Source organism: Pseudomonas sp. MYb185 (assembly GCF_002979975.1).
In the GTDB taxonomy this organism is placed as follows: Bacteria; Pseudomonadota; Gammaproteobacteria; order Pseudomonadales; family Pseudomonadaceae; genus Halopseudomonas.
Window position 1 is genome coordinate 519,045 of sequence record NZ_PCQD01000001.1, and the last position, 43,524, is coordinate 562,568.

General features: G+C 60.6%; 47 protein-coding genes and 1 riboswitch (1 of these 48 cut by a window edge). Of the genes, 19 read left to right on the forward strand and 28 right to left on the reverse strand.

Annotated elements, in window-relative coordinates:
* From accC to CQ007_RS02355, 5 genes are all read right to left on the reverse strand, one after another.
* A protein-coding gene (gene accC, locus CQ007_RS02335; RefSeq protein WP_105643288.1) for an acetyl-CoA carboxylase biotin carboxylase subunit crosses the window boundary here: on the reverse strand, positions 1-810 show its 5' portion. 531 nt of this gene lie to the left of the window's left edge; 810 of the gene's 1,341 nt are visible here — the first part of the coding sequence; it begins with the start codon at positions 808-810; its stop codon lies beyond the left edge, outside the window.
* A 19-nt stretch (positions 811-829) separates the two neighbouring features.
* Entirely contained in the window at positions 830-1,288 is a 459-nt protein-coding gene (gene accB, locus CQ007_RS02340) for an acetyl-CoA carboxylase biotin carboxyl carrier protein (protein WP_105643289.1), read from the reverse strand.
* A gap of 33 nt (positions 1,289-1,321) precedes the next feature.
* Complete coding sequence (gene aroQ, locus CQ007_RS02345) at positions 1,322-1,765, reverse strand: type II 3-dehydroquinate dehydratase (protein WP_105643290.1); 444 nt, start codon at positions 1,763-1,765, stop codon at positions 1,322-1,324.
* A 400-nt stretch (positions 1,766-2,165) separates the two neighbouring features.
* A complete protein-coding gene (dsbD, locus tag CQ007_RS02350) occupies positions 2,166-3,977 on the reverse strand; it encodes a protein-disulfide reductase DsbD (RefSeq protein ID WP_256582170.1) in 1,812 nt (603 codons plus the stop codon).
* 88 nt (positions 3,978-4,065) lie between these two features.
* Complete coding sequence (locus CQ007_RS02355) at positions 4,066-4,902, reverse strand: S1 RNA-binding domain-containing protein (protein WP_105643292.1); 837 nt, start codon at positions 4,900-4,902, stop codon at positions 4,066-4,068.
* Positions 4,903-5,077: 175 nt separating this feature from the next.
* Here CQ007_RS02355 and CQ007_RS02360 point away from each other — a divergent pair, with 175 nt between their 5' ends.
* The 3 genes from CQ007_RS02360 to CQ007_RS02370 all read left to right on the forward strand — a co-directional run bounded on the left by CQ007_RS02360 (position 5,078) and on the right by CQ007_RS02370 (position 7,903).
* Positions 5,078-6,028, forward strand: a complete 951-nt coding sequence (locus CQ007_RS02360; protein ID WP_256582181.1) for a DUF2333 family protein — start codon at positions 5,078-5,080, stop codon at positions 6,026-6,028.
* Between the two features lie 15 nt (positions 6,029-6,043).
* Positions 6,044-6,415: a translation initiation factor Sui1 gene (locus CQ007_RS02365; protein ID WP_105643294.1), complete on the forward strand. Its 372-nt coding sequence runs from the start codon at positions 6,044-6,046 to the stop codon at positions 6,413-6,415.
* Positions 6,416-6,553: 138 nt separating this feature from the next.
* On the forward strand, positions 6,554-7,903 hold the full coding sequence (locus CQ007_RS02370) for an MATE family efflux transporter (protein ID WP_256582171.1): 1,350 nt from the start codon (positions 6,554-6,556) through the stop codon (positions 7,901-7,903).
* Here CQ007_RS02370 and CQ007_RS02375 read toward each other — a convergent pair.
* Complete coding sequence (locus tag CQ007_RS02375) at positions 7,863-8,669, reverse strand: methyltransferase domain-containing protein (RefSeq protein WP_105643295.1); 807 nt, start codon at positions 8,667-8,669, stop codon at positions 7,863-7,865. The genes CQ007_RS02370 and CQ007_RS02375 overlap by 41 nt on opposite strands.
* A gap of 268 nt (positions 8,670-8,937) precedes the next feature.
* Here CQ007_RS02375 and CQ007_RS02380 point away from each other — a divergent pair, with 268 nt between their 5' ends.
* On the forward strand, positions 8,938-9,606 hold the full coding sequence (locus tag CQ007_RS02380; RefSeq protein ID WP_146114529.1) for a hypothetical protein: 669 nt from the start codon (positions 8,938-8,940) through the stop codon (positions 9,604-9,606).
* A gap of 337 nt (positions 9,607-9,943) precedes the next feature.
* On the opposite strand, the gene CQ007_RS02385 is transcribed toward CQ007_RS02380, so the two are convergent.
* Entirely contained in the window at positions 9,944-10,411 is a 468-nt protein-coding gene (locus CQ007_RS02385; RefSeq protein WP_146114530.1) for a hypothetical protein, read from the reverse strand.
* Between the two features lie 401 nt (positions 10,412-10,812).
* On the opposite strand from CQ007_RS02385, the gene CQ007_RS02390 reads away from it, so the two are divergent.
* Positions 10,813-11,769, forward strand: a complete 957-nt coding sequence (locus CQ007_RS02390; protein ID WP_105643366.1) for a D-cysteine desulfhydrase family protein — start codon at positions 10,813-10,815, stop codon at positions 11,767-11,769.
* 78 nt (positions 11,770-11,847) lie between these two features.
* Complete coding sequence (locus CQ007_RS02395; protein ID WP_105643298.1) at positions 11,848-12,192, forward strand: 4a-hydroxytetrahydrobiopterin dehydratase; 345 nt, start codon at positions 11,848-11,850, stop codon at positions 12,190-12,192.
* Positions 12,193-12,243: 51 nt separating this feature from the next.
* On the opposite strand, the gene arsH is transcribed toward CQ007_RS02395, so the two are convergent.
* From arsH to CQ007_RS02430, 7 genes are all read right to left on the reverse strand, one after another.
* Positions 12,244-12,951 carry an arsenical resistance protein ArsH gene (gene arsH, locus CQ007_RS02400; RefSeq protein WP_371919778.1) on the reverse strand — a complete coding sequence of 236 codons (708 nt, stop codon included), beginning with the start codon at positions 12,949-12,951 and terminating at the stop codon, positions 12,244-12,246.
* A gap of 11 nt (positions 12,952-12,962) precedes the next feature.
* Positions 12,963-14,024, reverse strand: a complete 1,062-nt coding sequence (gene arsB, locus CQ007_RS02405; protein ID WP_105643300.1) for an ACR3 family arsenite efflux transporter — start codon at positions 14,022-14,024, stop codon at positions 12,963-12,965.
* Positions 14,025-14,026: 2 nt separating this feature from the next.
* Positions 14,027-14,503 carry an arsenate reductase ArsC gene (locus tag CQ007_RS02410; RefSeq protein WP_105643301.1) on the reverse strand — a complete coding sequence of 159 codons (477 nt, stop codon included), beginning with the start codon at positions 14,501-14,503 and terminating at the stop codon, positions 14,027-14,029.
* A 19-nt stretch (positions 14,504-14,522) separates the two neighbouring features.
* Positions 14,523-14,870, reverse strand: coding sequence for a metalloregulator ArsR/SmtB family transcription factor (locus CQ007_RS02415; RefSeq protein WP_177424235.1), 348 nt, complete (start codon positions 14,868-14,870; stop codon positions 14,523-14,525).
* A 284-nt stretch (positions 14,871-15,154) separates the two neighbouring features.
* Complete coding sequence (locus tag CQ007_RS02420; RefSeq protein ID WP_105643303.1) at positions 15,155-15,706, reverse strand: NADPH-dependent FMN reductase; 552 nt, start codon at positions 15,704-15,706, stop codon at positions 15,155-15,157.
* 112 nt (positions 15,707-15,818) lie between these two features.
* Complete coding sequence (locus tag CQ007_RS02425) at positions 15,819-17,003, reverse strand: YbfB/YjiJ family MFS transporter (protein WP_105643304.1); 1,185 nt, start codon at positions 17,001-17,003, stop codon at positions 15,819-15,821.
* Between the two features lie 21 nt (positions 17,004-17,024).
* The gene (locus tag CQ007_RS02430) at positions 17,025-17,759 is read right to left on the reverse strand and encodes a GntR family transcriptional regulator (RefSeq protein ID WP_218278809.1); all 735 of its coding nucleotides are present in this window, start codon (positions 17,757-17,759) and stop codon (positions 17,025-17,027) included.
* Positions 17,760-17,913: 154 nt separating this feature from the next.
* Between CQ007_RS02430 and CQ007_RS02435 the strand changes: the two genes are divergently transcribed.
* Both CQ007_RS02435 and CQ007_RS02440 read left to right on the forward strand, forming a co-directional pair.
* Positions 17,914-18,735: an amidohydrolase gene (locus CQ007_RS02435; protein ID WP_105643306.1), complete on the forward strand. Its 822-nt coding sequence runs from the start codon at positions 17,914-17,916 to the stop codon at positions 18,733-18,735.
* Between the two features lie 28 nt (positions 18,736-18,763).
* Positions 18,764-20,065 carry an SLC13 family permease gene (locus tag CQ007_RS02440; protein ID WP_105643307.1) on the forward strand — a complete coding sequence of 434 codons (1,302 nt, stop codon included), beginning with the start codon at positions 18,764-18,766 and terminating at the stop codon, positions 20,063-20,065.
* A gap of 42 nt (positions 20,066-20,107) precedes the next feature.
* Here the strand turns inward: CQ007_RS02440 and CQ007_RS02445 are convergent, their stop codons facing one another.
* Complete coding sequence (locus CQ007_RS02445; RefSeq protein WP_158256706.1) at positions 20,108-22,138, reverse strand: carboxylesterase/lipase family protein; 2,031 nt, start codon at positions 22,136-22,138, stop codon at positions 20,108-20,110.
* A 34-nt stretch (positions 22,139-22,172) separates the two neighbouring features.
* The gene (locus tag CQ007_RS02450) at positions 22,173-24,164 is read right to left on the reverse strand and encodes a carboxylesterase/lipase family protein (RefSeq protein ID WP_105643309.1); all 1,992 of its coding nucleotides are present in this window, start codon (positions 24,162-24,164) and stop codon (positions 22,173-22,175) included.
* 426 nt (positions 24,165-24,590) lie between these two features.
* Between CQ007_RS02450 and CQ007_RS02455 the strand changes: the two genes are divergently transcribed.
* Both CQ007_RS02455 and CQ007_RS02460 read left to right on the forward strand, forming a co-directional pair.
* Complete coding sequence (locus tag CQ007_RS02455; RefSeq protein WP_105643310.1) at positions 24,591-25,124, forward strand: gluconokinase; 534 nt, start codon at positions 24,591-24,593, stop codon at positions 25,122-25,124.
* 159 nt (positions 25,125-25,283) lie between these two features.
* Entirely contained in the window at positions 25,284-26,057 is a 774-nt protein-coding gene (locus CQ007_RS02460) for an enoyl-CoA hydratase (RefSeq protein ID WP_105643311.1), read from the forward strand.
* 166 nt (positions 26,058-26,223) lie between these two features.
* On the opposite strand, the gene CQ007_RS02465 is transcribed toward CQ007_RS02460, so the two are convergent.
* From CQ007_RS02465 to ppa, 6 genes are all read right to left on the reverse strand, one after another.
* A complete protein-coding gene (locus tag CQ007_RS02465; RefSeq protein WP_105643367.1) occupies positions 26,224-26,766 on the reverse strand; it encodes a peroxiredoxin in 543 nt (180 codons plus the stop codon).
* Between the two features lie 128 nt (positions 26,767-26,894).
* A complete protein-coding gene (locus CQ007_RS02470; protein WP_105643312.1) occupies positions 26,895-27,575 on the reverse strand; it encodes a spermidine synthase in 681 nt (226 codons plus the stop codon).
* A 14-nt stretch (positions 27,576-27,589) separates the two neighbouring features.
* Complete coding sequence (locus CQ007_RS02475) at positions 27,590-28,942, reverse strand: MFS transporter (RefSeq protein ID WP_105643313.1); 1,353 nt, start codon at positions 28,940-28,942, stop codon at positions 27,590-27,592.
* Between the two features lie 163 nt (positions 28,943-29,105).
* A complete protein-coding gene (locus CQ007_RS02480; RefSeq protein ID WP_105643314.1) occupies positions 29,106-30,365 on the reverse strand; it encodes a D-amino acid dehydrogenase in 1,260 nt (419 codons plus the stop codon).
* Between the two features lie 161 nt (positions 30,366-30,526).
* Positions 30,527-30,621, reverse strand: a riboswitch (glycine riboswitch).
* 148 nt (positions 30,622-30,769) lie between these two features.
* A complete protein-coding gene (locus CQ007_RS02485) occupies positions 30,770-31,660 on the reverse strand; it encodes a DMT family transporter (RefSeq protein WP_105643368.1) in 891 nt (296 codons plus the stop codon).
* Between the two features lie 286 nt (positions 31,661-31,946).
* On the reverse strand, positions 31,947-32,474 hold the full coding sequence (gene ppa, locus CQ007_RS02490; RefSeq protein WP_105643315.1) for an inorganic diphosphatase: 528 nt from the start codon (positions 32,472-32,474) through the stop codon (positions 31,947-31,949).
* Between ppa and CQ007_RS02495 the strand changes: the two genes are divergently transcribed.
* The gene (locus CQ007_RS02495) at positions 32,473-32,691 is read left to right on the forward strand and encodes a hypothetical protein (protein WP_105643316.1); all 219 of its coding nucleotides are present in this window, start codon (positions 32,473-32,475) and stop codon (positions 32,689-32,691) included. The two genes, ppa and CQ007_RS02495, sit on opposite strands and share 2 nt — an antisense overlap.
* A gap of 18 nt (positions 32,692-32,709) precedes the next feature.
* Here the strand turns inward: CQ007_RS02495 and CQ007_RS02500 are convergent, their stop codons facing one another.
* The gene (locus CQ007_RS02500) at positions 32,710-33,969 is read right to left on the reverse strand and encodes a 6-phosphofructokinase (protein ID WP_105643317.1); all 1,260 of its coding nucleotides are present in this window, start codon (positions 33,967-33,969) and stop codon (positions 32,710-32,712) included.
* A gap of 386 nt (positions 33,970-34,355) precedes the next feature.
* Here CQ007_RS02500 and mpl point away from each other — a divergent pair, with 386 nt between their 5' ends.
* Positions 34,356-35,717 (forward strand): UDP-N-acetylmuramate:L-alanyl-gamma-D-glutamyl-meso-diaminopimelate ligase, encoded by a 1,362-nt coding sequence (gene mpl / locus CQ007_RS02505; RefSeq protein WP_105643318.1) that lies wholly within the window; start codon positions 34,356-34,358, stop codon positions 35,715-35,717.
* Complete coding sequence (locus CQ007_RS02510) at positions 35,710-36,315, forward strand: flavin prenyltransferase UbiX (protein WP_105643319.1); 606 nt, start codon at positions 35,710-35,712, stop codon at positions 36,313-36,315. Before mpl ends, CQ007_RS02510 begins: the two co-directional genes overlap by 8 nt.
* A 47-nt stretch (positions 36,316-36,362) precedes the next feature.
* Here CQ007_RS02510 and CQ007_RS02515 read toward each other — a convergent pair whose 3' ends face one another.
* Positions 36,363-36,698 (reverse strand): type II toxin-antitoxin system HicB family antitoxin, encoded by a 336-nt coding sequence (locus tag CQ007_RS02515; RefSeq protein ID WP_105643320.1) that lies wholly within the window; start codon positions 36,696-36,698, stop codon positions 36,363-36,365.
* A complete protein-coding gene (locus tag CQ007_RS19320; RefSeq protein ID WP_371919783.1) occupies positions 36,695-36,853 on the reverse strand; it encodes a type II toxin-antitoxin system HicA family toxin in 159 nt (52 codons plus the stop codon). Before CQ007_RS19320 ends, CQ007_RS02515 begins: the two co-directional genes overlap by 4 nt.
* Here CQ007_RS19320 and CQ007_RS19140 point away from each other — a divergent pair.
* The 4 genes from CQ007_RS19140 to CQ007_RS02535 all read left to right on the forward strand — a co-directional run bounded on the left by CQ007_RS19140 (position 36,779) and on the right by CQ007_RS02535 (position 40,530).
* Positions 36,779-37,012, forward strand: coding sequence for a hypothetical protein (locus tag CQ007_RS19140; RefSeq protein ID WP_256582172.1), 234 nt, complete (start codon positions 36,779-36,781; stop codon positions 37,010-37,012). The genes CQ007_RS19320 and CQ007_RS19140 overlap by 75 nt on opposite strands.
* Before the next feature lie 91 nt (positions 37,013-37,103).
* Positions 37,104-37,535, forward strand: coding sequence for a hypothetical protein (locus CQ007_RS02525; RefSeq protein ID WP_105643322.1), 432 nt, complete (start codon positions 37,104-37,106; stop codon positions 37,533-37,535).
* Between the two features lie 322 nt (positions 37,536-37,857).
* Positions 37,858-38,154: a hypothetical protein gene (locus tag CQ007_RS02530; protein WP_105643323.1), complete on the forward strand. Its 297-nt coding sequence runs from the start codon at positions 37,858-37,860 to the stop codon at positions 38,152-38,154.
* A 186-nt stretch (positions 38,155-38,340) separates the two neighbouring features.
* Positions 38,341-40,530, forward strand: coding sequence for a sulfatase-like hydrolase/transferase (locus CQ007_RS02535; protein ID WP_105643324.1), 2,190 nt, complete (start codon positions 38,341-38,343; stop codon positions 40,528-40,530).
* Between the two features lie 235 nt (positions 40,531-40,765).
* Here the strand turns inward: CQ007_RS02535 and CQ007_RS02540 are convergent, their stop codons facing one another.
* Entirely contained in the window at positions 40,766-41,641 is an 876-nt protein-coding gene (locus CQ007_RS02540; RefSeq protein ID WP_105643325.1) for a DUF4351 domain-containing protein, read from the reverse strand.
* 219 nt (positions 41,642-41,860) lie between these two features.
* Positions 41,861-42,220, reverse strand: coding sequence for a hypothetical protein (locus CQ007_RS02545; RefSeq protein ID WP_105643326.1), 360 nt, complete (start codon positions 42,218-42,220; stop codon positions 41,861-41,863).
* An 88-nt stretch (positions 42,221-42,308) separates the two neighbouring features.
* On the opposite strand from CQ007_RS02545, the gene CQ007_RS02550 reads away from it, so the two are divergent.
* Positions 42,309-42,536 carry a hypothetical protein gene (locus CQ007_RS02550; RefSeq protein WP_105643327.1) on the forward strand — a complete coding sequence of 76 codons (228 nt, stop codon included), beginning with the start codon at positions 42,309-42,311 and terminating at the stop codon, positions 42,534-42,536.
* 302 nt (positions 42,537-42,838) lie between these two features.
* Complete coding sequence (locus CQ007_RS02555; protein ID WP_105643369.1) at positions 42,839-43,315, forward strand: sn-glycerol-3-phosphate transporter; 477 nt, start codon at positions 42,839-42,841, stop codon at positions 43,313-43,315.
* 27 nt (positions 43,316-43,342) lie between these two features.
* Here the strand turns inward: CQ007_RS02555 and CQ007_RS19050 are convergent.
* Positions 43,343-43,524: hypothetical protein (locus tag CQ007_RS19050; protein ID WP_218278810.1), on the reverse strand; the 182-nt coding region annotated here is incomplete at its 5' end.

Consider the following 43,524-nt stretch of genomic DNA (forward strand, 5'->3'; position numbering starts at 1 on the left):
ACCACGGTAACCCAGGTCGATACAGGCCTGAACGCAGCGGGCCTGAACTTCGGCGCGGGCCTTTTCGTTGATACCGGGGGCAGGCGCTTCCTCGATGATCTTCTGGTGGCGGCGCTGCAGCGAGCAGTCGCGGTCGCCCAGATGGATGGCATGACCCTGGCCATCGGACAGTACCTGGATTTCCACATGACGCGGGTTGGTCAGGAACTTTTCCAGGTACACCATCGGGTTACCGAAGGCGGCACCGGCTTCGGTGCGGGTCAGGCGGATCGACTTGATCAGCTCCTCTTCCTTGTGCACCACCCGCATGCCGCGACCACCGCCGCCGCCGGAGGCCTTGATGATCACCGGATAGCCGACGCGACGGCCGATCTTCAGGCATTCCTGCTCGTCTTCCGGCAGCGGGCCGTCGGAGCCGGGTACGGTCGGTACGCCGGTCTTCTTCATCGCGGCGATGGCCGAGACCTTGTCGCCCATCAGGCGAATCACCTCGGCGCTGGGGCCGATGAAGGTGAAGCCGGAGCGCTCGATCTGCTCGGCGAAGTCGGCGTTTTCCGCAAGGAAGCCGTAGCCGGGGTGAATGCAGTCGGCACCGGTCACTTCAGCGGCGCTGATGATGCGCGGAATGTTCAGGTACGACTCGGTGGCAACAGCTGGGCCGATGCAGACGGTTTCGTCCGCCATGGCCAGGTGCATGAGTTCGCGGTCGGCAGTGGAATGCACTGCCACGGTCTTCAACCCCAGCTCCTTGCAAGCGCGGATGATGCGCAGTGCAATTTCGCCGCGGTTGGCTATGAGTACTTTCTGCATCGCAGCCTCCGGGTCGGGCTCAGGCGATGCTGAACAGGGGTTGATCGAATTCCACAGGCTGGCCATTGTCCACCAGGATGGCCTGGATGACACCGGTCTTGTCGGCTTCGATGTGGTTCATCATTTTCATGGCTTCGACGATGCACAGTACATCACCGGCCTTGACAGTCTGGCCGACCTCGACGAAGGAGGGCGACTCGGGGGACGGCGAGCGATAGAAGGTACCGACCATCGGCGAGCGTACCAGGTGACCGGAGGGCTCAGCCGGCGCGGCTTCGGCGACCGGCGCAGCAGCGGCCGGGGCGGCGGCAGGAGCGGGCGCAGCGGCTACCGGAGCCTGGAAGTACTGTTGGGGCATGGCGGGCTGCTGGCTGTGCCGGCTGATCCGAACGGATTCCTCGCCTTCGTGAATCTCCAGCTCGTCGATGCCGGATTCTTCAAGCAGTTCGATGAGTTTCTTTACTTTGCGGATATCCATTGATACTTGCGCTCCAGGGCAATGTTGGTCGTTTCAGTTTTGTTCGATGCGGCATATGGCGGCCTGTAGCGCCAGGGCATAACCCTCGGCTCCCAGCCCGCAGATCACTCCCTCGGCAATGTCCGAGAAATAGGAGTGATGACGAAAAGGCTCGCGTTTGTGCACGTTGGAAAGATGCACTTCGATGAATGGGATGCTCACCGCCAGCAATGCGTCACGTATTGCCACACTGGTATGGGTAAACGCGGCGGGATTGATGATGATGAAGTCGATCGCTTCGTCCCGCGCGGCATGGATGCGCCCGATCAGTTCATGTTCGGCATTGCTCTGCAGAGCTTGCAGGCGATGGCCGGCCTGCTGGGCCTGTTCGGCCAGGCGCGTGTTGATCTGTTCAAGGGTGGCTGCACCGTAGACATCGGGTTCACGGGTGCCGAGCAGGTTCAGGTTGGGTCCGTGCAGGACCAGGATACTGGCCATCAATAATTTTCCATGGCGGCGATTGGCGATTGACTCTGTGGTCATGGATGAGCGCAGAGTTTGCCGGATTAAGGGAGGGCTGTCCAGAAGCAGTCGAATGCCATCAGATGACGGCATGATGGCTGGTTTTTTGGGGAAGTTGGGTGGTTCCCCCTCTCCCCCAGCCCCATTGCTCGCCTCTAGGGGCTCGCCCTTCGGGCCAGCCTTCGGCTGTTCTGCGCTTCGCTTGTCCCGCAAGGGGAGAGGGGAGTTTGATTGTGCAAGCCGGCAACATGATCATGACTTCAGGACTTGAGAAAGCATGGCGTCAGTTTTTCCACAGAAGTTACCGGCGATCACCGTTCTGCTCCCCTCTCCCCTTGCGGGAGAGGGGGTGGGGGAGAGGGGGGAACAGCAAACCTCACCCCGCCTCCACCGCAGCGTTCATATGACGGATGAAGGTCTCACGCGGCACCTCGCCCTGGATGCGCAGATCGGCCTGCTCCTGACCAGCTGTGTCATAGAAGAGAAAGGCCGGCGGGCCGAACAGTTGTTGTTCGGTCAGCCAGGCCCGTTGCTCGGGCGTATTGTCGGTGACATCGAGCTGGATGCGGACGAAGCTATCCAGGCCTGACCGCACGCTGGGATGGTTGATGATTTCCCGTTCGATCACCTTGCAACTGATGCACCAGTCGGCGGACAGCTCGACGATCGCCGGCTGGCCCTGTTCCCTGGCCTGGGCCAATTGCTGACGGACGGCGGCAGCGCTGGCCACCTTGTTGAAATAACCGCCGTCGACAGCCTCGGCTACCGGACCGCCGGCACGCAGTGACTGCAGCGGGCGCAATGGATCGGAACCGCCGGCCAGGGCACCGAACAGCGTGGCGGTGGCATAGATGGCCAGCAGCAGGGCGGCTGTCTGGGCTGCACGACCGATGCCGCTGCGTTGCCCGCGATCGAACAGACCCAGTTGCACGGCGAGCCCGGCGGCCAGCGCGGCCCATAGCGCCAGGCTCAGCGGGCCGGGGATGACCCGCTCCAGCAGCCAGATGGCCACCGCCAGCAGGCCGAAGCCGAAGGCCTGCTTGACACTGTTGAGCCAGGGACCGGAGCGCGGCAGCAGGGTGCTGCCGAACATGGCTACCAGGATCAGCGGTACACCCATGCCAATGGCCAGGGCGAACAGCTGCAGGGCGCCGCCCAGCGCATCGCCGGTGGCGCTGATATAGATCAGCGCGCCCGCCAGCGGCGCGGAAATGCACGGCGAGACCACCAATGAGGACAGCACGCCCATCAGCGCGGCGCCGGGAATCGACCCGCCCTGGGTACGGCTGCCGAGCCTTTCCGCCGGCTCACGGATGAAGGCCGGCAGGCGCAGGCTGAAGACGTCGAACATGGCCAGCGCGAACAGCACGAAGAACACCGCGAAAGTACCGAGAACCCAGGGCGACTGCAGGCGCGCCTGGATATTCAGCGCAGCGCCGAACAGGCCGATCAGCGCGCCGACCAGGGCGAAGGTCAGGGCCATGCCCAACACATAGCTGAGCGACAGCACGAAAGCCCGGGAGCGGTCGATGTTGGCACGCCCCAGTACCAGGCCGGTGAGGATCGGCACCATCGGCAGTACGCAGGGGGTGAAGGTCAGTGCCAGGCCGGCGGCGAACAGCAGTAACAGCGACCACCAGAGCGCCTGGTCACCCCTGGTGTCAGCGCCGCTGCTGGCTGCGCCGAGGCTGCCGCCAGTCCGGGCCTCGGCACCCGGCAGGTCGAGCAGAACGGTTTCCGGTGGGTAGCACAATCCGGCATCGGCGCAGCCCTGATACTCGACGCGCAACTGGCTGGCCGGGGCGCTGCCCGGGGCAATGTCCAGCACCACCTCGAGACTGTTGTAATAGACCTCGACGTCACCGAAGAACTCATCGGTCTTGTGAATGCCGTCCGGCAGATTGATCTGGCTGATCTGACCATCGCCGCCCAGCAGTTCGAACTTCAGCCGGTGGCGATACAGGTAGTACTCGGGGGCGATATCGAACTGCAGCTGGATGCGCTCGGCCTGCGCCTCGACGATGCCGGGGCGAAAGGCCTCATGTACTGGGAGGAACTGGGTGGCACTGCTACTGCCGACATTACCGAACAGGTTGCTCAGGGTGGCGTTGTTCGATGTGCTCGGCTCGGCCAGGGCAGAGCCACTGACAAGCAGGAAGAAAACCAGCAACAGGCGTTGAAACAGCATATGCATATCCGCGAGGAGTTTGTCGGCCATGATACGGCCTGGCGCGGCGAATGCCAGTGACAAACTGCCGCCAAATTTGTCAGCTTTGTCAACTGCGCTCGATACGGTCGGGGTGGATGACGATGCGGCCCTGCCGGTACAAGCCGCCGATGGCCTTCTTGAAGTTGCCCTTGCTGACGCCGAACAGGCGGGCGATTTCCTGCGCCGGGCTCTTGTCGCTCAGGGGCAGTACGCCGTCATGTTCTCCCAGGGTCTGCATGATCAGCTCCTGCAGCTGATCGGCAGCATCGCGGCCCACCGGCTGCAGGCTCAGGCTGATCTTGCCGTCGTCGCGCAGTTCGCGGATATAGCCGCGCTCCTGCTTGCCACCGCGGACGAACTTGAACAGTTCGTTCTTGTGCAGCAGGCCCCAGTGGCGGTGGTTGATGATCGCCTTGTAACCCAGGTCGGTGGGTTCGACGATCAGCAGATCGACCGCTTCGCCGACTTTGTAGCTGGGCGCTGTCCTGTCCAGATGGCGGTCGAGGCGGGCGGTGGCGGTGATACGCTCGCTGTGCTTGTCGAGATAGACGTAGACCACGCAATAATCGCCGACCTGCAGCGGACGCTTTTCCTCCGAATGGGGCAGCAGCAGGTCCTTCGGCAGCCCCCAGTCGAGAAACAGGCCGACCCGGTTGATCTCCACCACCTTGAGGCTGGCGAACTCACCGACCTTGACCTTGGGTGTCTGGGTGGTGGCGATCAGCTTGTCCTCGCTGTCGCGATAGATGAATACCCGCAGCCAGTCGCCCACCTCGGTGGGTTGATCCGTGGGGATATAGCGGTTGGGCAGCAGGATCTCGCCGTGCGGTCCGCCGTCGAGATAGAGGCCGAAGCCGGTGTGTTTGACAATCGGCAGATTGTTGAAGTGTCCGATGGCGGCCATGAAAATCATCCTGGGTGGTCGTGAGGGTCTATTCTAGCCGATACGGGCTGGCACCGGGGTTCGCTCGGTGCGGTAACGCCGGTGTGAACCGCCGGCGCAAATGATATGCTTGCGGCTGCACAGAGAGGGGAGAAGGTTGATGAAATTTTCCAGACGTACGCAGGGTGCTGGTGGGATGGCAGACCGGTTCGGTAGTGAGAATGGCCGGCTGCTGGGCAAGGTCATCGGCATCGTGCTGATTGCCTATCTGTTGATCTGTGTGCTGGTCGGCTGGTACTGGAGCCGGGAGCCGGATCTGGAGGACCTGACCGTGTTGCCGGTGGGCAATGCCGAGCGGCTGACCACGGGCTCGCACACCGCGCGTACCCTGCAGGCAGTGGCCACCACGCTACTGGACAAGCCCGGCGGTTTCATCAGCAACGACATCACCCCGCCGGGCATCTGGCTGGACAACATGCCGAGCTGGGAGTTTGGCGTACTGGTGCAGGTACGCGACATGACCCGCTCGATGCGCCGTGACATGGCCCGCTCGCAATCACAGTCCACCGAGGACCCCGATCTGGCCAAGGCCGAGCCGCGCTTCCACTTCGACCACAACAGCTGGGCCATGCCGGCCAGCGAAAGCGAGTACCGTGACGGGATCAAGGCGCTGCACGGCTATATCACCCGGTTGGAAAGCGGCAATGCCAGCTTCTATGCCCGCGCCGACAACCTGGCCGGCTGGATCGATGATGTCAGCACCCGTCTGGGGTCGCTGTCCCAACGGCTGTCGGCCAGCGTTGCACGCACGCCGCTGAATGACGGTGGCCGCGAGCGGGCCCAGACTCCTTGGCTGCAGATCGACAACGTGTTCTACGAGGCACGCGGTAGCGCCTGGGCACTGGTACACCTGCTGCGCGCAGTGGAAAAGGACTATGCCGAGGTGCTGAACAACAAGAACGCGCTGGTCAGCCTGCGGCAGATCATCCGGGAGCTGGAAGCTACCCAGCAGCCCATGTGGAGCCCGGTGATTCTCAATGGCGGCGGCTTCGGTATCCTGGCCAACCACTCGCTGGTGATGGCCAACTACCTGTCACGGGCCAATGCCGGGCTGATCGACCTGCGTCGTCTGCTGCAACAGGGTTGAGGTAGGCAGGAAGCGATGAGCAAACGTCAGACAGGATTCGGCTCGCTTGGCGGGCTGGTATTTTCCACCGACAGTGGGCGCATGTGCCCTGACTGCCAGCAACCGGTCGCCGGCTGCCGCTGCGGCCAGCCGCAGGTGCCGGCTGGCGATGGCGTGGCGCGGGTGCGCCGGGAAACCAAGGGGCGGGGCGGCAAGACCGTGACCACCATCAGTGGCCTGGCGCTGCCCGCCGAGGAACTCAAGGCCCTGGCCAAGAAGATCAAGGCCCGCTGCGGCTGCGGCGGCTCGGTGGTCGACGGGGTGATCGAAATCCAGGGCGACCGGGCCGACATGCTCTGCCAGTGGCTGGCCGCCGAGGGCTTCAAGACCAAGCGGGCCGGTGGTTGATGCAGTGATTGTGACTTCCACAACAGCGGGAGCCCGGGGTTGTCGAGCCCCGGCTCGACGACGGTGTGCAGGAGCATACCCGCATGGCGCCCACACACGGACCGGAATGTTGCACCTTGCCAAGGTGCTTTTGACGCCGTGACCCTTTCCGGTCTGTTCTCCGCCGCGCGCCATCGTCCGACCCATCGCCAGGTCTGGGCGCTGGCGACGCCGATGATCCTGTCCAATATCAGCGTGCCGCTGGTGGGCCTGGTGGATACCGCCGTGGTCGGCCACCTGGACGGGGCCCATTACCTGGGCGGGGTGGCGGTAGGTGCCACGTTGATGACCTTCCTGCTGTGGGCGGCGGGTTTTCTGCGTATGGGCACCACCGGCTTCGCGGCCCAGGCCTGTGGTGCCGAGGACGGCAACAAGTTGCGCCTGGTGTTGCTGCAGCCGTTGTGGCTGGCGGTGCTGCTGGCGCTGCTGGTATGGCTGTTGCACGAACCACTGCTGGGCGCCGGGCTGTATTTTCTCGACAGCAGTGCCGAGTTGCTGGAACAGGCACGGATCTACTTCAATATTCGCCTGGTCAGCCTGCCGGCGGCGCTGGCCAATTTCGTGCTGGTCGGCTGGTTCATCGGCGCACAGCGTGGCCGGGCGCCGCTGTACCTGCTGATAACCGTCAACCTGACCAATGTCATCCTCGACGTGCTGTTGGTCGTGGTGCTGGATTGGGGCGTGGCGGGGGCGGCCTGGGCCACGGTGATCGGTGATTATGCCGGGCTGCTGCTGGGCCTGTGGCTGCTGCGTCCGGTGCTGGCACGCTACCCCGGCGTCATGCCCTGGCGCGATGCACTGCTGCTGCGCGGCGCGGCGCCGCTGATCAAGGTCAATCGGGATATCCTGATCCGCACCCTGGCGCTGGAGCTGGTGTTCTATCTGCTGGTGCTGCAAGGCGCTCGCCTCGGTGACTCGGTGGTGGCCGCCAACGCAGTGCTGCTGAACTTCCTGCTGCTCACTTCCCACGGCCTGGATGGGCTGGCACACGCGATCGAGGCGCTGGGCGGCCATGCCCTGGGTCAGCGCAACCGACTCGCGCTCAAGCGCGTCCTGGTGGTCAGCACCGCCTGGTCGCTGCTGGTCGGCACCGGTTTCGTCCTGGCATTCAATCTGTTCGGCAACCAGATCGTCAGCCTGCTGACGGACCAGGAGTCGATTCGCCAGGTCGCCTTTATCTATCTGCCGTGGATGGCCTGGATGCCGCTGGTAGCGGTGTGGAGTTATCTGCTCGATGGCCTGTTCATTGGCGCGACCCGGGCCCGGGCGATGCGCAATGCCATGCTGCTGGCGGTAGTGCTGGTTTATCTGCCGGCAGCCTGGTTGCTGCGCGATACCGGCAATCATGGAGTCTGGCTGGGCTTCTATCTGTTCATGCTGGCGCGTGGTGCATTGCTCGGCGGCTGGTTTATCTGGTTGTGGCGGCGGGATCGCTGGATGCGGGCCTGAGCCAGCAGTGCAGGTAACGCCCCAGGTGCCGGTAGGCGGGGTGGCGACTGTACAGCAGTTCCTGTTCCACCACCTCTGTTGCGTCAGCCTCGGACTTGAACGGCTCCGGCATGTAGTCATGGAACACCCGCACCCCGGTTTCATGGATGCAATCGAATCCGGCGTCGTTGATCCACTGGTGGACCTCACGCGGGTCCAGCGGCTGCTGGGGTGTCAGGCTGCGTTTACCTTCGCCGGCCAACTGGTTGCGCTGCAGCTTGCGGAACTGGCCCTTGATCAGATTCTTGTAGATCAGTGCATCGCGGTTATAGAACGCCAGTGACACCGCACCGTTGGGGTGGGTCAACTGATGCAGGCAGTGCAGGGCACTGGCCGGGTCCGCCAGCCACTCCAGCACCGCATGGCAGATGATCAGATCATAGCGCTGGCCCCGTTCGGGCAGTTGCTGCAGCGGTAGCTGCAGGTACTCCAGGGTCTGGCCGGCCGCCAGTGGCAAGGTATCCAGCCGACTGCTGGCGGCCTCGAGCATCTCCGCGGAGGGGTCGCAGACCGTCAGGCTGTGACCACGCTGCAGCAACCATTCGCTGATATGGCCCAGGCCGGCGCCGGCATCCAGCACCCGCAATGGCTGGCCGTCGGCGGCGAGTTCCGCGACCCATTCCTGCAGATCACGGGTCAGCACCGCCAGTCGAATCACGCCCTTGGGGCTGGAGTAGATCTTGCGGGCGAAATGACTGCCCAACTGATCGAAATAACGGTCGGCCATGAAAAATTCAAACCCCTGCACTGATCGAAGCCGGATCGCGCAAAACCAGGCGACCAGCGGCCCGGCAGTATACCAGATGGCTTGAACTTCAAAGCGTAACCGCTTGACCGTGTGCGAAAAGTCGAACTATCAGTCACATAATCTGTCCGACACTATTCAGGCAAAAACCAAAGAGGAATTCCCTATGCGCCTTAGCACGACTCTGATCAAGGCTTCGACGGTGGGTTTGATACTGAGCCCGATGTACGCCATGGCTGCGGAAGGACCCGTGTCTAACCTGGGTATCATCGCTGCCTACAATAATTACGAATTGAATTCGGATAATGATGATGTCGACGGCCGCGATGAGAATGTCGGCAAGGCTGGTATCTTCTATAACTACGGCAACAAGATGACCGGCGGTCCGGGCATGATCTTCCAGCTCGGTGCCGATGCCCGCTACGGTGAAGAGAGCAGCGATAACAAGATCAAGGACGCGCGAGCCGATCTCGATCTCGGTCTGCGCATGCCGCTGACCGACAACAGCAATTTTGACCTGCTGATCGGTGGTGGCTATGACTGGAGCCGCTTCGAGATGGATCGCAGTGCCGGTGATGTCGAGCTGAGCAACAAGAGTCCCTTTGCCAAGGCCGCTGTGGGCTGGCATCACCAGGGCGAGACCCTGACCACCCGTCTGGAAGTGGGCACGCGCTACAGCATCGAAGGTGAAGGCAAGGTCAAGCTCGAGGGCGTCGGTAGCGAGACGGCCGACCTGAAGAACAAGTACAACCCCTACGCGGAGTTGAACTTCCTCTGGGATCGCGGTTTCGGTGTGCCGGTCACTGCTGGGCTCTACTATACCCAGACCAACTATGAGTTGAAGAACCGCGACACCCTGGCCGCCAATACCGAACTGGAAAGCAACGAGTTTGGCGTCAAGCTCGGTGTCGTTTTTTAAACGCACTGCTTTTAAACGCACTGCGCAATGATAAAAAGGGCCGCTTCGATTTACCGAAGCGGCCCTTTTTCACTCCGGTCGTTGCGGGCGATACCAGGCGTGGTAAACCACCGGCCGGTGGAGCGGCGGGCCATGGATTGCTTCACCTTTCAGGTTCGCAATGACGGTAATAGAGGTCGCAATGACGGTATAGGGTTCGCAGTAGACGGTATAGGGCAATGCATAATGATGAATGACCAACTCCCGCAACTGTCATTGCGAGCCGCATAGCGGCGCGGCAACCCATCGTGCAGGTGGCTGGGGGCATGACTGTGGCTTGGCCTGCTACGGTTGCTGCTCAGGGTAGGTAACGACAGTCATCATCCGTCCAGCGCTCGATGATCACCGGCAAGGCCTTGTCCAGCAATGTCTGATCGATCTTCCGAAACTCCCGGTTATCCAGCCACAGCTGGATCGCATCGGCGATATCGTTCAGCTCCTCTGCCGTGAGGTCATCGGAATGGGAAGGGAAGAAGGCGTAGGTGAACTCGGTGTGGGCCAGATCTGTGCCCAAGGCCGACACCAGCGGCTCCGCTGCGCTGAACAGAGGCGACACCCAGCATACATGGCCGGCAATCACCGCCACTACGCCGGGTTCCTCGGCGCGTAAATGGCTGGCAACCTGCTTACCCAGATTGACCATGCGCTCGAAGGCGACCTGCTCGGTCTGATCGCCACTGTAGCTGCGGCGCTCGAACTGGCTCAGATCCCGGGCGCCAGTGAGGGTGTCGATGCCGGACTGGCCGGAGGCTGCGTTGGCGGTCATCTTGCTTTGCTCCATATTGAGGGGGGGCGGATCACTCCTTATATTGTTGGTCATGATCGGGCGGTGCTCCAGTCGGTGTGGTGAAAAGCCGACGTATTGGCCAGTCGCTGTCGGTGTGGTGCCATCCATCCTCGTCGAGTATGCAAAGGCAGGTTTGCCGAGACGGAATGTAAAGTGGTTGGTTTATCCTGATTGCTAGTCTGGATGGGTTTTAATTTTCCCTTTTCGTCTTTTAACCAATTTAAAAGGAGATTCTCTTCCGCCTATTTGAGATAGAGTTTTCAGCCTGGATGGCCTTCCTCAAGCCCCTGGTTTCCGCAGCACCACGGCGTGGGGGGATTGGGAAGAGTCAAGCTATACATGAGAGGGTGGTCCTCATCTCTGATCAATCGGTGACCCATATGTCGAAACCACAGAAAATTGAACTGGCAACCTGGCCCACTCCACTTGAGCCTGCGCCTCGGTTGGCAAAGGCCCTTGGCCTGGGTAGCGACGACCTCTGGATCAAGAGGGACGATCTGACAGGACTGGCTGGTGGCGGCAACAAGATCCGCAAGCTGGAATACACCTGTGCCGAAGCAGTAGCGCATGGGGCGCGGACTTTGGTAACAGTCGGTGCTGCCCAGAGTAACCATGCACGGCTGACCGCAGCGGCCGGCGCGCGCCTGGGTTTGGATGTGTTGCTGGTGCTGGCCGGTAACCCGCCTGCCGAATACACCGGCAATATCGCCCTCGACGGTTTGATCGGCGCGAAGATCATCTGGGCTGGCGATGTGGACGACCACACGCTGGAAGCACTGGCGCAGGAGCAGGTGAGGCGTCTGGAAAGTCAGGGGCCGCCCGCAGCACTGATCCCCTTCGGCGGCTCCAATGCCCTGGCTTGCTACGGTTATTGGGACTGTGGCGAAGAGTTAAAGGCACAGATCCCCGACCTGGCGCAGGTATTTACCGCCATTGGTTCTGGCGGGACCATGGCTGGATTGGTTCACTCCCTGGGCGCTGACCGGGTGCGGGGAGTGGATGCCGGTGCGGTGACGGACCCGGAGGTGCGTGTGCGCAACCTGCTGAGCGAGCTGACCCAGACGGCTTTTTGTGCACCCTTGAATATCCGCCTGGATCAGGTAGGGGCAGGCTATGGATACTTCACTGAACCGGTAAAGGAAGCGCTGAAACTGGTTGCCATGCACAGTGGTATCGTTCTGGACCCGATCTATACCGGCCGTGCTTTCGCCGGACTGATAGCCGCAGTGCGTGAAGGGTCGGCAAAACCGGGGGACAAGATAGTGTTTCTCCATTCAGGCGGCTTGCCGGGCTTCTTCGGTAGCCAGGATGCGCTGCGCTTTTCCGCTGGAGGCTGATTGTTTGCCAGCGTCCCGGGCGTTTTCTCCCATGCGAACTACCCTTGAGGGAGTCAAGGCACACTGTGGAGACAGAAGATGACCAAGCTGACCGAGCAGCATTGTGAGGCCTGCCGGGCGGGTGCGCCCAGGGTAACAGAGCAGGAGCGCAAGGAGCTGCAGCCGCAGATTCCCGACTGGCAGGTACGGGAAGAGGAGGGCGTGCAACAGCTGTGGCGGGAGTTCCGCTTCAAGGATTTTGCCGCCGCGCTGGCCTTTACCAATAGGGTGGCCGAGCTGGCCGAGTCCGAGGGCCATCATCCGGCCCTGCTGCTGGAGTATGGCAAGGTCGGGGTGGCTTGGTGGACGCACAAGATCGGTGGCTTGCACCGCAATGATTTCATCATGGCGGCGCGTACCGATCAGTTGACTCCGGCTGATTGATCTTCAGTGCACATCGGGGTGTAGCGCGCCTGCGCTACGCCTGACCACGCCTCAGATCGAGCGCTGATTGACCCGCTGTGACAGTTCCGCTGCTGACTCCTTGCGCTCGGAATAGCGATCAACCAGGTAATCGCCCTGCTCGCGCAGCAACAGAGTGAACTTGACCAGCTCCTCCATCACATCCACCATCCGGTCGTAATAGGGTGACGGCTTCATCCGTCCGTCTTCGTCGAATTCCAGATACGCCTTGGCCACTGAAGACTGGTTGGGGATGGTAAACATGCGCATCCAACGGCCCAGTACGCGCATCTGATTCAGCGCGTTGAAGGACTGCGAGCCACCGCTCACCTGCATCAGCGCCAGGGTCTTGCCTTGGGAAGGTCGGACTGCGCCCATGGCCAGCGGTACCCAGTCGATCTGCGACTTGAACACCCCGGTCATGGCGCCATGGCGCTCTGGCGAGCACCATACCTGACCTTCCGACCACTGCATCAAGTCGCGCAGTTCTCGAACTTTCGGGTGGTCGGCGTCAGCATCATCCGGTAATGGCAGGCCAGAGGGGTTGAATATTCGGGTTTCGGCACCGAAGTATTGCAGCAGTCTGGCGGCTTCCTGGCTCAGCAGACGGCTATAGGAGCGCTCTCGGGTTGAACCATAGAGTAACAGGATGCGCGGCGGGTGTTGTGTACCGGAATTGATGCCGAGCCGCTCTATGGTGGGTGGCTCGGCAATATCCTGCTGCAGATTAGGTAATGACATATCCTGCATGCTCACTCCTGGGCGACGGCGGTGGTGGTCTGTTCGAACCAGCGGCGCCTGAGCCACAGGGCCACGCCAACCAGCGAAATCAGCACCGGTACCTCCACCAGTGGGCCGATCACCGTGGCGAAGGCCACGGGTGAGGCGAGGCCGAAGGTAGCGATGGCAACTGCAATGGCCAGCTCGAAGTTATTACTGGCGGCGGTAAAGGCCAGTGCGGTGGTGCGCGGATAGTCGGCCTCCAGCACTTTGCCCATCCAGAAGCTGAAAAAGAACATCACCACAAAATAGATGGTCAATGGGATGGCAATACGTACCACGTCCAATGGCAGTTGCAGTACCACACCCCCCTTGAGGCTGAACATGGCAACGATGGTCAGCAGCAGCGCGACCAGTGTCAGTGGGCTGATACGCGGGATAAAGCGCTGCTCGAACCAGGTTTCGCCCTTGAGGCTGATCAGCCATTTACGGGTCAGATATCCGGCGAGAAAGGGTACGCCCAGATAGATCAGTACCGATTGGGTGATTTCGATAAAGCTCACGTCGATAATGCTGCCCTGCACGCCGACCAGTGGTGGCAACAGACCGAGAAAAATCCATGCGTACAGGCTGAAGAACAGAATCTGGAATACGCTGTTGAATGCCACCAGCCCGGCAACATACTGATTGCTGCCGCCGGCAATCTGGTTCCACACCAGCACCATGGCAATACAGCGGGCCAGACCAATGAGGATCAGGCCGGTCATGTACTCGGGATAATCGCGCAGAAAGATCACCGCCAGCGCAAACATCAGCACCGGGCCAATTACCCAGTTCTGCACCAGCGACAACATCAGGATGCGTTTGTCCTTGAATACCTGCGGTAGCTCTTCGTACTTCACCCTGGCCAGCGGCGGGTACATCATCACGATCAGGCCGATGGCGATGGGAATATTGGTCGAGCCCACCGACAGGCTGTTCAACCAACCGGGAAAGCCTGTAAACAGATTACCCAGCGCAATACCCACACCCATGGCCAGAAATATCCATAGAGTCAGATAGCGATCCAGAAAGGACAGACGGCTGTTGCTCATGCTCAATCTCCCAGGCCGCCGATAACGGCCAGCTCAGCCTTGAGCTGCTCCGGACTCAACTGCGTGAAGGGCAGGGCGAGGAAAGCTTTGACCCGTGCACGAATAATCGCCACGGTGTGATCGAAGGCGGCATCGATCTGTTCGCTGCTGCCATTCAGTTCGGACGGGTCGGCCAGTCCCCAGTGGGCCTTGGTCGCCGGACCGAAGAATACTGGGCAGGCTTCACCAGCGGCCTTGTCGCAGACGGTAATGACAAAGTCGGGAGTCAGTGTTTCGTGGGCGTCATTGGATTTGCTGTACAAGCCCTCGGTGGCAATACCGGTCCGCTCCAGCGTCTTCAGACTCAGTGGGTGAACCTTGCCGCTGGGAAAACTGCCAGCGCTGTAGGCCTTGAAGCCAGCAGGTGCCATGGCGTTGAACACGGCTTCCGAGAGAATGCTGCGGCAACTGTTGGCGGTGCAGAGAAAAAGCACTTTCATGGGCTGTTCCTTGTCATTGTCAGCAGCAGACAGCTGCGCGTTCCGGGCGGTCGCCCATCTGTTCCAGGCGTTTATGGTCGGCATCCAGCCAGTGGCGATTGGCATTCAGAGTGGTCTGAATGATCTCTACGACCCATTCCGGCAGGGCGGGGTGCAGGCGGTAATAGACCCACTGCCCCTGGCGCCGGTCTTCCAGCAAGCCGCAATTACGCAGTTGCGAGAGGTGGCGGGAGATTTTCGGCTGGCTTTCATCGAGCGCGCAGGTCAGTTCACATACGCACAGTTCGCCTTCCTCGGCGATCAGCAGCATGGTGCGTAGGCGGGTGTCGTCAGCCAGGCATTTGAAAACAGTGGTGGGAGACTGCATGGAATCGTTCACATTGAATATGGAAAGTCGAATATACGGATATCCATATGTCGTGTATATAACCGGAAGCAAGAATAGGAGCTTGGGGGCTCGGGGTACCATGGATTGCTTCACCCTGAAGGGTTCGCAATGACGCAGAAGGGAGTAGGTGTAACTCGGAAAGGGACTGTCCACCATGCGTCATTGCAGCCTCAGATAGGCCACAATCCATGGTGTAGGCAGGCTACGCCATGGATTGTGGCGCTTATCAGGTTCGCAATGACACAGGAGAAAACGGCGGTGTATCAGCCCTTGAGCTTCTCCACCAGGGTGACGAAGCGGTCCATGTAGTTCTGCAGGAAGTCGCGGCTGCGCGGGCCGATCTCCCCCTCGCTGGTGAGCAGGTCGGGGCTGAACTGGATATAGGCCTCACCACCCAGGACCACCGAGCCGAGCACGCCACCCAGGATCTGGCGTACGTGCTGTTGGGCCAGGGCCGCACCCATGGCGCCCGGCGAGGCGCCGGTGATGGCGACCGGCTTGTCGCGCCAGACGTTCTTGTCCATCGGCTTGGAGCCCCAGTCGATGGCGTTCTTCAGTACCGCTGGCAGGGAGCGGTTGTGCTCCGGGGTGACGATCAGCACGGCATCGGCGGCGCGGATTTCATCGGTGAAGCGGTTGACGTTGGCGGGACGCTCGGCTTCCAGCTCCTGGTGATACATCGGCAGGTCGTCGATCTGCGGATAGCTGACGGAAAAGTGCGCTGGCAGCAGCTTGGCCAGGGCCTGGGCCAGTTTGCGGTTGATGGATTCACGATTATTGCTGCCGACGACGATTGCGAGATGGACACTGCTCATGAATTTCTCTCCAGAAGATGGCATTGATAGGGAGCCTGTACTATGGCTGATGCGTCATTTTCAACCAAACAAAGCGATAGAAAAAGCGCGATTATTGCCTTGTTTTGATCGATTAATTCGATGTTTGTCGAGCAGGTTGAAAACGTCGGCTGAGCATCACGCACACCATGCCCAGCCCCAGCAGGCCTCCGCCCAGGGCAAACAGGGGCTGGTAGCTGCCAAGTACCGCATACAGGCCGGACATGGCGTAGCCCGACGCGGCCTGCATGACGGCAAAGACCGCGGTAGCGTACCCCCACAGGCGTTTGTGCTGGGCCGGCCCGCCGAGTTCGGCCAGGCGCCCGGAGGTCAGTGCAACCAGGCCGGGCACCATGGCGCCAACCATAAAGGACGATATGGAGTTACTGACCAGGCCAACGGCAAAGAACGGCAGCGCGATGGCCAGGGACTTGAGCAGATAGCCTATCGTCAGACTATGATGCCATCCGAGACGGTGGACCAGCACCCCGGCCAGCAACGGGCCGACAATGGCGCCTGCGCCGAAAATCGCCCACTGCAAGGCGGCAGCACTGGCACCCTGGGCTTGCTCGCGCGCCAGATAGTCGACCCAGAACACCGTATGCGGGATGAAGCCCGTTGCGTCCATGGCATAAGCCAGCATGACCAGCACTATCGTCATGCCCAGCACCGGCGGGGCATGACCTGTTGTGGTAGGGGGGACCGGCGCGGCAGCGGGCGGCAGGCGTACCAGTCCGTAGTTGCAGGCTACGCCGGCCAGTAGCGACAGGCTGCCCAACACCAGCCAACTCCACATCAGGTCGAACTCCACCAGCAGCGGCAGCAGCGTGGCTGACAGCAGGGCGCCCATGCCAACCCCGCAGAACACCAGCGGCCCGACCACTGCCCGGCGCTCGATGGGCGCGCGGGTCAGTGCCAGGGACGGACCGACCACCATGAGTATCGCCCCGGTTATGCCGGATAGCAGGCGCCAGACGAAGAACCAGGCAAAACTGGCGGGTGCGGCGCTACAGAGAAAGCTGAGGGTAATGACGATGAAGCATACGGCGAGTACCGCCCGCGGCCGGAAACGTTCGGATAGCCAGTGCGCTGATAACGCACCCAGCAGATAGCCGAGCAGATTGGCAGCACCCAGGTAGATTGCAGCGGTGGCGTCGAACCAGCCCTGCTGGATCAACACGGGAATCATGGGGGTATAGGCAAGGCGGGCGAGCCCCACGCCGGCAAGGGCGGCCATGCTACCGGTCAGCAGCAGGGGAATGTCGGAGCGCTGGATCATGGAAGGTTCACGAGCGCCCGTTCAACGTAGATCGATCTGATAACGAAAGCCTTCGGCAGCGCCCCGCGACAGGCGGTATTCGAGCGGCGTACTGTCATAACCCAGGGCGATACGCTCAATCGCCACCACTGGCTGGCCTGGGGCAATACCAAGGATATCCGCGGTATCCACATCGGCCGACTCGATGGTCAGGGTTTCCCGGGCGGAGGCGATCAGCTGGCCACACTGTTCCTCATAGAAGGGATAGAGCATGTTGGCGAACATGTTCGGCTCAATATCCAGCAAGGCAAAGAACCTGGCCCTGGGTAGCCAGATCTGCTCACGGAACAGACGGTCTTGCTGAATTATCCGTTCGCGCGTCAGATACACCGCGGCTTCGCCCTGTTCCAGGGCAAGCGCCTGTCTGACCCCTTCCGGTGGTAGCTCAAGCGACCGGGAGAGAATGCGACTCTGGGGCACGGGCTGGCTGCCGGAAGGATTCACCTGGCGGAAAAAGCGGAAAAACGACTCGGAGAACTGTGGTCTGCGCACGAAGGTGCCGCGGCCATGGCTGCGTTCCAGTACGCCCTGTTTGACCAGGGTATCCACGGCCTTTCTGACCGTGCCAATGGCTACACCATGGATCCTGGTCAGTTCCGTCTCGCTTGGAATAGCCGTGCCGGGTAACCATTCTCCGGCGGCAATCCTGGCCAGCATTTCGTCGCTTAGCTGTTGATACAACGGCAGGCGTTCGTCAGGTCTCATTCTCGCGGGCATGCACATATCCAGGTGAGCGAAGGTGCCATCTTACCACCAAGGTCGCAGGTGAAAAGATTTGACAGCTCGCAGCGTCACTAATATTGTCCTCTAGTCATATATATGAGTATATCTCTAGGCGAGCCCTGCGCCATAACAACACAAAGGTATTTCCATGAAGCCCACCCCGCTTGCAGTAACCGGGATTGATACCCATGCCCATATTTTTCGTCATGATCTGCCCATGGTGGCCGGCCGTCGCTACAGCCCTGCCTATGATGCGCTGGTGGAAGACTATCTGGCCCACCTGAAGGGCAGTGGCCTGTCCCATGGCGTGCTGATCCAGCCCAGCTTTCTTGGCACCGACAACAGTTTCATGCTCGAGGCGGTACGGTGTTATCCAGACCAGCTGCGTGCGGTGGTGGTGGTCGACCCGCAGATCAGCGATGCGGAGCTGGATAGGCTGGAGGCCTCGGGCACGGTCGGGGTACGATTGAACCTGGTTGGCCTGGCGCTGGAGGATTTTTCCCTGCCACGCTGGCAGCAGTTCTTCCAGAAGTTGGCCCGCCGCCGCTGGTCGGTTGAGATTCAGCGGGGCATGGAGGATATGGCGCTGATCGTCCCCGCCATTCTCGAATCCGGGGCGACGGTGGTGATCGATCATTTCGGCCTGCCCAAAGGGCAGATTGATCCAGGCAACGACAAGCATGGGCGCTTCCTCAGCCTGCTGGCCAATGAACAGGTCTGGATCAAGCTTTCCGCTACCTATCGCAACAACCTCACTCTTGAGCAGGCATCAGCCAGTCTCCAGGTTCTGGTCGATGCCTGCGGTGGTCATGATCGGTTCCTCTGGGGCAGCGATTGGCCGCATACCCAGTTCGAGGACCAGATCAACTACGTCTCGCAGTTTTCCATTATCGAGGCGCTGCTGCCGACGCCTGCGCACCGGACCCAGGTGCTGGTGAACAACCCCAGCAAGCTGTTCGGGTTCGTGTGATCAAACAAGTGCAAAAAGGTACTTCAGCATGACGAGTTTCATTGTGGTTGCGGCCATCGTTGCTGCCATCGCCCTGGGCTACAAGACCAGGATCAATATTGGCCTGTTCGCCATTGCATTTGCCTACATCATCGGCTGTTTCGTGATGGGCCTGAGCCCTTCCGAAGTCATCGAAATGTGGCCGCTGAAAATGTTCTTCATCATTTTCGCCGTGTGTCTGTTCTACAGCTTTGCCATCGTCAATGGCACGCTGGAGAAGCTGTCAGAGCACCTGCTTTACCGTTGTCGAAACGCGCCGCATCTGCTGCCTTACGCCATTTTCCTCACGGCTGCGCTGATTGCGGCAATGGGAGCGGGCTACTACACGGTACTGGCCTTCATGGCGCCGATTACCCTGATGCTGTGCGAGAAAACCCGCATGAGCCTCATTATCGGGGCCATGTCGGTCAACTACGGCGCGCTTGGCGGAGCCAACTTCGTATCCAGCCAGAGCGGGATCATCTTCCGCAGTTTGATGGTCAATTCGGGCATCACCGAAGAAGTTGCTTTCATAAACAGTTTCGGCATCTTTGCCAGCACCATGCTGATCCCGCTGGCGGTCATCACGGTGCTGGTATTTTTCACCGGTCACCGGAAAGCCATGCAGGGTGCGAGTCTTGCGGTCAGTCTGCCGACGCCGTTCAACCAGCAGCAGAGGACCACGCTGTGGCTGACCGTGGTGATGATGCTGCTGGTACTGCTGGCCCCCATCGCGCACCTGATCTTTCCAGACAGCACTACCGCCACCTTCATCAACAGCAAGATGGATATCGGTCTGATCGCCAGCGTCTTCTCGGTGATTGCGCTGCTGCTGAAGCTGGGGGATGAGCGCAAGGCCATGGCCACGGTACCCTGGAGCACCCTGGTCATGATCTGCGGTGTGGGGATGCTGATCTCCATTGCGATCAAGGCCGGAACCATCGATATGCTGGCAGCGTGGATAGGTACCAATATTCCGGCAGGCCTGGTGCCTGTGGCGTTTGGTATCGTCGCAGCACTGATGTCGATTTTCTCCAGCACGCTGGGTGTGGTGACGCCCGCCCTGTTTCCGATCGTGCCCTCCATTGCCGGTAATCTGGGTATCGATCCGATGATCATCTTCATCTGTATCGTCGCGGGTGCCCAGGCCACCTCCATTTCGCCGTTCTCCTCCGGTGGCAGCCTGATGCTCGGTGCCTGTCCCAGCGAGGAAGCACGTTCGGGGATGTTCTCGCAGCTGCTGTTCCGTGCTGCACCCATCGGTATCGTTGCCGCGCTGATCTTCAGTATCGTGTTGACGGTTTTCTTCTGATGGAAGAAGAGAGGGCAACCCTTGGGTTGCCCTCTTTCTGCCTTACCTGACCGCGTCGGCCAGTCCGGTTTCTATGGTCGTCTCGGTCTCCGGGCCGATCTCGACAAAGGTATCGTTGGACAGGGTGTAGGCCGGCCACTCCAGGTCGTTGGTGCTGGGGTTTCCGGTTTTGGCGAAGTTGGTCCACATCAGCATCATCTGCTGCACAACGGCGGCATCCTTCGAGCCCCACTCCATGGACGCATAGACGTCCGCCGTATCCCCCTGGCTGCCGGTGATACCGTTGCCATTCAGATCGCCAATCTGCGGTCGGCTACCCTCCGGGGTGGTTACCAGACCGAGCTGGAAGTTCTGCACCATGCCCTCGGGGTGGTTGAACAGGTAGGGAAGTTCACAGCCATGGCAGCTTTGCAGGCCCATCTCGGCCCAGCCATCGGGTACCCGGCTGAACCGGTAGATGTACTGGTCTGATTGATAGAAGTCCGAACGCTGTTCCAGCCAGACGGGCAGAGCCGCACGCAGGTCGGGATAGTCGCCTGATGTCACCCCCGCCATCAACGGGACATCGCTTGGCATGCCATCGAGGACATTCTGATGGTAGGTCTTGGGTTGGTAGTAATAATCCACATTCGGTCGGTAAGTCTGACGCGGAATGTTATGCGCCATATCCGCCTGGACGAAGGCCGTCCATGGCAGCGCGCGGGCTTCTTCCAGGCTGGTTACCCCAGCCCGGTCGAACAGGGCGCTGCCGATGGCTTCTGACACGGCCAGGGAATCGCCCGGTTCGCCAGTGGTATCCAGGGGGGACGCGCCACTTTGCACAATGGCCTTGTGGAACAGGCCCGCCGCCTGGGGAGAGTTCATCAGCGAGAAGGTTTTACCGCCACCCCCAGACTGCCCGAAGATAGTCACGTTGCCTGGATCGCCGCCGAATTCGGCGATGTTGTCCCTGACCCACTTCAACGCCATGACCAGATCCATCTGACCGTAGTTGCCGGAGCCACCATACTCGCTTTCAGCAGTCAGCAGCGGGTGGGCGATATAGCCGAAGGGCCCCAGGCGGTGGTTGACCGTGACCAGCACCACTCCGTTGCTGGTCAGGCTGTCGGGGTTGTTGTACTGCCTGGAATTGGCCGAGAGAATGGCGAAGGAACCACCATGGAACCAGACCATCACCGGCAGCCCATCGGCGTCCTTGGGCGCGGTGACATTGAGGTAGAGGGAATCCTCGCTCATGCCCCCTTCGTTGATGCCTTCCAGTGCCATGTCCTGTGCCGATTGGTCTGCCCAGGCAACGGCATCGCGGACACCTGACCAGGGCTCGGGCGGTTCCGGTTCGCGCCAGCGCAGCTCGCCCAGCGGCGGAGCGGCATAGGGAATGCCGAGAAACTGCCAGGTATCCTCGGTCGCTTCGAAGCCGCGCAGTTCCCCACCCGTGGTGTTGACCGTTACCCGCGGGCTGGTCGCGCGCTGGAAGTGTGCGAGCGCATCCGCGGCGGAGGTGATGGCACGAGGCCGGGGATCGGTATCGGAGAACGCCCCGGCGTCTTCCAGTGCCGTCACCAATGGCTGGAGGCTGGTGCGGAAATCAGCGGTTGGCTGGTCGAAGTCGATGTCGGGGGCATGCAAGGACACCTCGGCGCTGATGGCGCTGGTGAGCTGGATGCCATTATTCAGATCGCCATCGGCGTCGAGGGTCTGCAGCAGGATCAGCTTGTTGTTCACCCGCTGGTCCTGTGCCGAGCTGGCGCCGTCGGTGATGCTCAGCGGCGTCAGTATCTCCGCTCCCTCGGCGGCTCCCAGTTCCAGCGCGCCGATGGAGAAGCTGATGGTTTCCCCCTGGGTATAGTTGAATTGGCCATCCTCATCGGTACTGCCGCTGGCGGTGCGGCTGCCCTGGTAGTCCAGCCCTGACACGGCGCTGTCGACGAAGGTGCCGGTCAGGGTTCCGGGATCGGAGGATGAGGATGATGACGAGCCACCGAAGCAGCCTGCCAGCAGGACAGCCATCGAGGCCGGGATAACGCCTAGCAATGCAGCACCACGGCGGATGCTACTGCGCTGAGTACTCATGCGAACTCCTTTGATTATTGTTGTTTGAAGTACGTCATTCATCGGTAAATACATCCGAGATCCAGGTCTTGACCTCCGCTTCGGCGCCCATTTCGACATAGCGTTGGGCTTGCGCGTCGTACAGCGGGAATTCCAGTTCATCGGCAATGCTCGGATCACCCGTCCTGGCAAAGCTGCTCCACATGGTCATCATCCGCTCGATCACCGCATCGTCGGTTTCATCGAAACCGGCCGAGGCGAAGATATCCTCCGGATCACCCTGGGAACCACTGATGCCATTGCCATTCAGGTCGCCAATCTCCAGCGATTGGCCGGTGGCCGGGTCGATGACCAGGCCCAGCAGGTAGTGGGTGATGACGCTTTCCGGCATGTTGAACAGATAGGCCAGTTCCGCCGCGTGATAGGCGGTGACGCCGCGCGCTTTCCAGCCGGCGGGTTGCTGGCTGAAGTGCATGGCATACTGCGGCGCGGTATTCAGCTCGGCCATCCAGGGAAACACGTTGAGCACGGTGGCGATGGGCTCCTCGGTGTCATTGGTGGTGACCAGGAACATGAAGGGCACATCGTTCTGCCTGGCGCTTTCAAAGGCTTCCCGTTCGCTGTAGGGCTGGTAGTGGTTGTCGATGTTGGTGTAAGGCACCAGCGCCGCCCCGGCCTGCATCACTTCCAGCCAGCTGCGCTCGCGCATCTGCTCAAGGGAGTCGGCCTGCAGCCGCTGCTGCAGTTGCATGCCGATGGCTTCGGCAGCCTCCAGCGTGCGGGTATCGGGATGCAGTGTGCCGCTCTGGCTGATGGCCCGGTGGAACAGCCCGGCAGCCTGGGGTGAGGACATCAGTGACAGCACCTTGCGGCCACCGCCGGATTCGCCAAAGATGGTCACATTGCTCGGATCGCCGCCGAACGCCTCGATATTGTCCTGCACCCACTGTAGCGCCGCGACCAGATCCATCTGCCCGTAATTGCCGGAGCCTTCGTAGCCGCTTTCCGCGCTCAGTTCCGGGTGGGCTATGTAACCGAAAGGCCCGAGCCGGTGGTTGACCGAGACCTGGACGATGCCCTTGCTGGCCAGCGCACGCGGGTTGTTGAAGGGCTTGGTATTGCTGGTCAGCGAGGTAAAGCCGCCGCCATGGAACCAGACCATCACCGGCAGGCCATCGGCATCCTTGGGCGCGGTGACATTCAGATAGAGCGAGTCCTCACTCATGCCGCCTTCACCGAAGCGCTCCAGGCCGGGGTTCTGTGCGGCCTGGTCGCTCCAGGCAATGGCGTCCCGCACGCCAGTCCAGGGTTCAGCTTCCTGGGGCGCGCGCCATCTCAGATCACCCAATGGTGGCTGGGCATAGGGAATGCCGAGAAACTGCCAGGTGTTCTCATCCGCTTCGAAACCGCGCAGCTCGCCACCGGTGGTCTGTACCAGATGACGCACACTGGTTGCCCGCGTGAAATGCTCCACGGCGGCATCGGCAGACGTGACGGTGCGTGGTCGCGGATCGGTATCGGAAAACGCACCAGCCGCTTCCAGTGCTTCCAGCAAGGGTTCCAGGCTGGTACGGAAGGCACTGGGTGATTGGTCGAAATCGATTTGTGCCGCCTGCAGGGACACTTCATCGCGAATGGCGTCGGTCAGCTGGATACCATTGTTGAGGTTCCCGTCGGCGTCCAGGCTCTGCAGCAGGATGAGCTTGTTGGTCACCCGCTGATCCGTCGCTGAGGCTGCCCCTTCGGTAATACTCAGCGGTGTGAGCACCTCAGCACCATTGGCCGAGCCCAACGGCAGCTCGCCGATGGAGAAGCTGATGGTTTCCCCCTGCCGATACTGGAACTGACCCAGGTCGTCCGTGGTGCTGGCGGCGGTATCGGTACCCTGGTAATCGAGCCCCGACACGGCGCTGTCGATAAAAGTGCCGGTAAGCACCCTGGGTTTCGAGGAGGAAGAAGAGCCGCCGAAACAGCCGGCCAGCAGCAAGGGCACCAAGGAAACGGCCAATACAATCGAACGATTGCCTGGTCTGGTCATGCGATACATGAATTGAACTCCTGTTATTGTTGTTTTACGCCTTTCGGGCAGGTCCTTTGCGCCGCAGCGAGGTATCCGCTGCGGTTCGCTTCCATGGCATAACGAAAGGCCATAGCGTTCCAGGTCGGGAACGCAGGGCAGTATAGGCAGTGAATATCGAGACGTAACCCAAATTGGTTACGACTGGAGTCAATAGTTGGTATGGTGGCAAAATGGAATTTAGTTGGATAATTCGCTGTTTGTGAGTCATTTATGAAATATGTCTCTATTGATATAGAGCGCCTGATGCCGTTTAGGCCTGGCGGAATTGAATCAGCCTTGTTTTCCCTCTGCTGCCTGTAAAGTGACTGATCATTCACTGGCAGAATGACTGGTCATCAGTTGTTTTGGCTAGACTGACAGGGCCAATCATTCATGACGGTAGGAGTAACCTTCATGCAGCAGAGAATCACTGCATTGGTGGTCATGGGCGTGACGGCCTGCGGAAAAAGCACCATTGCCGAGGCCATTGCCCGGCGCGCCGGCGCTGTGCATATCGAGGGCGACCAGTTTCACGGTAGCGCGAATATCGAGAAGATGCGTTCCGGTCAGCCGCTGACCGACGAGGACCGGGCTGGCTGGCTTGCCCGTCTGGGTGAAGAACTCGCCGCTGCGGTGCGGGCTGGGCAACGCCCGGTACTGAGCTGTTCAGCGCTGAAGCGCCGGTATCGTGACCAACTGCGCGCTGCCGTGCCGGGGCTGGGCTTCGTGTTTCTGGATCTTGACCCGGATGAGGTGCGGCGACGGGTGTCCGCTCGCCAGGGGCACTTCATGTCGCTGGAGTTGGTCGATAGCCAGTTCGCCACGCTGGAGCGACCCTCCGATGAGCCGGCGGTACTGACCGTCGATGCCACCCTGCCGATTGCCGCGATCAGCCGCCAGGCCGTCGCCTGGTGGCGCGCCGAGGGTGGGCTGGACGACGCCGATTGAGCGAGGTCGGTGCTGCGTTCTTCCCTGCAGAATCCGGTCGCCATTCATCAATCCGATACAGCTGACACAGGGCCAGTGATTGGGTGGACTCGGGTATTGGCCGGCGTCTACTCTCGGTCCTTTACGGGTATTCACAAGAGTAGGAATCAGGAGCAACTGATGAGTGAAGTGACCACTGAGCTGAACGCTGGCGTGCTGACCATCAGCATCTCGCGTCCGGACAAGAAGAACGCGCTGACCAATGCGATGTATGGCGCGCTGGCCGATGCACTGGAGCGCACCGAGGCCGATGCCGATATCCGCGTTGCCCTGCTGCAGGCCGAGGGCGAGATATTCTCTGCCGGCAACGACCTGGGGGAGTTTGCCGCGCAATCGGTGGGCGAGGGGCCTGCGGTGCGGCATGTCGAGCGCTTTCTGCGCAACCTGGCCACCGCCAGCAAGCCGGTGATGGCGGCGGTGCAGGGCAAGGCGGTGGGCGTAGGCACCACCATGCTGCTGCATTGCGACTATGTCGTGCTGGCCGAGGACGCCCAACTGATCGCGCCCTTCATTGACCTGGCGCTGGTACCGGAAGCCAGCTCCAGCCTGCTGATGCCGCTGCGTATCGGCCATACGCGCGCCTTCGAGATGTTTGCCCTGTGTGAGCCGGTCTCAGCCAGCGACGCCCATGCCTGGGGCATCGCCAACAAGGTGGTCAGCCGCGCACAGTTGCACGTCGAAGCTCAGCGTATTGCCGGACTGATCGCGCAGAAACCGGCCGGCGCACTGGCCCTGGCCAAGGGGCTGATGCGCAATACCGAGCAGGTGCTGCAGCATATGGAGCGCGAGAGTCGGATCTTCTCCTCGCAGTTGCGCAGCGAAGAGGCCAGGGAAGCGTTCCGCGCCTTTGCCGAAAAACGCAAACCGGATTTCAGCCGGATTGGCAAGGGCTGATAACCCAGCCAGGCGTCCGCCGGGCAGTCCGGTGTCATGGATTGCTTCACCCTACGGGCTCGCAATGACGATGTGCGCCGCACCCCAGCCACCGCCTCGTCATTGCGAGTCGCGAAGCGGCGTGGCAATCCATGCAGCAGGCAATTCAGCGCCGGCGCTGTAACCGTTACTCCGTTTCCGCCCCGGCTTGCCGTGCCACACCCAGCTCACCCAGCGTCGCGGCCATGTCTTCTGCCGACGTGGCCGGTTTGATGTCGGTATCGATCTTCAGAACCCGTCCGTCCTTGCCGATGTACACCGTATGGCGCCGGGCAAAACCCAGCGGGTGTAGCACCCCGTAAGCACGGGCGACGGACTTGTCCTCGTCACTCAATAGAGGAAAGTCAGCCCCGACGGATTCAGCAAAACCGATATTCTTGTCCAGCGGATCGACACTGGCCATGAAGTAGGCCACGTCGTACTCACGGATCAGATGACCGTTTTCCGCCAGCGATTTGCATTCGATGGTGCAGCCGGAGGTATAGGCCTTGGGAAACCAGGCCAGCACCACGGCCTGCTTGCCACGGTAGTCAGCCAGGCTGTGGGTCTTACCATCGGAGCCGGGTAGAGCGAAGTCCGGTGCCGGTTCACCTACCTCCAGGGCATTGGCCGATGTGGTCATAGCTGCCAGCGATAGGCCCAGCAACAGGGATTTACAGTATTTGAACATGGCTTTCTCCAGCTCGGTGAGCGATGCCATTCGCAGCGCGGTGTGCTCAACAGTGTAGCAAGATCGCCATAGGGGTGAGGATCTCCTGTATGTCGGCAACATGCGCAGGTTTATGCTTTGCCAGTTGCCTATTTTCGCTCGCAGATCCAGATGGTATGCCGCGCGCCGCGATTGCCATGGGCGAACACCTGAACGTCCTCGGCCTTGAAGCCGGCCCTGGCAAGCCGGTTGGAGAATTGCCGGTCGGCACTGGCAGACCAGACTGCGAGAATTCCCTTGGGCCTCAGCGCCCGTGCGCAGGCGGCCAGGCCGTCGAGCGAATACAGCCAGTTGTTGGCGCTGTGGGTCAGGCCCTCGGGACCATTGTCCACATCCAGCATGATGGCGTCGTATCCCTTGGGCTGCCCCTGCAGCACCTTTGCCACATCCTCGTTCAGCACCGTGGCGCGGGTATCCTGCAAGGGATAACCGGCCTTGACACCAAGTGGTCCACGGTTCCACTCGATGACCCCGGGAACCAGTTCTGCCACCTGGACCTCGGCATCCGGGCCCAGATGCTGCAGCGCTGACGCCAGGGTAAAACCCATACCCAGACCGCCGATCAGCACCCGGGCGTTGGGCCGCGTGGCGATCTTGCCACAGGGAATGGCAGCCAGTGCGTCTTCGGAGCCATGCATGCGGGTGTTCATCAGCTGTCCACCCTTGCCGCTCTCCAGCTTGATGACGAAGTCCTCGCCGTATTCGAACAGGCACAGCGCGCCACCATCATTGGGGATGGGAGCGGTATCGAGCAGGACGAAGCGTTTCATGGTGATCTCGCGTATCAGCGGTTTATATCGACATTCCGAGTTTCCTTGCCGACCAGCAGGGCAATCAGGGTGATGGTGGCCATTGCCGCGAGATACACTCCGACCAGGAACGGGCTACCACCCCCGACGCTCCACAGCCAGACGGCAATGAACGGCGCCACGGCGGCGCCGAGAATCGAGGAGACGTTATAGGAAATGCCCGAGCCGGTGTAGCGCACATTGGTGGGGAACAGCTCCGGGAGCAGGGCGCCCATCGGGCCGAAGGTCATGCCCATCAGGCTGAAGCCGAGGATCAACCAGGCCATGACCCCCACAAAGCCCATCGACAACAGCGGCACCCACAGCAGACTGAACAGGATGATGCCCAGGGTGACCAGGATCAGCGTCTTGCGCCGTCCCAGCCGGTCCGCCCACAGCCCTGACAGCAGAGTGAAGATACCGAAGAAAACCACGCCGACAATCAGCATCAGCACGAAGTTGTTGTAGCTGTAACCCAGGCCTGCCAGTTGCCCAGGGCCGGGCTCTACCGGTGCGCGACCGTAACTCAAGGAGAAGGTGGTCATCAGATAGAACAGCACATAGGTGGCCAGCATGTAGAAGGTGCCGAGAATCAGCTCGCGCCAGTTCTTGCGCACCACCTCACCCAGCGGCAGCTTGACTACCTTGCCGGTGGACACCGCCTTGGAGAACGCGGTGCTTTCCACCAGGTTCAGGCGGATCCACAGGCCGATGATCACCATCACCGCGGAAAACAGGAAGGGAATGCGCCAGCCCCAGTCGAGGAAGGCCTCCGAAGGCCGCGAGGGATTGTCCGACGGCAGCGCGGCCGCGACGATGAGAAACAACCCGTTGGCGATGATGAAGCCCAGCGGCGCGCCCAACTGCGGGAAGGTGCCGAACAGGGCGCGTTTGCCCACCGGTGCGTTCTCGGTGGCCACCAGCGCTGCCCCCGACCACTCGCCGCCAATGGCAAAGCCCTGGGCGAGACGCAGGATGACCAGCATCAGCGGAGCCAACCAGCCGATGGCATGGTAGGTCGGCAGCAACCCGATCAGGAAGGTGGCGATACCCATGGTCAGCAGGGCGTAGATCAGGGTGGTCTTGCGTCCGACCTTGTCGCCGAGATGGCCGAAGAACACCGCGCCGAGCGGGCGTGCAATCATCGCTGCGCCGAAGATGGCAAAGGATGCCAGCAGTGCCACCGTCTCGTTGCCCGGCGGAAAGAACAGGTGCGGAAACACCAGAACGGCTGCCGTTGCGTATACATAGAAGTCATAGAACTCGATGGTCGTGCCGACCAGACTGGCAAACATGACACGGGAGCGGGAGTTGGCTGGAACTGGTACAGGGTCGATGGAGTGGGACATGGCCTGCCGATTCGAGAAATGGATGGGATGCCGCGCTGAGCCGCGGCCGGCGGGCTATTCTACGGAACGTGGAGACGGGACGCTATCTTCGCCGAGCCGACGGAGGGGTCGCCGTATGCAGACCGCGAGGACGTCCATCGGCCTCGCGATCGTCCTGCCGCTTTTATACGTAGGCCGGTTGTCCGGACGCGACTGCTGCGTTGCTGCCCAGTGCCTGCTCGACCACGCCGCTGACCATGTCTGCGGTGACCGCGCTCAGCGTCCAGCCCAGGTGACCGTGGCCGGTGTTGTAGAACACGCAGGGTGATTTGCCACGTCCGACCTTGGGCATCATGTTTGGCATCATCGGGCGCAGGCCGGCCCATGGCACCACGCTGCGGGTATTGACGCCGGGGAAGCATTCATTGACCCAGTCCACCAGCGGGCGAATGCGGTCGGCACGGATATCGCGGTTGTGACCATTGAATTCGGCGGTACCGGCGACCCGGAAGCGATCATGGCCCAGGCGGCTGCTGACCAGTTTGGTCTCGTCATCCAGCAGGCTGACGATTGGTGCCGAGGCGCGGCTGATCTCGTCAGTCAGGTTGACCGTGATCGAGTAGCCCTTGACCGGGTAGATGTTTACCCGGTCGCCCAGTTGCGCGGCCAGGTCGCGGCTGGCCGTACCGGCACACACAACCAGACCATCGAACTGCAGTATCTCGTCGCCGGCATCCTTGCCGAGGGTCACGCTGGCGCGCTTGCCATCGGTGGCGACCGCCTTCACATCCTGGCCATAGAGGCAGCGCACGCCCAGACGCTCGATCGCCACGGCGAGCCCGTTGGTGAATTTGTGGATATCACCAGTGGAGTCGCATTCGGTGAAATAGCCGCCGTAGTAGTTGCCGGCCAGGGTCGGTTCGATGCCGCGCATTTCTTCCGGTGTTACGCTGCGGCGTGGCAGGCCGCCTTCGGCCAGCAACCGGGAAACCTGTCCAGCATGCTCGAAGCCGGCCTTGTCGCGGTAAATATGCAGGATGCCTTTCTTCTTCAGATCGAAGTCGATGCCCTCCGCCTCAGCCCAGGCGAACAGGTGCTCGCGTGCTGCGATCGCCAGACGGGCGGTTTCGATGGTGTTCTGACGGTAGCTGGGAATCGCGCCGATGAATTCGGCGAACCAGGAGAGCTTGTGCCAGCTGGGCTTGGGATTGACCAGCAGCGGCGCATCGCTCTTGAGCATCCACTTCAAGCCTTTGACGATGGTCGACCAATGGTTCCAGACCTCGGCATTGGAGGCCGATAGCTGGCCACCGTTGGCGAAGGAGGTTTCCATGGCGGCATAGCGGTGTTTCTCGAACAGGGTGACCGCGAAGCCACGCTTGGCCAGGGCATAGGCCGTGGTTACGCCAGTGATTCCACCACCAAGGACAGCGATTCTTTTCATTGTTGTAGCTCCAGATACGTCAGGGTTTGAGCCCGCGCGCACCAATGCGCGGCGAGCGCCCCCTCTGTCCTGGACCTGAGAGTTTCACGGACCGCCAACGCGCGGCCCGCTTGCTCCTTCGGTGCGCCCGGCGACGATAGCGGGCGGCTCTTCAGAGTTCACCAGTGATAACGGTCCTTTTGCCTGAGAGTTTCCGGGGCGGTTGCTCCTTCGGCGCTGCGGCGATAATGCCGGCAGTCTCTCCCGATATCACACTTGATGCGCGCCGTTTCCGCCATGCGGCAAGCCGGCACCCAAACATGAAACCACCCTGCCAGAAAATCCCGCCGTTGTAACCTTCGACTTTCAGATAAAAGCGCAGGTGAGCTGCCTATCACTGGCGTCACCATGCGCTACCGAGGCGTTCAGCGGCTGATCAGGGAAGGGGCCACCACCAGCACGGCGCTGGCCACGATCAGCAGCAGGCCAAGCTTTTCCCGCGCCGATACCTGTTCCTTCAGCCAGTGCTGCGACAGCAGCAGGGTGAAGAATACCTCTATCTGTCCCAGCGTCTTGACCAGCGCCACTTCCTCCAGGTTGACCGCAGTGAACCAGCACAACGAGGCGATGGAGCTGGACAGGCTGATACGGAACACCAGTGATGGACGTTGCCACAGCCTGAGCAGGGTGGGGCGGTCCCGCAGCACCAGCCAGCCGGTCAGCAAGGCCACCTGGATGCTGATGGTCCACACCAGCGCCCAGGCTGCGGTGTGCATGAAGGGTAGATCCAACTGGTGGCAGGCATCCCGTATCCACAGGGTGGTCAGGGCGAAACACAGGCCGCTGCCCAAGCCCACCAGCAGGGTGGTCAGGTCCAGCGAGCCGGGCTTGCTGCGGCCCTTGAGCAGCCATACCGCCACGGAGCCGACGGCGATGCCCAGCCAGCCGACAGGGCCGAGCAGCGCACCGAAGAACATCGAGCCCAGCATCGCCGCCAGCAACGCCTCGCTCTTGGCCAGACCGACCCCCGCGGTATAGCTGCGGCGCTGGAACAGCAGCACCATCAGCGCGGTAGCCAGAATCTGGGTAACCGCTGCGGCGCTGACGTCGAAGATGAAGCGACCGCTGAATTGCGGAATAGCCGCCGGCGCAATGGCATACAGCAGGGCAAGGTAGATGGCAGCCAGAGGCAGCGCCCAGATAAAGCGTGCCAGGGTCACACCGATGGCATTGACCTCGCGGCTGAGCTGTTTCTGTTGGGCGTTGCGCAGCGCCTGGGTAAAGGCGGCGGCGAGGGTGAAGGGTATCCAGAGCATGCCGGTCATCATGTCAAAAGGCGCACAGCCTCCTCCTGTTGGGCTACGTCGTCAAGGTCAGAGCAGCGCTACCGGGATATGAAGGCTGCCGACGATGGGGTGGCTGGCTGAGGGTCTAGGCCCACGCAACGGGGCAAGCGCGGAAGCAGGCAGGCGGTCGTAGCGGGTGACCAGAAGGAAGCAGTGTCCGTGTGCCTCGCGCATCTGCGCCGCCGTAGTTGATGGTTACTGAAACGCAGGCATAAAAAAGCCCGGCTTGTGGCCGGGCTTCCATTCGGCAAGAAGCTTATTTTTGGTAAGCGTCTACTGCCTTTACAATTTCCGCACGGGCTTCGTCAGCGTTGCCCCAGCGGTCGATCTTGACCCACTTGCCGGCTTCCAGATCCTTGTAGTTCTCGAAGAAGTGCTGGATCTGCTGGATCAGCAGTTCGGGCAGGTCGGTGTGTTCCTTCACGTCCTTGTACAGAACGCTCAGTTTGTCATGGGGTACGGCAATCAGCTTGGCATCGCCACCGCCATCGTCGGTCATGTGCAGCACGCCAACCGGGCGGCAGCGGATGACTGCGCCGGGTGCAACCGGGTGCGGGGTGACTACTAGTACGTCCAGCGGGTCGCCATCGTCAGCCAGGGTGTTCGGAATGAAACCGTAGTTGGCCGGGTAGAACATCGGGGTTGCCATGAAGCGGTCGACGAACAGGGTGCTGGAATCCTTGTCGATCTCGTACTTGATGGGCGCATGGTTGGCCGGGATCTCGATGGCGACGTAGATATCGTTGGGGATGTCTTTACCTGCGGGGATCTGGTCGTAGCTCATGGGTTACCTGATGCGGGGCATGGTGAAATGGGATTGGAGTCTGCCATTGCTGGCGACACCGGGGAAAATATGGGCGGGGATTATACCAGTGCAAACCCGCCATGGCGAGCCAATGCTCGCGTACACCGTCATTGCGAACCCGCAGGGTGAAGCAATCCATGACACCGGGCTGGCCGGCCAGCGCTGGATTGCCACGTCGCTTCGCGACTCGCAATGACGGGGTGGTGGTAATGATTCAGACCTTGAACGGTGCCAGCTTGCGCTCGACCGGCAGGTTCTGCAGGCGTACATAGTCCGGCAGGCCGTTGCGGAACGGCGGAATGTCCTCGCCCTGGATCAGCGGAGACAGGTACTGGCGGCAGGCGTCGGTGATGTGGAAGCCGTCCTCGGTGATGAAGTCGCGGGGCATGAACTTCTCGACGTTGGCCACTTCGCTCAGCGGCGCTTCGATGATGTCCCAGCGGTAGGGCGTATCTTCGAGGCGGCGGATCGCCGGCATGATGGCGTTCTTGCCTTCCAGGGCGATGCGTACTGCGGCCTGGCCGAGGGCATAGGCCTGCTCGACATCGACCTTGGAGGCGATGTGGCGGGCGGCGCGTTGCAGGTAGTCAGCCACGGCCCAGTGGTACTTGTAGCCGAGCTTCTCGCGTACCAGGTTGGCGATGGTCGGTGCTACACCGCCCAGTTGGGCATGGCCGAAAGCGTCGGTCAGGCCGGACTCGGAAAGGAACTTGCCATCCTGGTTCTTGATGCCCTCGGAGACGCCGATTACGCAATAGCCGTGGGTCTTCACGCACTCGTCGACGCGGGCAAGGAAGGCCGCCTCGTCGAACTCGATCTCGGGGAACAGCAGGATGTGCGGTGCTTCCCCTTCTGCCTCGCTGGCCAGGCCGCAGGCGGCGGTGATCCAGCCGGCGTGGCGGCCCATGACTTCAAGGATGAACACCTTGGTCGAGGTGGCGGACATGGAAGCCACGTCATAGCCGGCTTCGCGAATGGATGTGGCGACGTACTTGGCCACCGAGCCGAAACCGGGACAGCAATCGGTGATCGGCAGGTCGTTGTCCACGGTCTTCGGTACATGGATGGCCTGGATCGGATAGCCCATGGTCTCGGCCAGTTGGGATACCTTCAGGCAGGTATCGGCGGAATCGCCACCGCCGTTATAGAAGAAGTAACCGATATCGTGTGCCTTGAATACTTCGATCAGACGCTCGTACTCGGCGCGGTTGGCATCCAGGCTTTTCAGCTTGTAGCGGCAGGAGCCGAAGGCACCGGAGGGGGTATGGCGCAGGGCAGCGATGTTCTCCGCCGACTCCAGGCTGGTGTCGATCAGGTCTTCGGTAAGAGCGCCAATAATGCCATTACGACCAGCGTAGACTTTTCCAATCTTGTCCGGGTGCTGGCGGGCAGTTTCAATGACGCCGGCCGCCGAGGCGTTGATCACTGCGGTTACCCCGCCTGATTGGGCATAAAAGGCATTTTTGACGGTCATGCTGACTCCATGGTGTGTGTCTGATGTCGGATACGACAACCGAATCAACGGAACGGTTGCACTACTCTGTGAAAAGAGCGCGCAATGCTGACTGGCTAACGAATGGCGCGCATGATAGCCGAATGCACGATGCTTTGCATGACTGCCTGCCGGATGGTGTATCTGTCTTGCCCCCTCTCCCCAGCCCTCTCCCACGAGGGGATAGGGGGCTGACTTGTACTTAGTGGGCAGTATTGTGTTTGCTTATTACAAAGAAAGTATCAGCAGCATTCGTCGCCAGACTGCAGGCACCAACACACTCCCTCTCCCCTCGTGGGAGAGGGCTGGGGAGAGGGGGGCGTGCGTGCTAGTATCCGCCGTTGACAGGTTGATTACAGGGTTTGCTGATGCATCTGCACATTCTCGGTATTTGCGGTACCTTCATGGGCTCGCTGGCATTGCTGGCGCGTGACCTGGGGCATCGGGTCAGTGGCTCGGATGCCAACGTCTATCCGCCGATGAGTACCCAGCTGGAAGCCCAGGGCATCCAGTTGATGGAAGGCTACTCCCCGGAGCACCTGGACCCGGCACCGGATCTGGTGGTGATTGGTAACGCGCTGTCGCGGGGCAATCCAGCGGTCGAGCATGTGCTGGACAAGGGCATTCCCTATGTGTCCGGCCCCGAATGGCTGGCCCGGCACGTGTTGCAGGATCGCTGGGTGCTGGCGGTGGCCGGCACCCATGGCAAGACCACCACTTCCAGCCTGCTGGCCTGGATTCTGGAAGATGCCGGCATGGCGCCGGGCTTTCTGATCGGCGGTGTGCCGCAGAACTTCGGCATTTCCGCGCGGCTGGGGGATACACCCTTTTTCGTGGTCGAGGCGGATGAATACGACAGCGCCTTCTTCGACAAGCGCTCCAAGTTCGTCCACTATCGCCCCCGCACCGTTATCCTGAACAATCTCGAGTTCGATCATGCGGACATCTTCCCGGATCTGGCGGCTATCGAGCGGCAGTTCCACCATCTGGTACGCACTGTGCCGGGCAGCGGGCTGATCATTCTTCCGCAGCAGGACCAGGCACTGCAACGGGTGCTGCAGATGGGCTGCTGGACACCCAGTCAGACCACTGGCGAGGGCGGCAACTGGCAGGCCAAGCTGCTGGCGGCCGATGGCTCGCGCTTTGAAGTATGGCTCGATGGTACGTTGCAGGGCGTTGCCGAATGGCAGCAGACCGGCGAGCATAGCGTGGCCAACGCGCTGACCGCGCTGGCAGCGGCCCGGCATGTCGGGGTTGCCCCGCAGCAGGGCATCGCTGCGCTGGCCGGCTTCTGCAGTCCCAAGCGGCGTATGGAAAAGCTCGCCGAGGTTAATGGCATTACCCTGTACGACGACTTCGCCCATCACCCCACGGCAATCGCCACCACCCTGGCCGGGCTGCGCGCCAGCATTGGTGACCAGCGCTTGATCGCGATCATCGAGCCGCGTTCCAACACCATGCGCCTGGGCAGTCACATGAGCGCATTGCCGGCCAGTGTGCAACAGGCCAGTGAGGTGATCTGGTATCAGCCGCCTGGCCTGGACTGGTCACTGGACGCGGTGGTGGCGGACAGTCCAGTACCGGCGCAGGTTTCCACCGATATCGATGCCATCATCGATCAGGTGGTGAACTCGGCGCAGTCGGGCACGCGCATCGTGATCATGAGTAACGGCGGCTTTGGCGGCATTCACCAGAAGATGAAGCAGGCGCTGGAGGCAAAGCATGGATGAGCGGCGGGTAACCCTGGCGGTGACCGGTGCCTCGGGCGCGCAATATGCGCTGCGCCTGCTGGAGTGCCTGGTGCGTGCCGATGTCCAGGTGCTGTTCCTGATCTCCCAGGCGGCGCAACTGGTGGTCGCCACCGAGACCGATCTGCAACTGCCGCCCAAGCCCCAGGCGCTCGAGCAGTTCCTGACCGAACGCTATGGCGCCAAACCGGGTCAGATCCGCGTCTACGGCAAGCAGGACTGGATGGCCCCGGTGGCCTCCGGCTCCGGCGCGCCCTCGGCCATGGTGGTCTGCCCGTGCAGCACCGGCACGCTGTCGGCGATCGCCTGCGGCGCCAGCAACAATCTGATCGAACGGGCGGCGGATGTGGCCTTGAAGGAGCGCCGGCAACTGATTCTGGTGCCCAGGGAAAGTCCTTACTCCACCATCCACCTGGAAAACATGCTCAAGCTCAGCCGCATGGGTGCGGTGATCCTGCCGGCCAGCCCGGGCTTCTATCACCAGCCACAATCGGTGGATGACCTGGTGGATTTCGTGGTGGCACGGATTCTCAACCAGTTGGGTATCGAACAGGACCTGCTCAAACGCTGGGGCGAATGACTCCTGGGGCGTAGCGCGCCTGCGCTACGCCTTGGGTTATGGAGTGCTCACGCATGCGCTTCTCTTTCCAGCGCCTGTATCACCCACTGATTCAAGCTTTTGCCCTCGGCAGCAGCGGCCTGAACGATCTCGGCGTGCAACTCCGGCGGGACTCGTATATTGAACTTGCCGGAAAATGACTTAAGTGGCTCAACGCCATCCTCTGCACACATGTCCAGAAAAACTTGCAGAGATGTTTCGCCCTCTTTTTTCAGGCCCTCGATATCTGCTGCGTAAAAGTCGGCACCACCATTCAGTCCAATGAATTCGCCGCGGAACATCTCAATGTCAGGGTCGTACTGAATAAGGGCCCGGTAGCCATTGATCATCATGGTGTTCTTCATGGTTTTACTCCGTTGACTCTAAACCATTCACGTATGGATGCCACTGCTCCCTTATCGGTATTTGGGGATGGGTGTGGACGATGGAATACTCTCCGTTCATTGAACAAACGAACACCGATTCTGGAGCCCTCCCGCTCAGATATCTCAGCACCCAGGTCCAGCATCAGCGCCTCAATATCCCGCCATTGAATATTACCGCTGACGGGGCGGGAAAAAATCTGCTCAAGGGTCTTGTGGTGCCTTTTCTTCATGCGTGGATGGTACTGAAATGTGGTACCTTTCGCAACGTGGTTTCCGGACAACTCGGCACCTGAGCTGCTTCAGGTGCATAATCGGCATATGGAACCACCACCGGAGCGTGAGCCTGGTACTCTTTTCAAATCGGACATTTCATGGAGGAAACCTATGTACAACCCCGCCAAGGGCCTGGCATGGATAGTCTGTGCGCTGACGCTCATGGCCTGCACCTCTCCAGCACCTGAAGACGCTCTGAACGAAGCCGCCAAGCAGCTCCAGCATAATCTGGAAAACAGGCAGGCCGGTGCTGCTACCAGGCAACTGCATGCGGACTTCATGGCGCAGCAGTATTACAACCGCCAGGCTGCCCAGCAGCAGATGCTGGGCCTGTTCTTGCGCTACAAGAACGTCAACATCATTGTCCTCAATCGACAGTGCCAGCTGGACAAGGGTTACTACGACCTCGGCCATTGCACGGCGCAGGTTGCCGTGACCGGTGCGCAAGGGCTGATTCCCGAACGGTTGGAGCACTACCAGGTCACCAGCCAGTGGCAGCTGACGGACAAGGAATGGCAACTACACCGCCTGGATTGGAAGTGACCAGCAAAAGCGCTGAACAGCCTTCGCCTCACTCGTCCTCCTTCGCGAAGGCGAAGGATCCACCGGGGTATCGAACAGTATCTGCGCAAGCGCTGGAGAGAATAGGGGAGAAAGGAATGAGGTGGTTATTTTTTGGCTGAGTAAAAACTCTAATTCTGCTTGGTGGCAGGGAGGTTATGGGCTAGACTCCAGTTCGAGGAAGATGAGACAGTGCTTCTGAGCCGCTACCAGACCACTGGATTGCCACGAGCAGCGATCCTTTCCAGAGAGGCTCCCCAAGCATTGGTCGCGATGCTGGAATAACAAGAGCCCCTGATGAGCCATGATAAGAAGAAGTCTGTGGCTGCTGGTACCTTTTATCATTGCAATCGCCAGTACGTGGCAATCTCTGGCAGGTGACGAGCCGCCGCCGTCTGCCGGACACACGCCAATCCTTTTCAGGGTGGATGAGGCTCGCTGCTTCCGCCATGACAATGGCTTCTGCATAAATACCCCCGACGCTGAGGACAAGGCTCCCGACTACCAGGTTGGCTACCCCTCCTGTGTCCACCCCCTGCGACAGTACTTCCTGCAACTGACCGGTGCGCACCTGCACTGCAGCGGGGTGCAGCATGCGTAGCCAGGCGCAACAGCGATCCGCCAAACGCAGAATACGACAGGCCTTGATTAGCTACCTGCGTTGCGCAGGTAATCAAGTGGAGGCAGACTCGCCACTGGCGGAGCTGGCTGCACAAAACCCGGATGACCCGCTGCTGCAGCAGAAGGGCCTCTGACAAAAAAAAGAAGCAAGAAAGAGGGATACGCCATGCAGTCCAGACTCTTCAAGACAGGTGCACTACTGATTGCCACCCTGGCACTGGCATCATGTAAGTTCGGGAGCAGTAGCAGCTCCTCATCATCCAATGATCCACCCACAGCGGACCAGCCGCCGAATATCCTGTTCGTCATCATGGACGACGTCGGTATCGATCAGATGGAATCATTCGGCTATGGCGGTATCAAGCCGCCAGCGGTGCCATCCATTGACGCCATCGCCGATGGGGGGATTCGTTTTCGTAACACCTGGGCCATGCCCGAATGCTCGCCCAGCCGGGCGACCTTCATGACCGGTCTCTACCCGATGCGTACTGATGTGCTGCAGGCGATCGGGCCAGACGACCTGGCGAACTCCCATGTTTCTCCCTATGCGATGACCATTCCCAAGGTCCTGGCCACCGCCGGTTATGAGAATGGCATGTTTGGTAAATACCATCTTGGTGGGCCGGAGAACAGCCCCGCTGGCTTCGCTGCCCCGGCAGCCTTGGGCTGGGAGTACTTCTACGGCTGGGGTGGATTGCCAGCTTCCATTGATACCACTGCGGGTGGGGTCGGTGAGGAGGGGCAATACTCCTGCGGTTTTGTACCGGGACCAGGAGCGCCCGGCGGTGTTCACGCCGGAGCCTGTTATATCCCTCAGCCGGGCGGTGGCACCAGTTGCACCGAGATGGCCGGAGAGGTGCACGGTGACCCGGCTGGATTGCGGTGTCTGACCGAGGGTGGCGTTCTGGTGCCCGGCCAGGCCTGTGAGACCGATCCGCCCACCTATGTGAACTTCGATCGGGAAAATGCTCACTATGTATCCAGGTTGTTGGTTAACTGGGAAGGTGACGTGGAGGACGTAAGCCTGATCGATCCCCGTTCACGCGGCTACCGGGCGACGATAGAAGTCGACAGCGCCATTGACTGGATCAACACACGAAGTGACGACACGCCGTGGATGGCCACCCTCAGCTTCAGTTCCGCCCATACGCCGTTGCAACACCCACCAGCCGATCTGGTTCCTTCCGGGGCTGCCAGCATCCTGACTCCCGACTGTACTTCTGAGGCGCCGATCAATCAGCGGAATATCACGGATGCGATGATCGAGTCCCTGGACACCGAGCTGGGACGGTTGTTGGTGGAAACGGGTATCGCTACGCGCGGGGATGATGGCAGCCTGAATTACGATCCCGACTCCAGCAATACCGTGGTAGTCGTGGTGGGTGATAACGGCTCCTTCGCCCCTACGGTCAAAGGGGGCTTCGATCTGACCCGGGCCAAGGGCTCCGCCTATCAGACGGGCGTCTGGGTCCCGCTGGTCATTTCAGGGCCAATGGTCGAGCAGCCCAACCGCAATGTGGAGCATATGATCAATGCGGTTGACCTGTTCCAGTTCTTTGCGGACGTCGCCGGTGTGGATCTGGAGCAAGTGGTACCCCGCGGTACCGATGCCGAAGAAATGCTCTCCTACCTGACGAACCCGGGCCGGGACAGCGTGCGTGAAGTCAACTTCACCCATGGTGCCCTGAACATTCTGCCCAACGACGGCGTGAACGGTCCCTGTGTATTCAGAGGCAACTTCTGTTCCCACACGCCCATGTCGGCTCAGGTTTGTGCCGACAATGGCGGTGTATGGTGGGGGCAGGGGGCTGACGTAGGTGCCAATGGCGTGCTCAAGGAAGTAGATCATTGCTGGCAGGTCAATCAGGCCATCTATGAAGATGCCCCCGCTGCCTATGATCAGCACAAGATCACCATGGGTGCCACGGACTATATGGCCATGCGCAACGATGACTACAAACTGGTGCGTAACGAAGCGCTGGATTACGACCCTGCAATGGATGGTAGTCAGCTTGTGAAGACCGAGGAGTTCTACCGTATCGATCAGGCCGTACCTGAAGCGGATCTGGATCGTGAGGGGGATGACCTGCTACAGCAACCGGGCGGGCTCACCGCCGTCGAGCAGGAACATTTCGATGAGCTGGAATACCAACTCGACCTTCTGTTGAGCTCGCACAAGGCCTGCCCCGGGGATGGCAATCGCGATGGCGTTGTCGATCAGGAGGATATCGACAACTACATGCAGCTCAGTTCGGAATGGGGGCAGTCCAGTATGTATGACTTCAACCACGACGGCCTGACCGATGCGCAGGATCTGGCGATCATCCAGGCCAACCTGGGAGCGTGCCCGCAATAGCAGTGACCTAAAGCAAAGCCCCGGTCAGATCGACCGGGGCTTGCCTGGGTTGTCGCGCGCCCGCGCGACGACAAGACCACAAGGCAGCGCGCAGTATCTCCAGAAATAGAACGCCCAACGGGTGCCAATGGAGCGGGCGCCAATGGAATGTCGATGGCGACCCCGTCGAGTTCCATCTCGACATAACACGCCATTCGCACTCCAAAACTATTGGATAGCCGAACAAGAACCCCATTCAGTGCCGGGTAAACACCTCGTCCAGCGTCTGGGCATCCAGGATATTATCGGTCCAGCGCTCCAGCTCCTCCGAACTGGCCTGCTGCAAGCGCTGCTCGGTTGTCGGGTCCAATGGGCCAAAGCGGCGGGTCAGTAGGCGCAGCAGGACATCCTGCCTACCTTCATTCAACAGACGTTCTGTCAAGCCGACCATTTTGCTTTTCTCCTGCGGGTACCGCTCTTGATATTGGTGCATTTGATTATCGTCCAGGGCTGTATAGATGTCGATGAAGTCCAGATACTTGAGCTGCTTCTCAGGGTCCGGTTCCAGAGTGAACAAGCCCCGGATGGCCTGGGCGTAGATATCCACCTTCTGTTCCTCGGCCCAGCGCATGTTCGGCAGGTTCAGCCGCGCCACCAGGTTCTGGCTGTACAGGTAGTCATTGGCATCCAGACTGGCCAGCTCACATTTCAGGTAATGGAACGTCAGATAGGTGAAGCGATCGCCGCCCAGCATCAGCGTTTCCGGCAGGCCGCGCGCCTCGTGCAGGAAGATCACTACTGGCACCCCCCGATCAGTGTCATACAACTCGGCCAGGTCCAAACAGTAATGCGCTACACGGTGGATGGAAAAGCGCCTCGGGTCAGTCTGCTCCTCCAACACGAATAGCAGCGCCTCCCGCCGGCCATCGGGCCATTCCACCATCAATGGCACATCCAGTTCGCGGAAACGGTCGCCGAGGCGATTTTTCAATTGTTCCTGACGGATTGGGGTGATACGTACCTGATGGTCCAGGCCTTCTGCTTCCGCTGCAGCGAAGAATTCCAGCGCCTGGTAGGAATAATCCACAATCAGATTCTTGAAGTTCTGGTCATGACTGGTAAGGCCTGGCATGGATTGCTTGTCTCATTTAACTGGTTGTGCATACAGTTTTGAGCGAGGCAAGGCATGACGCAAATCGAACATGCGGAAAATGTGATCGAGTCGAGAGTCCATGGATGGCCGGGTTCCATCCCGGCCAGCGGAGTCGCCTGTAATCACGTAGATCACGATGAAACGTGATCTCGTGGCTTCTCGGATTGTCGCGCGCCTGCGCGACGACAGCGTCAGGAATTATCTGCGACGATCGCAGCCAGGTTGGCCTGCATCAATGACCAGATTGCCCTCGGCTCTGACGCCGATGCTGCCGATCAGGAAAGAGTGATTGAGCTGAGTGATCACCAGGTCGCTCAACGCTACCGCACACTTGTCCTTTTCAATGGCACGGTCAACAGCCGTTTTCATATTCGGAATACCCAGCGGAAACAGAATGACCGGATACTTGTCTTCACCGGTGACGCGTGGGCCTTTGATGAACATGCCAGAGTTTATGTTGTAGTTCTTGGTACTGGCGACAGTCATATCTGCAACCCGTACACTACAACCGGATGCCAGCATGGCACCCAGCATTACTGTAATTAGAGCTTTTTTCATGGTTCCCTCCCAAAAGGAGGCGGGAATCTAGCAGAGTGCCATCATGGCGTCCAGCGCTGCTCAGGCATTACCAGCCGAGGAGGATTGCATGTCAGAACAAAATGAAATGTCCCGCGAAACCTGGGGCTTTATCGACAAGCGGGACCGCTCGTCCGAGGCGCAGATCTGGCTCGGTGTCGAACCCTGCTACAGTCAGGCCCAGGGCGAGGCCAGGGCCGCCGAACTGGAAGCCGCCGATCCGAGCCATGAATACCGGGCTGAACCCTATCTGGAGCCGTCGGTAAGAAGTGGCAGGCATCTCAGCCCTCGGTCTTGACCGCCTTCTACGTCAACGCTTCCATCTGCCATTCTGCACATCATACGGATTGCGAAGAAATGTATGGCGGAGGCGAACTTAGTCCCGCGTTACCTGTCATGACCATACTCATCACCCGTGCAGGATCATCAACTCACTCGACCATGGCAGCTATGACATTACACCCGTTCTCTCCCTCTCTCCGCCGAGTCTTACGGCTGACATCTACACCGTGGTATGGCATCCGTCTTGTCCCAGGCATTGTTGCAGTGCTGATCAGCGCGGGGTTGCAGGCTGCGCAGGTGGAGGAGGTGCCGGCAACCATGCGGGACACCGGCAGTGGGTCGGGGCTGCTGCAGCGGCCGCTTGAGCTGGCCAGGGAGCTGGCAGCGCCCGTTGACTCGGAGGAGGGCTGGTATATCCAGGGTAGCGTTTGGACCACGCACTTTGATCCTCAGCCGGACCATAACAACAATCAGGACCTGATCGGTCTGGAGCGCCACCGGGATGACAGCTATCTATGGGGAGCCGCCACCTTCCGGCACTCTTTTGGTGAGCGCTCATGGTATGGCTACACCGGCAAGCGTTTCGAATTTGCCGGTACGCCCTTCAATGCCAAGCTCACGGCGGGGCTGTTGTATGGCTACCGGGGGGAATATCGCGACAAGATACCCTTCAACCGTTTTGGTGTGGCGCCGGCAGTGATTCCGTCAGTCGGTGCCACTTATCAGCGGGTGGGGGTGGATGTGGTGCTCTTGGGTGCGGCTGCGGCGATGGTCAATGTTGGGGTGCGTTTGTAGCGTGGGGGCAAGGTTAGCTGGTCGCAGCTATCCATCAAGCCGGTGCTCGACGGTTCCCAGGGTGATACCTGGGTCTTTGAAGGGCGATTTGAGGAGAGGTTTGACGAGGCTGCAGGCAGGCGTAGCGCGGGCGAGACTGTGAAAGTATTTCCATTGCTCGGTAGGCTGGAGGCTGTTTTCCCTCTCACCGGTATGAAGCATGAGCCAAC

Coding starts and splice junctions, on each gene's coding strand:
- CQ007_RS02410 (WP_105643301.1), bottom strand. CDS start 14,503: ATGAAAGTGCTTTTTCTCTGCACCGCCAACAGTTGCCGCAGCATTCTC.
- CQ007_RS02545 (WP_105643326.1), bottom strand. CDS start 42,220: ATGAAAAAAGCTCTAATTACAGTAATGCTGGGTGCCATGCTGGCATCC.
- CQ007_RS02460 (WP_105643311.1), top strand. CDS start 25,284: ATGAGTGAAGTGACCACTGAGCTGAACGCTGGCGTGCTGACCATCAGC.
- CQ007_RS02510 (WP_105643319.1), top strand. CDS start 35,710: ATGGATGAGCGGCGGGTAACCCTGGCGGTGACCGGTGCCTCGGGCGCG.
- CQ007_RS02465 (WP_105643367.1), bottom strand. CDS start 26,766: ATGTTCAAATACTGTAAATCCCTGTTGCTGGGCCTATCGCTGGCAGCT.
- CQ007_RS02555 (WP_105643369.1), top strand. CDS start 42,839: ATGCGGGACACCGGCAGTGGGTCGGGGCTGCTGCAGCGGCCGCTTGAG.
- CQ007_RS02475 (WP_105643313.1), bottom strand. CDS start 28,942: ATGTCCCACTCCATCGACCCTGTACCAGTTCCAGCCAACTCCCGCTCC.
- arsH (WP_371919778.1), bottom strand. CDS start 12,951: ATGTCATTACCTAATCTGCAGCAGGATATTGCCGAGCCACCCACCATA.
- CQ007_RS02415 (WP_177424235.1), bottom strand. CDS start 14,870: ATGCAGTCTCCCACCACTGTTTTCAAATGCCTGGCTGACGACACCCGC.
- CQ007_RS02355 (WP_105643292.1), bottom strand. CDS start 4,902: ATGGCCGCCATCGGACACTTCAACAATCTGCCGATTGTCAAACACACC.
- CQ007_RS02390 (WP_105643366.1), top strand. CDS start 10,813: ATGTCGAAACCACAGAAAATTGAACTGGCAACCTGGCCCACTCCACTT.
- CQ007_RS02525 (WP_105643322.1), top strand. CDS start 37,104: ATGTACAACCCCGCCAAGGGCCTGGCATGGATAGTCTGTGCGCTGACG.
- CQ007_RS02385 (WP_146114530.1), bottom strand. CDS start 10,411: ATGACCGCCAACGCAGCCTCCGGCCAGTCCGGCATCGACACCCTCACT.
- CQ007_RS19140 (WP_256582172.1), top strand. CDS start 36,779: ATGGAATACTCTCCGTTCATTGAACAAACGAACACCGATTCTGGAGCC.
- CQ007_RS02480 (WP_105643314.1), bottom strand. CDS start 30,365: ATGAAAAGAATCGCTGTCCTTGGTGGTGGAATCACTGGCGTAACCACG.
- CQ007_RS02375 (WP_105643295.1), bottom strand. CDS start 8,669: ATGGCCGACCGTTATTTCGATCAGTTGGGCAGTCATTTCGCCCGCAAG.
- CQ007_RS02425 (WP_105643304.1), bottom strand. CDS start 17,003: ATGATCCAGCGCTCCGACATTCCCCTGCTGCTGACCGGTAGCATGGCC.
- CQ007_RS02455 (WP_105643310.1), top strand. CDS start 24,591: ATGCAGCAGAGAATCACTGCATTGGTGGTCATGGGCGTGACGGCCTGC.
- CQ007_RS02495 (WP_105643316.1), top strand. CDS start 32,473: ATGGGTTACCTGATGCGGGGCATGGTGAAATGGGATTGGAGTCTGCCA.
- accB (WP_105643289.1), bottom strand. CDS start 1,288: ATGGATATCCGCAAAGTAAAGAAACTCATCGAACTGCTTGAAGAATCC.
- CQ007_RS02540 (WP_105643325.1), bottom strand. CDS start 41,641: ATGCCAGGCCTTACCAGTCATGACCAGAACTTCAAGAATCTGATTGTG.
- dsbD (WP_256582170.1), bottom strand. CDS start 3,977: ATGCTGTTTCAACGCCTGTTGCTGGTTTTCTTCCTGCTTGTCAGTGGC.
- aroQ (WP_105643290.1), bottom strand. CDS start 1,765: ATGGCCAGTATCCTGGTCCTGCACGGACCCAACCTGAACCTGCTCGGC.
- CQ007_RS02440 (WP_105643307.1), top strand. CDS start 18,764: ATGACGAGTTTCATTGTGGTTGCGGCCATCGTTGCTGCCATCGCCCTG.
- CQ007_RS02420 (WP_105643303.1), bottom strand. CDS start 15,706: ATGAGCAGTGTCCATCTCGCAATCGTCGTCGGCAGCAATAATCGTGAA.
- CQ007_RS02450 (WP_105643309.1), bottom strand. CDS start 24,164: ATGTATCGCATGACCAGACCAGGCAATCGTTCGATTGTATTGGCCGTT.
- CQ007_RS02530 (WP_105643323.1), top strand. CDS start 37,858: ATGATAAGAAGAAGTCTGTGGCTGCTGGTACCTTTTATCATTGCAATC.
- CQ007_RS02430 (WP_218278809.1), bottom strand. CDS start 17,759: ATGCCCGCGAGAATGAGACCTGACGAACGCCTGCCGTTGTATCAACAG.
- CQ007_RS02395 (WP_105643298.1), top strand. CDS start 11,848: ATGACCAAGCTGACCGAGCAGCATTGTGAGGCCTGCCGGGCGGGTGCG.
- CQ007_RS02435 (WP_105643306.1), top strand. CDS start 17,914: ATGAAGCCCACCCCGCTTGCAGTAACCGGGATTGATACCCATGCCCAT.
- CQ007_RS02470 (WP_105643312.1), bottom strand. CDS start 27,575: ATGAAACGCTTCGTCCTGCTCGATACCGCTCCCATCCCCAATGATGGT.
- CQ007_RS02535 (WP_105643324.1), top strand. CDS start 38,341: ATGCAGTCCAGACTCTTCAAGACAGGTGCACTACTGATTGCCACCCTG.
- CQ007_RS02365 (WP_105643294.1), top strand. CDS start 6,044: ATGAGCAAACGTCAGACAGGATTCGGCTCGCTTGGCGGGCTGGTATTT.
- CQ007_RS02485 (WP_105643368.1), bottom strand. CDS start 31,660: ATGCTCTGGATACCCTTCACCCTCGCCGCCGCCTTTACCCAGGCGCTG.
- ppa (WP_105643315.1), bottom strand. CDS start 32,474: ATGAGCTACGACCAGATCCCCGCAGGTAAAGACATCCCCAACGATATC.
- CQ007_RS02445 (WP_158256706.1), bottom strand. CDS start 22,138: ATGAGTACTCAGCGCAGTAGCATCCGCCGTGGTGCTGCATTGCTAGGC.
- mpl (WP_105643318.1), top strand. CDS start 34,356: ATGCATCTGCACATTCTCGGTATTTGCGGTACCTTCATGGGCTCGCTG.
- arsB (WP_105643300.1), bottom strand. CDS start 14,024: ATGAGCAACAGCCGTCTGTCCTTTCTGGATCGCTATCTGACTCTATGG.
- CQ007_RS02515 (WP_105643320.1), bottom strand. CDS start 36,698: ATGAAGAACACCATGATGATCAATGGCTACCGGGCCCTTATTCAGTAC.
- CQ007_RS02360 (WP_256582181.1), top strand. CDS start 5,078: ATGGCAGACCGGTTCGGTAGTGAGAATGGCCGGCTGCTGGGCAAGGTC.
- CQ007_RS02500 (WP_105643317.1), bottom strand. CDS start 33,969: ATGACCGTCAAAAATGCCTTTTATGCCCAATCAGGCGGGGTAACCGCA.
- CQ007_RS02550 (WP_105643327.1), top strand. CDS start 42,309: ATGTCAGAACAAAATGAAATGTCCCGCGAAACCTGGGGCTTTATCGAC.